Origin of the sequence: Haloterrigena sp. KLK7, from assembly GCF_037914945.1 — an archaeon.
Lineage (GTDB): Archaea > Halobacteriota > Halobacteria > Halobacteriales > Natrialbaceae > Haloterrigena > Haloterrigena salinisoli.
The window spans coordinates 3308330-3364681 of sequence record NZ_CP149787.1; the positions used below are offsets into that span (position 1 = coordinate 3308330).

Sequence of the window (56352 nt, forward strand, 5' to 3'; positions counted from 1 at the left end):
TATGCCCTACACACACCGCGAACGGGCGGTCGAACGGCAATCTCACACGAACCACTCAGAGTTCTCGATACGGCAGGCCCTCGAGCGCGGGCCCCGAGAGCACGTCGCCGTCGTGGGTAAAGCGCGAGCCGTGGCAGGGACAGTCCCAGGTCCGCTCGGCGTCGTTCCACCGGACGAGACAGCCCATGTGCGGACAGACCGCCGAGACCGCGTGGACCGAGCCCTCCTCGTCGCGGTAGACGCCCATCGGGCGTCCGGTCCGGCGAGTAATCTGCCCCTCCCCGGGGGCCGGGATATCGGCGCCGTCGGCGCGGAGCGAGGCGAGGACGGACTTGATGCGGTCGCCGACGAAACTGCCGCCGACTTTCGCGTTCTCCTCGAGGTAGGTCTTGGCGGCCGACTTCGGCGGGAACCGCTGGGGATCGAACACGTCAGCGTGCGGGCTCGAGCCCTCGACGATCAGGTCGGCGAGGATCATCCCCGCGGCGGTGCCGCCGGACATCCCCCAGCCCTTGAACCCGGTGCCGACGTAGACGTGCTCGGAGAAGGGATCGAGCGGCCCGATGAACGGGACCTCGTCGACCGGCGAGTAGTCCATCGTCGACCAGCGGTACTCGATCGACTCGACAGTGAAGTGCTCGCGGGCGAACCGCTCGCAGCGGCGATACCGCTCTGAGGTCGGCGGCCCGCTGACGCTCGGCTTGTGGCTCTGGCCGCCGACGAGGAGGAGTTCCCCCGGTTCGTCGGTGTCGTCCGCCGGTTCCGCGGGCTGCGTTCGAATCGTGGCCGGCGGCGAGGCCGTGTTGTAGTACATCCCCTCGGGTGGCTCCTCGTCGACGCGGACCGCCAGCAGGTAGGCCCGATGGGGGTGCATCCGCGAGAAGTAGCCGGCCCGATCGAAGAAGGGGAAGTGCGTCGCGACCACGACGTCGTCGGCGGCGACCGCGCCGCGTTCCGTCTCGACGCGACAGGGCTCGCCGGGGTCGATATCGACCGCGCGGGTCTCCTCGAAGACGGCGCTGTCACCGTCGTCCTCGTGGATCTGCTCGGCGATCGCGAGCAGGTACTTCCGCGGGTGGAACTCCGCCTGGTCGTCGAACCGAACCGCCCCCTCGGTCTCGAACGGGAGGGGCGTCTCCTCGACGTACGCGGCCGGGAGCCCGAGCCGCTGGGCCGTCTCCGCCTCCGTGCTGACCTGCGAGACGTCGTCGGACGAGGCCGCGTACGTGTAGGCCGGCGTCCGCCGGAAGTCGCAGTCGATACCGTGCTCCTCGACGCGCCGTTCGACGGCGTCGATCGCCGCCTCGTTCGCCTGCGCGTACTGCCTCGCCTTCTCCGGTCCGAACTCGGAGACGAGCGTGTCGTAGATCAGCCCGTGCTGAGAGGTCAGCTTGGCCGTCGTGTGACCGGTCGTGCTCTCGACGATGCGGTCCGACTCGAGGACTGCCACTGTCTTTCCGGCCTCCTGCAACTCGATCGCGGCGGTCAGCCCGGTGATGCCGCCACCGACGACGGCGACGTCCACCTCGAGGTCGCCCTCGAGCGGGTCGTAGTCGGTGGTCGGCGTCGTGGCCAGCCACAGCGATTCCGGGCGCGGGGACGCGGATTCGGGATCGAAATCGTCTGACATGGGGTATCAACGGCTCGTGCTATCGACACTCGGAACAAAAGGGGTGTGGGGTGATAACGCACGGTCGCCTCGCGGGCGGGACGAAAAGAACGGGAGGAGGGCGGCAGCCACCGCCGTCGCGCAGCGTTTCGATTCGGCGGGTCGCTCGAGCGGGGAACGGCAAGGGGTAGGCTTTACTCGCTCCTGGGATAGAGTGCAGCTATGTGCGAGCTGAGGCGGTACAGCCGACACAGCCGGTATCGACGGCGGGGGGCTAGCGGGCCCCTCGGCGCCGACCCGAAGCGACCGACGAACCGCGGTCGAGACGGCGCCGGTTTCGATCCGACCACCGGTCGGAACGGTCCGCCCGGACGGTCGGGCACACGGGGGCGACCGCTGTGAAGAAGCGACTGCTGGGGACGATCGCGGCGGCCGTCGGCCTGACGGCGCCGTGGGTCGCCGTCTGGCTGCTAACCGTCGGTCTCCCCGCGGTCGGCTACGATCCGGCGCTGTCCGCGAGTCTGTCGACGCTCGCGACCGTCGCGGTCAGCGGTGTCTCGATCCTCGGGGCCGCGTTCCTGCTCGCGTGGGCGGCCGAGACCGCCGAGAAGGACGTCCCGAGCGCGTTCGCGATCGCGATCCTCGCGGTGCTGGCGGTCGCGCCGGAGTACGCGGTCGACGCCCTCTACGCCTGGAACGCGGGGCAGTTCGCGGGAACGGAACGCGGGATCGAAGCGGGCAATCTCGCGGTCGCGAACATGACCGGCGCGAACCGCATCCTCATCGGACTGGGCTGGTCCGGCATCGCGCTGTTCACGGTGTTCCGACGCGGTTCGACGGACGATCCCGCCGTCGAGGATCGCGACGGCTACCTGCGGGACGCGGTCTCGATCGATCCCGACATCAGCCTCGAGATCGTCTTCCTCCTGCTGGCGACGCTGTGGGCGTTCCTGGTGCCGCTGAACGGCGGGATCGATATCCTCGACATGCTGGTTCTGGTCGGCATCTACGTCGCGTACATCGCGGTCGTGATCCGCGGCGACGTCGAGCCCGACGACGTTCACACCGGCGTCCCGGCCTATCTCCAGTCGTTTTCCAGACCGCTGCGGATCGCCACCGTCGTCGCGCTGTTCGCGTACTCCGGGCTGGTGATCTTCGTCGCCGTCGAGCCCTTCGCCCACGGCCTCGAGGAACTCGGCACGGCGGCCGGGATTCCGCCGTTCTTCATGATTCAGTGGATCGCGCCGCTGGCCTCCGAGTCGCCGGAACTGATCGTCGTCGCCTATCTGGTGAACAAGGCGCGGTCGACGGCCGGGTTCAACGCCCTGATCTCGTCGAAGCTCAACCAGTGGACGCTGCTCATCGGGACGCTCGTGGTCGTCTACTCGCTCGCGCTGGGCGAGTACGGAGCCCTCGCGTTCGATTCCAAGCAGTCGGCCGAGATCTGGCTCACGGCCGCCCAATCGTTATTCGCGCTCGCCCTCCTGATCGACTTCGAGATCACCGCCCGCGAGGCGATCGTGCTGCTCGTGCTGTTCGTCTCGCAGGTCCTGCTCGAGTTCGCCGTGATCCGGGAGGTCGTCACGCTTCCGATCACGACCTACGAGATGCTCATCGCGTACAGCGTCGTCTACATCGTACTCGGACTGGCGCTGTTCGTCCACCGCCGTGAGGAGTTCCGATACCTCGTCAAGCGGAGCATCGGGACGATAACCAGCGCGTTCCCGGGGCGCGATCGACCGCAGCACGCCGACGACTGAGCGCCGCGGGCCGACCGCTGCGGCGAACCGGAGAACGATCCGTTTTTGCACCGATTCCCCCAATCGGCCGTATGGAGAAGCTCATCGAGTCGCTTTCCGACGCCCCGATCATCGACAAGGACGGCTACGAGTACCTCGTCCACCCGATTAGCAACGGCGTGCCGATGCTCGACCCCGACCTGCTGCGCGAGGTCGTCGTCGAGGTCATGCAGACGGCCGACCTGAACGTCGACAAGATCGTCGCCCCGGAGGCGATGGGGATCCACCTCGCGACCGCCCTCTCCCTGCAGACGGACATCCCGCTGGTCGTGATCCGCAAGCGCCCCTACGGCCTCGAGGGCGAGGTCTCGCTCCACCAGCAGACCGGCTACTCGGAGTCGGAGATGTACATCAACGACGTCGAGGACGGCGACCGCGTCCTCATCGTCGACGACATGCTGTCGACCGGCGGCACGCTGGCGGCCATCTGTACCGCGCTGGACGACATCGGCGCCGACATCGTCGACATCGTGGTCGTGTTGCGGAAGGTCGGCGACTCCGCGCTCGACGACACGAAGTTCGATGCCACGAGCCTGCTCGACATCACCGTCGAGGACGGCGACGTGACGGTCCACTGATCGGCGCTCGTTCGGTTCCCGTCGTTGTCCCGCGAGACCAGTGGGTAGCAGCGGCTCCCCGTCGCTGATATCGGGATTCTATGCACGATAATGGATATAGTGGGCCCCGATCGACCACTCGATGAGCGCATATACGAGACTTTTTGTACATCGATTCGCTACGGGGTGGGTATAGTATGTCGAACGAAACTGACGGGGGCATTCAGATCGAATACGGCGTCGACGACAAACCGCCGTTGCCGAAATCGATCCTGCTGGGGTTGCAACACGTCGCGGTGATGATCGTGCCGGCGACGGCGGTGGCGTACGTCGTCGCGAATGGGGTCGGTCTCGAGGCCGACGCGGCCTATCTCGTCCAGATGGTCCTGCTGTTTTCCGGACTGGCAACGATGGTCCAGGCGTACACCGTCGGCCCGGTCGGCGCGCGGCTGCCGATCGTCATGGGCTCGAGTTTCACCTTCGTCGGCGCGACGATCGATATCGGTGCTAGTTTCGGGATGGCCGCCGTCTTCGGCGCGATCCTCGTCACCGGCTTCGTCGTCGAGGGACTCATCGGCTGGCAGTTCAAACGCATCAAACCCTTCTTCCCGCCGCTGGTGACCGGCCTCGTCGTGGTCATCATCGGTCTCTACCTGATCCCCGTCGCGATGGACTACGCCGCCGGCGGGGCGGACGCACCGGACTTCGGTGCCCTCCACCACATCGGACTCGCCGGACTCGTGCTGGCCATCGCCGTCGGGCTCAATATGTTCACGCGCGGCGTCACGCGACTGTTGTCCGTGCTGGTCGCGATCATCGTCGGCTACGCGGCCGCCATCGCACTCACGTTCGCCACCGGGCTCGAGCTCGTCTCCTTCTCGGACGTCGGTAGCGCCGCCTGGGTCGCGCTTCCGTCGCCGACCCACTTCGGATTCGAGTTCGAGCCGATCGCGATCGCCACGTTCGCCGTCCTCTTTCTGGTCTCCTCGATGGAGACCGTCGGTGACATGTCCGGCGTCACGGCCGCCGAGGGGCGGAATCCGACCGACGAGGAGTTCCGCGGCGGCCTGTTCAACGACGGTCTGCTGAGTTCGATCGGCTCGATCTTCGGCGCGTTCCCGATTACCTCGTTCTCCCAGAACGTCGGCATCGTCAACTTCACCGGCGTGATGAGCCGCCACGTCGTCGGCATCGGCGGCGTCTTCCTCGCCGTCCTCGGACTGAGCCCCAAAGTCGGCGCCGCCGTCACGACCATCCCCAGCGCGGTCTTCGGCGGCGCGGTGCTGCTGATGGCCGGGATGGTCGCCGCGAGCGGGTTCCGACTGATCGTCACGCACGTGGACCTCGATCGCCGGAACACGGTCATCGTCGCCGTCTCGCTCGGCCTCGGTCTCGGCATCGCGACGACGCCCGAGGCCCTCGCGGGACTGCCGAGCCGCGCCGAGCTGTTCTTCGGCCAGCCGGTCATCGTGACCGCGCTGTCGGCGCTGGCGCTCAACACGCTCGTCCCCGGCGACTCGAGCCCGCTGTTCGACGCCGTGCCCGCCGCGGAGACGTCGGAGGCGGAGTCGCCGACGGTTGGACCGAGCGACGACTGATCCCGTCGACGAGCTATCGTTCGGCCCCGAACGCGAGTCGAACGCCGAATCGGCCGGCGTTCTCGCATTTGAGACGGTCACCGACCCCTGAAAAATCCTTTATCCGGCCGTTCGTGGTACCGCCGGCCATGCCAGACGTCGCAATCGTCGGCGGCGGCCCCGCCGGCCTGAGCGCAGCACTCTTCACCGCGAAGAACGACCTCGAGACCGTCGTCTTCGACACCGACGAGACGTGGATGCACAAGGCCCATCTGTTCAACTACCCCGGAATCCGGAGCATCAGCGGCAGCGAGTTCATGGAACTGACTCGCGGACAGGTGAGGGACCGCGGTGCCGACGTCCGCGTGGGCGAGGAAGTATCCGACGTCGAACCGGGCGACGACGACTTCACCGTCGAGACTGAGGACGGCGAGTACGACGCCGACTACGTCGTCCTCGCGACGGGCGCGGACCGCTCGATGGCCGAGGACCTCGAGGTCGAGTTCGACGAGGACGGGACCGTCGACGTGGACCTGGACACCGAGACGAGCGTCGACGACCTCTACGCGACGGGCGCGATGGTCCGCGACGAGGAGTGGCAGGCCGTCATCGCCGCCGGCGACGGCGCTTCGGCGGCGCTCGACATCTTAAGCAAGGAGAAGGGCGAGCACTTCCACGACTTCGACGTCCCGGACGACGTGCCGTGATTCGGCCCGCGACTCGCCGCCGCGCGGCCTGCGTGTTCGGGGCCCACGACTAAGCGAATTCTCGTCGCGATTTCACGTATGGACACCACTAGCGCCGACCGCATCGACGACTTCGAGGAGCTGTTCCACCACAAGCTCGCCCAGATGTACTACACCGAGCAGGAACTCGTCGAGACGTTAGACGAGATGGCGATCAACGCGACCAACGACAAGATGAGCGAGGGGTTCGCGGACCACCGCGACGAGACCCGGACCCACGTCCAGCGTCTCGAGGAGGTCTTCGCGGCCCTCGACCGGCCGGCGGAGCGGCGGGAGGATCCGGTCCTCGACGCGCTCGAGCAGGAGCGGCAGACCCTCGAGGACGCCATCGAGGACGACATGCTCAACATGGCCTATCTGAACGCCGCGATGATGACCGAGCGCATCGAGATGACGGCCTACGAGGGGCTGTCGACGATGGCGAAACAGATCGGCTACGACGAGGAGATCCGCGAGCCGCTCGAGTCCAATCACGACGAGGAGGAGTCGACCTACCGCGAACTGTCGGCGATGCAGACGGCCTCCGACATGAAGTCGCTGTGGGACCGACTGACGCCCTCGTAACGTCGCTCCCGAGACGCCCGCATCGGACGCCGCGGGACGCGATTCGAGTCCGTTTTCTTCGATCCGCTCCGGAACGCCGGTAAAGCCCGTCGGGACTGGGCGCTATCGATCCCGACCCGAGACCATGCATGAGTATGTCACCCACATACTTTATACTCGTGGCCGTCCCAGTACGGTGTACAGTCGGGCGATAGCAAGTCCGACGGCCGACGGACGCATCGCGCTCGACGGCGGGCCGCGCACCTTCGTGGCGTATTGCAACGGGCGTCCACCGTCGCTCCGGACCCGTTATCCGCGCGGCCCGTTCCGCGACCGTCGAGACGAAACCGATCGAAGCGACCTTTTCACCGGTCAGTCCACCGGGAGCGGGGTCGGCTCGAGGCTCGCGTCGGAACGTCCCCGCTCTCGGATTAGCCGCGTTCCGCGATCGACTCGTCGCCCGTTCGGGAGCCGCTCGGCTCGAACGGCGCGCCGATCCGGCGTGGGTATATATCACACAGTGATCTTTTTGGTCTCGAACGGGTAATTGCGTGCAAGAATGCAGTACGACGCCGTTCTGTTCGACTTCGATGGCGTCGTGGTCGAGAACCCCTCGCCGCGACGCATGTACGACGCGCTCACGCGTACCTACGAGAAACTCGGCTGCTCCGATCCGGCGGCCGAGACGGTTCAGGAGGTACTGAGCGGCGACTTCGAGTCGATCGCCGACCGCTGTCGCCGGCTCGAGGTCGACACGGACACCTTCTGTTCGCAGGCGGCCCGCGAGATGATCCGGACCCAGCTCGCGGACGTCGAACGCGGCCTGCGTTCGATGTACGACGACGTCACCGCGGTTCGCTCGCTCGAGTTACCGCTGGGGGTCGTCAGCGACAACCACCCGACCGTGGTCTCGCGACTGCTCGATCGCTTCGGCCTCCGGTCGCTGTTCGAGGCCGTCTACGGCTGCCCGCTCACCCCCGACGGTCTCGACCGTCGCAAGCCCGACCCGACCAACATCGAACGCGCGATGGGCTCCCTCGAGGCCGAGTCGGCGCTGTACGTCGGCGATCGACCGGTCGACGTGCGGGCGGCCCGCAACGCGGGCATCGACTCGGCGCTGGTCACGCGCGCGGGCGACGAGATGGAAACGGAGACGGCGGAGTCGCCCGACGCGTCTCCCACCTATCGGCTGGCCTCGCTCACCCAGTTGCCGATGGTCCTCTAGACCGGCGTTCGACTCCAGCCGGCCGTCCCGCCGACGTCCGTGGTCACCGAGACGTTCCTGCCGACCTCCGTTCCTCGAGACCGTCCCGCGGAGACGAATCCAGGGACACCCGTCGCGAGGTTCTCGAGGCTGCGTTGTCCGTCGACCGTCCGGCTACTACCGCAATTTCGATCTCGGTCGCGACCGTCGGCGCCGCAGTCAGGCCCGCCGTTCGTCGAAGTGCTCCGTACAGAGCACGTGATAGACGGTGTCGTCGGGGACGACGTCGCCCGCCGGCGTCTCCTTGAACAGCGTAACGCCGTACGCCGCGTCCTCGTCGCAGTCGACGCAGGTCCCGGGCCCGTGCTGCGTGCCGGTGCTCCGGTGGCCGGCGCCCGTGTACGCGTCGCCCGCCGTCCGGAACTCGGCGCAGTCGCGACAGAGCCGCCACCGGTTGTCGATATCGGCGAGTTCGAAGATGTGATAGGCCATCTCGTGCTGAGTGAACGGTACCGCCGCGTTACAGAAGAGACAGTCCGCGGACGTCATGGACGACCCTGCTCCGAGAGGGTGTGTAACGGTTTCCCACGAACTGTCAGGGACGGACGCGCTACCGAGGAGACCGCGAGTCGACGGCCCGGCTTCGCCGCAGATTCCGGCCATCGCTTTTTGCGCTCGAGGGTGGGAGTCCCCGGTATGAACGACGCGGACTGGGACGAGCTCCGATCGCAGTGTGCGGCCCTCGAGTCCGGCGCGCAGCTCCTGACGCCGCTGTCCGAGCGGCCGTTTCGCGTCCAGACGACCGCCGAGGACCGGATCGTCGTCCGCTTCGCGGACAGCACCGAGGAACGCCCGCTCTGGCGCGAACAGTTCGGCGTCTTCGACGAGCGACTCGAGGACCAGGGGATGGCCGTCGACGACCTGCAGCCGGGCGTCGAGCCCTACGCGACGGTCCTCACGCTCTCCGACTCGTACGCCGTCGCGGACGACGCGATCGTCAGGGACGACGACGCGACCGGCGGCGAGAGCCCGTTTCTCGTCTCGGCGGCCGACGCGCGGACGCCGCCGGAGCGACTCCACGACGACGCCCTGCTGCTGGCTCACCTCGTCGAGTACCTCAACGTCGACGACCACGACGCCCTCGAGTCGCTCGATACCGACGCCCTGACCGACTACTACGTCCTCGCCTCGGACGTCCAGCGCGGCGCCGACGGAGTCCGCGCGACGGCCCGCGACGAACTGCTCGAGCGGCTCGGCCCCGATCAGGAGCTCCACGGCCGCTTCGGGACGGTCCGGCGGACGACCCGCACGCGCCGCCGTCCGAAGGACGACGAGACCGTCCTCGCCGCCCTCGACGAGCGCGGGATCCCCCGCGAGTGGGTCCTCGGCGTCGATCCGGACAAACTCGACGTCGTCCTGTCGGTGACAGACCTCGAGGAGGACGCGGTGTTCGACACCGACGAGGACGTCTACGTCCAGAAGATCGGCGTCGACGAGGACGAGAAGTACTCGCGGCTGCAGGGGCTGGCCGACCGCATCGACGAGCTCGCCGACGCCGAGGGCGAGGCGCTCACCGACGACCTCGAGGCGCTCGAGGACCGCCTCGAGGAGGCGCTGACGGCCGGCTAGTCGTCGGAGCCTGACCCGAGACAATCCGACGCGCCGGCGAGCGATCGCCCGGTGGCGACGCCGGTCGTTCGACGGCCACCGTCGTGGAATCCGATACCCGTTTCCGGCAGCCGCACCTACCGACGGACAGCCATGCGTTCCCGCTCGACGGGCACCCGATTCCTGATGGTCGCCGTCGGCTGCCTGCTCCTCCTGACGTCGCTCGGGCTGGCCGGACTCGGCTATCTGGCGCTCGCCGCCCTCTGGCGGTCGGCCCCGGACCCCGCGACGACCGTGCTCGTCGTCGTCGGCGCCGGACTGCTCGTCGGCTATCTGAGCTACCGGTTCGGGACGGCGGCGGTCCTCTCGCGGCTCGAGGCCGTCGAACTCCCGCGGTCGCGGGCGCCGGCCCTCTATCGCCGTCTCGACCGCCTCGAGGAGCGGATGGGCGTCGACGCGCCGACGCTCTACGTCGCCCGGCTACCGGCGCCGAACGCGTTCGCCATCGGGACGGCGCGCCGCGGCGCGATCGTCCTCGATCGGTCGCTACTGCGGTTGCTGACCGTCGACGAACTCGAGGGACTGCTCGCCCACGAGCTCGCCCACCTCGAGGGGTACGACGCGTTCGTCCAGACGCTCGCGTTCAGCGTGTTCCGAACGGTCACCGGGCTCCTCTTCCTGCTGTGCGCGCCGCTCCTGGTGGCGATCGTCGGCACCGCCAGAGCCGTCGCGTGGATGCGCGGCCGACCCGGCGCGTGGACCCACACGACGTTCGGCCGCCTCCTGGGTCGACTCGAGCGCGGCGTCCAGCTGGCGTTCCTGCTGGTGACGCTCGCCGTCCGGGCCCACTCGCGCCGACGGGAGTACGCCGCCGACGACCGCGCGGCCGCGGTCACCGGGAACCCGATCGCGCTCGCCCGCGCGCTCCGGAAGATCCAGCGCGTGGCCGATCCGCGCCGCGGACTGCTCTCGCCGCTGTACGTTCACACTGATGAAGACGACTGGACGCAGCTGTTCTCGACCCATCCCGACACGAGCGAGCGGATCGAACGGCTGATCGAACGGACGCGGACCGCTCCGTCGAACGGTCGACCGCAGCGGGTCCAGTGACCGCCTCGAGTCGGTCGGAGAGCGTTTCGGACTCCGAACGGCTATCGGCGAACGAGATGGCCGGGGACGGTGACTCGAGGAAGAGACGCGCCGATAGCGAACGCGGCGGATCGGTCACGCACCGGTCCACCCGCAGTCGACGCACCTGCGGACGCCGCCGTCGGCGATCGTCGTTCCCGAACAGGTCGGACAGGCGCTCACGCGCGTGCCGCCGTCGGTGGCCACGCGCTCTCGAGTCCGCTCGCGCTCGAGGTCGGCCGGCAGCGACGGATGACAGGTCGCACAGACGCGTTCGGTCCGCCGATGGGTCATGGTCTCCGTTCGGGTTCGATGCTCGAAGCAGCGGGCTACCTCGTCACCGCAGCGTTCGCATTCGACCATTGTGTGCTAACAACCACCACACCACACAATAAGTGTTTCCCACATGTTGTGATATAGCGATGATCTACGCTAGTTCGTCACCCGTATTCCGAATTATAGACGAGGTCGTCGAATACATTCCCATATCGGTTGGGCATTCGGCGTGGAACGCGGCGAGGGAGTCGACCGTGACCGACAGCGCTCGAGCGTTCGTGGCGCGACGGACAGACTCAGGGGTCCACGAACCCGCAAATACTTTTGGCTGCACGGGTCGTACCTCGAATCATGTACGTGCGGGACGCGAAAAACAGGGAAGAGGTCTGGTTGCTCGATCACATCGAGGCGATGGGGCTCGACGAGACGGCGTTCCGCTCGCGCGACTACGTCGTCGCGGTGGACGAGGCGTCCGGCGAGAAGGCCGGGTTCGGCCGGATCAGGATCCACAAAACCGACGACACTGCGCCGGCTGACGCCGATTCCGATCGCGCCGGCGGGCGCGCGAACGACGTCTGCGAGCTGACCAGTATCGGCGTCCTCGAGGGCTGGCGCGAACAGGGCGTCGGCGCACACGTCGTCGAGCGGCTCGTCGAGTACGCCGGGGATCAGGGGTTCGACACCGTCTACACGCTGACGAGCGAGGGGAGCTACCTCGCCCAGTTCGGCTTCGAGCGCGTCGAGGAGTCGGAACTGCCGGCGGTCCTGCGGGACCGACTCGAGGACAAGCGCGAGGGGGTCGATCCGGACGCCGTGCCGCTGGCGATCGACGTCGACCGGTTCCGGATGCCCGACCGCCTCCGCGAGGCGTTCAAGCGGGCCCCCGAGGGCCGGGACGACGTGTCGAACGACGAGTCGGCCGAGGACTTCGGGATCGACTCCGAGTCGGCGACGTACAAGTACGATACGGGCCGGTAGCTCGCCGCGAGAGGTGTTGTGACCTCGAGTCCGCCGGTAACGCCGGTGGCGATCGGGGAACGGCTCAGTTACGCCGATCCCCTAACCGCTGTGGCTGCCTGTCGAAGCCGTGAGAGAACGCGACCCACGCGATCGCGGAGACGGCGAGGATCGGCGGCAGGATCGCGAACCCCCACAGCGGATCCAGCCCCCACCCGAGCAACAGGACGAGGTTCGCCAGTCCGATCGCCAGAAACGGGGCGACGTACAGCGCCGCCCGACGGCGGTCTCGGTCGTCGTCGGTCGGTACCGGCGGTTCCATACCGGCCCTACCACGGCATCGCTGAAAAACGGTCGTGCCGGGACGGGCGACGGTCACGGAATCGTGTGCGTGTGAGTCGCTACCGTCGCCGGTCACGAGAATCCCGCGGTGGAGATATCACGATTCGGGACGATACTGGCCACCTTCATCAACCTTCAAGCCCCAGCCCGTCAATCGGTAACGATAATGTTCGATCAAGACGATCTCGAGGAAATCCGTGCCAGCAAGGAGGAGTGGCACGAGGAGGAGGTCGCGCCCGTCCTCGAGCGCTTCGGCGAGCGCAAGGAGACGTTCACCACCGATACGGGAGGGCAGGAGGTCGATCGGCTCTACACGCCGGACGACGTCGCGGACCTCGACTATCAGGAGGACCTGGGGAACCCGGGCGAGCCGCCGTACACGCGCGGGGTCTACTCCACGGGCTACCGCGGTCGGCTGTGGACGATGCGCCAGTACGCCGGCTTCTCGACGCCGGAGGACACCAACGAGCGCTACCACTACCTGCTCGACGAGGGCCAGACGGGGCTCTCGATGGCCTTCGACCTGCCGACCCAGATGGGCTACGACTCCGACGACTCGATGGCCGCCGGCGAGGTCGGCAAGGCCGGCGTCGCCATCGACTCGCTGTCCGACATGGAGACCGTCTTCGACGGTATCCCGCTCGACGAGGTCTCGACGTCGATGACGATCAACGCGCCCGCGTCGGTGCTGCTGGCGATGTACATCGCGGTCGGCGATCAGCAGGGCGTCGACCGCTCGGAACTGCGGGGGACGATCCAGAACGACCTCCTGAAGGAGTACATCGCGCGCAACACCTACATCTACCCGCCCGAGCCGTCGATGCGGATCATCACGGACATCTTCGAGTTCTGTGCCGACGAGACGCCGAAGTTCAACACGATCTCGATCTCGGGCTATCACATCCGCGAGGCGGGTTCGACGGCCGCTCAGGAGTTGGCCTTCACGCTGGGCGACGGCATCGAGTACGTCGAGACGGCCATCGACGCCGGACTCGACGTCGACGAGTTCGCGCCCCAGCTCTCGTTCTTCTTCAACGGCCACAACAACATTTTCGAGGAGGTCGCCAAGTTCCGCGCCGCGCGGCGGATGTGGCACGACATCATCGAGGAGCGGTTCGACCCGGACGACCCCAAGTCCAAGCAGCTGAAGTTCCACACCCAGACCGCGGGCTCGATGCTGACCGCCCAGCAGATCGAGAACAACGTCGTCCGCGTCGCCTACCAGGCACTGGCCGCGGTGCTCGGCGGCACGCAGAGTCTCCACACCAACGGCAAGGACGAGGCGCTCGCGCTGCCCACCGAGGAATCGGTTCGGACCGCCCTGCGCACCCAGCAGATCCTCGCCCACGAATCCGGCGCCGCGGACACCATCGACCCGCTGGCGGGCAGCTACTACGTCGAATCGCTGACCGACGAGGTCGAAGAAGAGGCCTACGAGATTCTCGAGGAGGTCGAGGAACGCGGCGGGATGCTCGAGGCCGTCGAGCAGCAGTGGGTTCAGCGCCAGATTCAGGACACCGCGTTCGACCGTCAGAAGGAGATCGAGGAGAAAGAGCGGATCATCGTCGGCGTCAACGAGTTCGAAGTCGACGAGGACCCCCAGATGGACGTCGAGGAAGTCACCCAGGAAGACCAGCAGCGCCAGATCGACAGCCTCGAGACGGTCCGCGCCGAGCGCGACGACGAGGCCGTCGACGCGAAACTCGAGGCGCTGCGCGAGGCCGCGCAGGGAGAAGAGAACCTGATGCCCCGCATCATCGAGGCGGTGAAGGTCTACGCGACGGTCGGCGAGATCTGTAACGTCATGCGCGACGAGTTCGGCGAGTACCAGCCCGGCGGCGCGGTTTGACGAACTGAACTCACGAGTTGATTCGAGTAACGCTACCGATGTGTCTCGAGTAACACTCGTTTACAGACGCTGCCGTCGGGCGATTCGGAGGCAACACTCCGTTGAGCGGGGAACTCGGGGGAACGGTCCGCTCTGTTTATCCGAATATCGACCGACGGCGTTGCCGTGAGTCACTCATGAGCGAGCGATCCGACGAGCGGCCGAATCCGGTACCCGAATCAGCGACCGACTATACCGCGACGTCCCGTCGGCGCCTGTTGCAGGCCGCGGCGGCCGCCGGCGGCGTCGTCGCGCTGGGCGATATCGCGGGCGCCCAAGAGGCGGAGACGATCGAACTGGGCGGCGAGACCAGCGGCTGGCAGGGCGTCGCGCCCGACGACATCGAAGGCGAGACGAACCCGACGCTGGAACTCGAGGCCGGCACGACCTACGAGGTCACGTGGGAGAACCTCGACGGACAGCCACACAACTTCGTCATCGAGAGCGGCGAGGGCGAGGAACTCGAGCGGACGGAGCTCATGATGCAGCAGGGCGAGACGCAGACCCTCGAGTTCGAGGCGACGAGCGAGATGGCGGAGTACTACTGCGAACCCCATTCGGCGACGATGCGCGGGGATATCTCGGTCGGCGGCGGTGGAGGCGGGGCGGAACAAGACGAGGCGGCCGACGGAGAGCCCGAAGCCTTCTTCGAACCGGGCGCGGAGATCGGCGTGCAAACGCTCGCATCGGGCATGACGGCGCCGACGGACATGGCGGTCGCCGACGAGGAGCAGGAGCGATACTTCGTCGCCGACCAGACGGGCGAGCTCTGGGTCGTCACGGACGACGGCCTGCAGGACGAGCCGTTCCTCGACGTCAGCGATCGGCTGGTCGAACTCGGTACGTTCGAGGGCGACTACGCCGATCCGGAGCAGGACTACGACGAACGGGGCCTCCTCGGGATCGAGTTCCATCCCGAGTTCGCGGAGAACGGGCGCTTCTTCGTCCACTACAGCGCGCCGCCGAACGACGAGACGCCGGATGGCTGGAGCCACGTCGAGGTCGTCTCCGAGTTTCAGGCCACCGATGACCTGAGCGCGGGCGACCCCGACTCGGAACGGGTCCTGATGGAGTTCCAGAAGCCCCAGTACAACCACGACGCCGGACCGATGGCGTTCGGTCCCGACGGCTACCTCTACGTCCCGATGGGCGACGGCGGCGGGGCCAACGACGACATGGAGGGCCACGTCGAGGACTGGTACGACGGGAACGAGGGCGGGAACGGGCAGGACGTCAGCGAGAACCTCCTCGGCAGCGTTCTCCGCGTCGACGTCGATCAAGAGGGCGAGGACCGACCGTACGCCATCCCGGAGGACAACCCGCTCGTCGATTCGGAAGAGGGACTCGACGAACACTACGCGTGGGGCTTCCGGAACCCGTTCGGGATCTCCTTCGACAGCGACGGACGGCTGTTCGTCTCCGACGCCGGCCAGGACCTCTTCGAGGAGGCGAACCTCGTCGAGGCCGGCGGCAACTACGGCTGGAACGTCAAGGAGGGGACCCACTGCTTCAGCACGGAGAGTCCCAGCCAGCCCCCGGAGGATTGTCCCGACTCGGCGCCCGACGAACCGCCGTACAACGGACAGGAACTGCAGGACCCGATCGTCGAATATCCCCACGTCTATCAGGAGCAAGTGGTCGGCATCACGATCATCGGCGGCCACGTCTACGAGGCCGGCGACGTCGCCGACCTCGACGGGAAGTACGTCTTCGGCGACTGGACGGCCGACCCGGCGCGACAGTCCCCGCAAGGGCGAATACTCGCCGCTTCGGAGCCGAGTGACGGGGACGGAGGGATGACCGGCAACGGCGGCGGCAACCAGACCGAAGGGATGAGTCCCGACGACCAGGCGGTTCAAGAGAACGTGACGTCCGGTGAGGGCGGTATCGAAGAGGGAGGCTTCGAGAACGAGACGAACGCGACCAACGAGACGGCCGACGCCGGCGCAGACGTCGGCGGTGGCGGCCAAGAGCAGGTCGTCCCGCGAGACGAACTCTGGGACATGGAGGAACTCCAGCTCGCTGGCTCCGAAGACGGAACGTTCCCGTACTTCGTCCGCCAGTTCGGGCAGGACCTCGAGGGCAACGTCTACGTGCTCGCCAATCAGGTGGGCGTCCCGGAAGGCGACACGGGCACGGTCTTCGAGATCGTCCCACCGGGAGAGGGCGAATCGCTGGAAGCGCCCGAAGAGGGCGAAGCGGTCGCACCCGAGGAGCAGGAGGCCGACGAGAACGCGACCGAGGACACGCAGGACGAGCCGATCGCCGAGGACGGGAACGCCACGGACAACGAGAGCGTCGCGGACGGGAACGTCACGTCCGGGGAGAACGCGACCGACAACGAGACGCCGAGCGCGAACGTGACGGTCACCGAGAACGAGACCGCTAACGGCTCCTGAGGTCGCCGTCGCCGCGTCGTCCCGGTCGACGGTCCGGTCCCGCTCGAGTCGGCTCGAGCCACCGGGCAAGGCCGGTCCTCGAGCCGTGGGCAACTGTGGGCTCCCTTCGCCGGCCCGGATTTGATGGCTATCGACGTGAAAGACGACGCCATGCGCGAGAACGCCTCCACGGCGACCGTTACCGCAGGGGACGCCGAGATTCCGGCGCTCGGATTCGGCACCGCCAGAATGACCGGCGACGAGTGCCGACGAGCCGTCGAGACCGCCCTCGAGGTCGGCTACCGGCACGTCGACACCGCCCAGATGTACGACAACGAGCGCGCCGTCGGCGAGGCCCTCGCCGCCAGCGACGTCGCTCGCGAGGACGAACGCAGTGAGTCCTCGGAGAAGCGAGCGGGAGCAACGCGACACGTGAGCCGCGAGGACGTCTTCGTCGTCACCAAGGTCCACCCCGATAACGCCGCGCGCGAGGACGTTCTCGCGTCGACCCGCGCGAGCCTCGAGCGACTCGGACTCTCGACGGTCGATTGCCTCCTGCTTCACGCGCCGAGCGACCGCGCGCCGCTCGCGGAGACGCTGGCCGCGATGAACGACCTGCAGGACGAGGGCGCCGTCGATCACGTCGGCGTCAGCAACTTCTCGGTCGACGAACTCGAGTCCGCCCGCGAGCTGTCCGAGACGCCGATCGTCGCGAACCAGGTGAAGTACCACCCCTATCATCACCGAGACGACCTGCTCGAGTACTGCGTCGAGCGCGACGTCTGCCTGACGGCGTACAGCCCGCTCGCGGAGGGGACCGTGCCGGGCGACGACCGACTCGCCGAGATCGGCGAGCCCTACGACAAGTCGGCGTCGCAGGTCGCGCTGCGCTGGCTCGTCCAGCAACCGAACGTGGCGGTGATCCCGAAGGCCTCGAGCCGCGAGCACATCGCGGCCAACGCCGACATCTTCGACTTCGAACTCTCGGACGACGAGCTGGCGGCGGTCGCCGACGTCGGCGACGGACTCTGGGATCAGCTGGCCGTCACGCTCGGATTGCGTTGAGCTCCCGTCCTCGATAGCGGGGGGTGTAGTAATCGCTGCTTCCGCGGCGGAAAATGCCTTTCTATACAGTGAGGAGACCGATTAGGAGAACAACAGTCACAACTACTAAGCCCGTGCTCGGCCACCATATCGCATGGTAACACTGGGCACAGTATTCGAATTACTAACGAACGAACGTAGACGGTACGCGCTCTATTACCTCTACGAACAGGACGGTCCGGTGACTATCAGCGACTTGGTCGAAACGATCGACAGATGGGAAGACGGGTCACCTCCACAGGAGAGTACGCTGGATACGTTCGACGAGATAGCGCTCGATCTGAAGCACCACCAGCTCCCCAAGTCCGCCGAGGTCGAGTTCATTCAGTACGAACCGGAACGGGGAACCGTCCAAATTCAAGGATCGCCCGAAAAGTTCGATACGTTCGTGACGATAGCGCGATTGATCGAAGACCCGTCGGAGTGATACCGCATCCCCGTTCAGCTCTGGGCCGCAGAAGGCCGACAGTCGGCTCGGCCAGTACGCAGACGCCACGAACGGACTCGATCGGGGGATCGAAAGCCGAGAGAACCTGCCGTTCACCCCACGGAAATCCCGACGATATTTGTCGATCCCTGGAAAAGAGCCACCGATGCACTTCGATCACGCAGGGATCGCGACCGAGGACGCACGGGAGCTCGCGGCGCTGTACGGCGACCTCTTCGGCCTCGAGGTCGCCCACGAGGAGGAGTTCGACGGGATGCGCGTCGTCTTCCTCGACTGCGGCGAGGGCTACGTCGAACTGCTCGAGCCGCTCGAGGAGGGCACCATCGCGAGCTATCTCGAGGACAACGGCGCCGGAATCCACCACCTCGCGCTCGCGACCGACGATATCGAGGCCGGACTCGAGACGGCGCGCGAACACGACGTCGCGTTGATCGACGACGAACCGCGGCCCGGCGCGTGGGGCCACTCGGTGGCCTTCCTCCACCCAAAGGACACCGGCGGGATTCTGATCGAACTCGTCGAGCACTGATTCGGGAGCGAAAACGCGGTCGGACGGATCGGCGCTTCGAGACGGCTTACTCGAGTCGATTCTCGCTCTCGCCCGGTTCACCGCGGTCGACGTCGATGCGGTGGGGTTCCGGTCGCTCGCTCTCGCTGCCGCCGCTCCCGCCGACCGGAATCTTCGTCCGGAGTTCGCTGGCGAACGACTGGACCTGATCGACCAGCGTCTCGACCTCCTCCGCGAACTCGTCGACGGTGCGCTCGACGTAGTGGACGCGCTGGGCCGGAATCCGTCGCACGATGTCCCGTCCCTCGTCGTCCTCGCCGGTCTTGATGATCCAGTGGTCCTGGAAGTAGGCGATGTGCTCGTTGGGCACCGACGTCTCGACGGTCTCGTCCGGTTCGTCGTATACGATCGTCGCCTCGCCGATGTCGCGCTCGAGTTCGAGGTCCTCGTCTACCATACGAGTACTAGCACGTGAGCGCGCGTAGAATCACTGCTTGCGAGCGACCGGTCTCGCGTTCGGGCCCGGTCCCGATCGCCCGGGGGTGCTATCCGAAGTTCTCGATCAGCGCGTCGTCGGGATCCCCGCCGGCGTCCTCGATCGCGTCCGCGACGAGCGTCACGAACTCCTCGAAGCCGAACGCGTAGATCCGACCGTCCTCAAAGTAGTTCTCGAGCGCGTCCTCGAGTCCCGCGTCGTCGGCGGCGTCGAGGACGACGACGTCCGCACCCGCGTCCTCGAGGGCCTCGAGGCGGTCGGTGTGGGCCGGCGCGTCGGCCCGATAGACGACGACCGCGTCGTGGCCCGACTCGTGGGCCGCTTCGGCGATGGCGACCGCGGGGCCGACGCCCGGGCCGCCCGCGACGGCGACGACGTCCTCGTCGCCCTCGTAGGTGATCGTCCCGAACGGCCCCTCGACGTGGACGGTCTCGCCGCCCTCGAGGTCGGCCAGCCACGGCGAGAGATCGCCGTCGGGGTCGATCCCGACCGTGATCTCGAAGGTCTCGTCGACAGACGGCGACGAGAGCGTGTAGTGGCGCATGACGACCTCGTCCTCGTCGATCTCCTCCTCGTCGTCGACGTCTCGAGGCACGGCTCGGAGCAGGACGAACTGCCCGGGACGGGCATCGAACCCGTCGGGCGTCTCGAGCTCGAGCGCGACGGTGTCGGGACCTACTTCGCGGATCGATTCGACGGTGACTGGCGTCCCCTCGATTGGCATGTCGACCACGTTTAACGGCCGGTCGAAAAGGCGTTCCGTTCCCCGACGAGTCGCCGTTCGCGACCGCCGAGACCGAGCGATTCGATCGACCGCGGATCGCGCCCGGAGCGATAACACGAATCCGGCTGCAGGACCGCTCTACCGCGTCTTCTGTCGCTCGAGTCCGTGTTGCGTTTCTGCGATTAATTCGGTACTGAGTAAGGAAAACTGTCCTTCCGGCCCGAACATATCAGCGACTGTTGCGGCGGTCCGGCTGTGCTTTCAGAAGCCTTTTCATTTACTGGGGGCAAGGCTCAGCATAACATGGCTGAGGACCTCAACTGGGCGGTTGGAGGCGAGGCCGGGGACGGTATCGACTCCACGGGTAAGATCTTCGCTCAGGCACTCGCTCGAGCCGGACGGCACGTATTCACGTCGAAAGACTTCGCGTCGCGTATCCGCGGCGGCTACACGGCCTACAAGATTCGGACCTCCGTCGAGGAGGTCCAGAGCGTCGTCGATCGCCTGGACATTCTGGTCGCGCTCACGCAGCGAACCATCGACGAGAACCTCGACGAACTCCACGAGGGGAGCGCCATTATTTACGACGGTGAGCGCTCCTGGGAGGCCGAGATTCCCGACGAGATGACGGCGGTCGACGTTCCGCTGAAGTCGCTGGCCGAGGACGCCGGCGGCGCGATCATGCGCAACATCGTCGCGCTCGGCGCCGCGTGTAAGATCACCGGCTTCGACGTCGAGTACCTGGACGAGGCCCTCGAGAAGCGCTTCGGCGGCAAGGGCTCGCAGATCGTCGAGAACAACAAGGAGGCCGCTCGCCTCGGCCAGGAGTACGTCGAGGAGAACTACGACCTCGATCACCTCGGCTACAACGTCGAGACGACGGACAACGACTACGTCCTGCTCAACGGCAACGAGGCCGTCGGCATGGGCGCGATCGCGGCCGGCTGCCGGTTCTACTCCGGCTACCCGATCACGCCCGCGACGTCGATCATGGAGTACCTGACGGGCCGGATCGAGGACTACGGCGGTCACGTCGTCCAGGCCGAAGACGAGCTGTCGGCGATCAACATGGCCCTGGGCGCCGCGCGGTCCGGCGCTCGAGCCATGACCGCGACGTCCGGCGCCGGGATCGACCTGATGACCGAGACGTTCGGGCTGGTCGCGACCAGCGAGACGCCGCTGGTCATCGCCGACGTCCAGCGTTCGGGCCCCTCGACGGGGATGCCGACGAAGCAGGAGCAGGGCGACCTCAACATGGCGCTGTACGGCGGCCACGGCGAGGTGCCGCGGTTCGTCATCACGCCGACGTCGATCACCGAGTGTTTCTGGAAGACCGTCGAGGCGTTCAACCTCGCCGAGAAGTACCAGACGCCGGTCTTCCTGGTCTCGGACCTGGCGATGTCCGTCACCGAGCAGACGTTCCCGCCGGAGGCCTTCGACATGAGCGAGGTCGAGATCGACCGCGGCAAGCTCGTCGACGAGGACGAGGTCGACGAGTGGCTCGACGAACAGGGCCACTTCCGCGCCCACGCCGTCACCGACGACGGCGTCAGCCCGCGTGCCATCCCCGGCACGATCGACGGTGCGCACATGTCCACCGGCCTCGAGCACGACGAGCTCGGTCGCCGGACCGAGGACCAGGACGAACGCGTCCAGCAGGTCGACAAGCGCTACCGGAAGGTCGAGACCGCCCAGGAGGAAGAGGACTGGGACTATCGCGAGTTCGGCGACGAAGACGCCGACAACCTCATCCTCTCGTGGGGATCGAACGAGGGCGCGCTCGTCGAGGCGCTCGACTACCTCGAGGAGGACGGCATCGACGTCCGCGTGATCTCGGTGCCCTACATCTTCCCGCGGCCCGACCTGTCCGACGAGATCGAGGCCGCCGACGACGTGATCGTCGTCGAGTGTAACGCGACCGGCCAGTTCGCCGACCTGATCGAACACGACGCACTTACCCGCGTCAAGCGCATTAACAAGTATACTGGCGTCCGCTTCAAGGCGGACGAACTCGCCGAACAGATCACCGAACAACTCTCCGCGGAGGTGCCTGCACAATGAGCTCAGACGTACGATTCACCGACTTCAAATCCGACAAGCAGCCGACCTGGTGTCCCGGATGCGGCGACTTCGGGACGATGAACGGCATGATGAAAGCCCTCGCCGAAACCGGCAACGACCCCGACAACACCTTCGTGGTCGCCGGGATCGGCTGTTCCGGCAAGATCGGGACTTACATGCACAGCTACGCCCTTCACGGGGTCCACGGCCGTGCGCTCCCGGTCGCCACCGGGGTCAAGATGGCCCGTCCGGACATCGAAGTGATGGCCGCCGGCGGGGACGGTGACGGCTACTCGATCGGTGCCGGTCACTTCGTCCACGCCGTCCGCCGAAACGTCGACATGTCCTACGTCGTCATGGACAACCGCATCTACGGGCTGACGAAGGGCCAGGCCTCGCCGACCTCGCGGTCGGACTTCGAGACCTCGACGACCCCTGAAGGGCCCAAGCAGCCGCCGGTCAATCCGCTGGCCCTCGCGCTGGCCTCGGGTGCCTCCTTCATCGCCCAGTCCTTTGCCTCCGACGCGCTGCGCCACCAGGAGATCATCCAGGAAGCGATCGAGCACGACGGCTTCGGCTTCGTCAACGTCTTCAGCCCCTGTGTCACGTTCAACGACGTCGACACCTACGACTACTTCCGCGACAACCTCGTCGACCTCCAGGACGAGGGCCACGATCCGAACGACTACGAGGCCGCCAAGGAAGTCATCCTCGACAGCGACAAGGAGTACCAGGGCGTCATGTACCAGGACGAGAACTCCGTCCCGTACCACGAGAAACACGGCGTCACTGAGGACATGTCCGAGATTCCCGAGGGCGCGCCCGAGGACGCGATGGACCTCGTCCGCGAGTTCTACTGACGGCCGACGGACCGACGCGTTTTTTCGCGCGCTACCGGAACAGCAACGGCACTATCAGTAGTTGGTAATACGGTTTCTTTATTCAGAATTAGGTGCGAAACTGATATGCCGGATTCGGTAAGTACGTGTGCGTATTGACTGCCGAGGTTCCTACCGGTTTTCGATAGTGTCTACCGGACCGTACTAAGTGTAGGTTATGCATTGGGCAAGACAATCTAGCGACGGCTGGAAGAAAGGCCATATACACGTCTCACTCTATTACATTGAGTTCCGAACAGGATTTAGCTAACGGCTTTATGAACTATTGATTCTCAGGAACACTCAAGTTGATCTGATCCGTGCCGTTCCATCCATATCTCTAGTCCTCGAAAAACTGGCGTGAGATCGTTTACCATTTCTGTTTCTTCGTATTCTACTCGTGGAGGAATTTCGTCGTACTGTGTACGTTCAAGAAACCCAACTTCGACAAGTTCATCGAGTCGTCGAGAGAGTGTATTCGGCGAAAGTTCGAGCGAATCTTGGAGTTCGCCGAAACGGATCGACTGCTTGTCTGTAGTGACAATTTCATTGAGGATTGCTAAGGTATGTGCCTTCCCAAGAAGTGAGAAGAGCGTACTCTCATCAACCCCTTCACCCCGTTTTGATCCTTGACTTCCTTTGCCCTCGCTCATAGCACCACTACGAAATTCGTAGTAATAGATGTTCCGAAGAGGAGTATCCTCAGTTGGGATACTACAAGAGGAGCAAGCCACGTACTTCAGGTTTCAATTGAGACGGGTATGGATTGATACGTTGATCCCCTCACTTCCACTCTCGGTAGTAGCAACCAGACTCCTAACTTGGTAGCTTTTCACGTCCCCACTCATGGGCTAGAACGGGAGACTATTGATGAAAATCGGAATGATTGGCGCAGGGAATGTCGGGAGTACAGCCGCTCAGAACTTCGTTGAAGCAGGCCACGAGGTTATGATTAGCAATTCTCGGGGACCAGAAACACTCACCGATCTCGTTGACGATCTGGGAAGCAACGCTCATGCGGGGACCGTCTCTGAGGCAGCCGATTTCGGCGAAGTCGTCATGGAGGCGATTCCGTTCAATGCATACAAATCCCTCCCTGCGGACATTCTCAGTGATAAGATCGTTATCAGTGCCTCAAATTATTATCCGGGGCGTGATGGACTAACCGACGTAGGGAAGACACATACGGACCTCATTGCGGATCATCTCGAAGACTCAAGAGTCATCAAGGCATTCAATTCTATTTATTGGGAAAACCTCCGAGACGGACAACGGCTTGAGGCCGATCCGGATGATCGTTTTGCGATATTTATCGCTGGGGATGATGATGAGGCGAAAAGTGTAGTTTCGAGTCTTATCGAAGATATTGGATTCACTCCTGTGGATACAGGTCTACTTACTGAGGGAGGCCGTCACATACAACCGGGTTCGCCGATCTATACTGGCTCACTGACCGCGAGTGAGGCACGGACACGGTTAGCGGCACTCAAAGCGACTGTGGCTGCATATGAAAACGGCTATTACAGCCCCTCGCAGGAAGTCACAATCCAAGAACTAGCTAATGAATTAGACATGAGTGAAGAGTCTCTCTCAGAACATCTTCGTCGGGGGACAGAACAACTCATCAATCAATATCTTAAGTCATTCCCCTTTAGTTAAGACTCACAAGCTCTACGGTTGAAGTCTATGCCGTCATGGGATTCACCAGAGCCGAACTGGCCAATGAGCTGAATATGAGTAAATAGTCAATCTCATAATATCTTCGGCAAGGAACGGAGCAACTCATCAATCAATATCTTGATTGAGAACCTATTTCCAGCCACTAATAATCCGTTATTATCCAATTTTAACAACTATCGAACAGGTGGATGGCTACTCCGGTAACGCTTTCACCTGTACTTAACGCGACTTTCACGACCACCTCTGAATAAAGAAACCGTGCTACTATCTACTGCTCTGGCGAGAGCGGGAGCGGAAACGATTGGGGATCGGTCGTCGAGCGGAATCGCTCGGACTCGAGTCCGAACACCGAGACGCAGCCCGATCAGACGGGGTGTTCGACGGACTCCATCAGTTCCTCGACGGTCGCCGACTCGGCGGCGAGCGCGGCGGGATGACTGCCGACCAGCACCAGCCGATCGCCCTCGTGAGCGAACGACGTCACCGCGAGGTCGACGTCGATCCGTTCGCCCTCGAACGTCGTCGTCCCCTCGAAGACGTCGACCGACCGTCCGTCGCCGAGGATATCGAGGCCGAACGACTCCCGATGCGTGAGGTTCTCGATCGAGACGCCGCTGTGCTCGAGTTCGCCACCGTACTCCGAGAGCAGGTCCTCGTTGCTCAGTTCGCCGATCGGATTGAACGACCGGCCCGCGACCGAGACGTCCGGAACCGAGATCGCGGCGAAGGCACAGCCCTCGCTCGCGGTGCCGCGGAATTCGATCTCCTTCGTGTACGTCGAGGTCCAGACGGTCGCTTCGACGTCGCGCTCGACGCCGACGTCGACGCGCTCCTCGATCGATCGCTGCTCGATCGCGCGTTCCTCGTAGCCGGCCGTTTCGAGCGCGCTGTCGGTCGGTGCCGCGCGTTCGGCCGCGACCTCGAGCGGGGCGTTTCCGAGTGCGAAATCGAGACAGCCGGCAGCGAGCGCGAGCGAGCCGGTCACTCCGGCCGCGAGAAGCGTTCGTCGAGACGTACTCATTATCCTGACCTTCGCCAGCATCCGTATATTCCTTGTGGCAGGCCGGCTTCGGCTGTCAGCGCGGCGAAATGAGGCGAATCGCCGTGTCCCGTTGCTCGGTGGCGACGGCGAACACAGCAAGCGTTATCGGGGTCGACCCCACCCGTTTAGGCATGACCGAGTTCGCCAACCGGGTCGAGCAAGTGTCGATCAGCGGGATTCGCGAAGTGTTCGAAGCCGCGAGCGAGGACGCGATCAACCTCGGACTGGGACAGCCGGACTTTCCGACGCCCGCCCACGCCCGCCGCGGGGCGATCGAGGCGATCGAGTCGGGCCACACGGACGCCTACACGTCGAACAAGGGGACCCGCAGCCTCCGCGAAGCGATCTCGGCGAAGTACGACCGAGACTACGGCCTCGAGATCGACCCCGAAGACCTCATCGCCACCTCGGGCGGCAGCGAGGCCCTACACCTCGTCCTGCAGGCCCACGTCGACCCGGGCGAGGAGGTCATCTTCCCGGATCCCGGGTTCGTCTCCTACGACGCCCTGACTCACATCGCCGACGGGACGCCCAAACCCGTGGGGCTGCGCGAGGACCTCACGCTCGATCCCGCGACGGTCGAGGAGGCGATCACCGACGACACCGCCGTCTTCGTCGTCAACAGCCCCGCGAACCCGACCGGTGCCGTCCAGAGTGAAGAGGACATGCGCGAGTTCGCCCGTATCGCCGACGAGCACGACGTGCTCTGTCTCTCCGACGAGGTCTACGAGCACATCGTCTTCGAGGGCGAGCACCGCTCGCCGATGGAGTTCGCCGAGACGGACAACGTGGTCGTCGTCAGCGCCTGCTCCAAAACGTACTCGATGACCGGCTGGCGACTGGGCTGGGTCGCCGCCTCCAATCGCCGCATCGAGCGGATGCTGCGCGTCCACCAGTACGGGCAGGCCTGTGCCTCCGCGCCCGCCCAGTACGCCGCCGAGGCGGCTCTTACGGGCCCGCAGGAGCCGGTCGAGGAGATGGTCGAGACGTTCGAACGGCGACGCGACCTCGTCGTCGACGGCCTCGAGGACGCCGGTCTCGAAGTCCCCACGCCGGCGGGCGCCTTCTACGCGATGCCGAAGGTTCCCGAGGGCTGGTGCGACGAGGTGCTGGACCGCGGCGTGGTCGTGGTCCCGGGCGACGCCTTCGGGGAGAACGGCGCGGGCTACGCCCGGCTCTCGTACGCGACGGGCACCGAGGAGCTGAAGGAAGCCCTCGAGATCATCGACGACGCGACGCGGGCGGTTCGGTAGGTGCCGACCGGGATCGGCGGGCGCGATCCGCCGGTCACTTCGACGACCGACTGACGACTCGAGGCGCCGTCTCGGGATCCAACAGACACTCCGCGGGGAGTTCGTCCCGGCGGCCGTCCAGGAGCTCGACGACGGTCCTGATCTCGTCGAATCGGGGGCCTCGCGTCACGCGGTGAGCGTTCCGATCCCACTCGATGTAGCCGTAGTCGGCCAGCTTCGGAAGGTGGACGTGGTGTGCGCGAAGGATGTCTTCGTCCGCATCGGGTATCCCCCGACCGCTCGAGAGGTGTCTGCGAAGCAGTTCGTCGTTCGACCCGGCGACGTCCGACGAGACGCCGTCGGGTCGCGAGACGTGCTGTGGCGTGCGGTCGAGCAGGTCAACGAGTAATTCCCGGCGGTACTCGGCCGCGAGCGCGTCGAACATGTGGTCGATCATCTATTGTCTCCCCCTCGGGACCCAGTGACACCTTCGATAGCATTAAACGGGAGACATTTTCACCGCCGGTCTCTGTTTTGAGTAACCGAGTGACGAGCGGGCTCGCCCGCCCTACTGCGCGAACTCCTCGAGCAGCGTCTCGCAGAACGCCTCGAGGTCGTCCGGGTTCCGGCTCGTGATCAGTCCGTCGTCGACGACGACCTCCTCGTCGACCCACTCGCCGCCGGCGTTGCGGACGTCGGTCTGGAGGCTGTGGTAGGACGTCAGCCGCCGTCCGTCCACGACGTCGGCCTCGATCAGCGTCCACGGGCCGTGGCAGATCACGGCCGTCGGCTTGTCAGCTTTCACGTGGGTTCGAAGGAGTTCGACGCCCTCGTCCCGCGTTCGGAGGGTGTCCGCGCCGACGGTTCCCCCGGGGACGATCACTGCGTCGTAGTCGTCCGCGGAAACCTCGTCGAAGCTCTTCTCGATCTCGTAGCTCTCGCTCTCTTCTAAGTCGTTGTTGACCGTCTGTCCCTCGCCGGTCTCGCTCCCGACGACGTCGACCGTCGCGCCGGCGTCGGTGACGAGGTCCTTCGGTTCGACGAACTCCACCTCTTCGGTGCCCTCCTGTGCGAGGAACACTGCGACCGTGACGTCCTCGAGTTCGCTGCCGTCGACGTCGATGTCTACCATGTCCGCGAACACGGTCGTCGAAGGGAGAAGCGTTGGACTTGCGGATGCAGCCGCGGCGAGCCGCCCATCGGACGGCCTCGTTGGCCGTCAGGAACTGTAGCCTTATACGCCTCTGCGGGCATGATACCGAACGAGATGCGCGCTGTACGCCTTCAGGAACACGGCGACGCAGACGTACTGCAGGTCGACGAGATCGACCGACCCGAGCCCGACGCGGACGAACTGCTCGTCGAAGTGGTCGCCGCGGGGGTCAACCCCGTCGACACCTACTTCCGGGACGGCTCGTACGAACCGGTCGACGTGCCCTTCACGCCAGGCGTCGATTTCGCCGGCGTCGTCGCGGAGACGGGCGACGCCGTCGGAGACTTCTCGGAGGGCGACCGCGTCTTCGGCACCGGCATCGGCAACGGCACCTTCCAGGGATCCTATGCCGAGTACGCGACGGTGCCGACCGACCGCGTCGTTCACCTCCCCGACGGCGCGGACCTGACCGAGGCCGGCGCGGCGGGCGTCGCCGCGGTCACGGCCTGGCGCGCGCTGGTCGACCACGCCGCCCTCGACCCCGCCGAGTACTGCCTAGTCCACGGCGGCTCCGGCGGCGTCGGCCACGCCGCCGTCCAGATCGCTGACGCGGTCAGCGCTCGAGTCGTCACTACCGCTTCGGACGAGTATCACGACGCCCTCGAGAACCTCGGCGCCGAAACGGTCCTCGACTACGCGCGCGACGACCTCGCGGACGCCGTCATGGAGGCCAGCGACGGCGGCGTCGACGCCGTGCTGGACCACCGGCTGGACGACTACCTCCAGTTCGACGCGGACGTCGCCGCCACCGGCTGTCGCGTCGTCGGGATCGGCGAGAACAGCCCCGATCCCGGCTTCTCGAACGACGGCGCCGCGCGCTCGAAGGACGTCAGCTACCAGTTCATGAGCATGTTCAACACGCCGGACCTGCGCGTCCCGCTTCGCGGCGTCGCCCACCTCATGGCGAGCGGCGAGCTGTCGATCGAACTCGCGCGAACGTACGACCTCGAGGAGGCCTCGCAGGCCCAGCGCGACGTGATGACCGACAGCTTCCTCGGGAAGCTGGTCCTCGAGCCCTAACACGCGCGGGTTTCGGAGGGGTCGACCCGCTCCTGTGCGGTGGCGCGCGCTGTGCCGCGACGAGTGAACAACGAGTCGCGGGAAAATCGTGCGAGGGATGAGCGAGTGAGCAAAGCGAACGAGTGAATCGGTTGGGGAGGACGTGGAGCTCCCTGCTGCCACGTGAGCAGCGCGTATACATCGCTGTTCAGTACGCCGACAGAGTCACAGTTCGCTATCGAACTCGAGCGATCCGACGGCGTCCGTTACCGGAGCGGTCCACAGACGGCCTCCTGCCGGTCCAACAGCCTCCGTCCCGCATCGCGGAGCGTGAGCGTCTCCGTCTCCGAATCGTAGTCGATCGCGCCCGCGGCGACCAGCTTCGGGATGTGGAGATGGTGCAACGAGATGCGAGCCTCTCGGACGTCCCGCGACGGGGCACCGGCGAGATCCGAAATCGCTCCCGGATCGGGGTTCCGCGTCTCGGTCGCGATCGCTTCCGCGACCTCGGACAGCGTCGCCGTACCGTCGGCGCGCTCGAGGTACCGTAACAGCGTCCGTCGCTGCTGATCCGCCAGCAGTCCCATCGCCGTCCCGATGGCGTCGGCGCTCGAGTCGTCGATATCGGCGTGCGTCGACGGAGAATTCGTCGGTGGGATCATACCCTCCATAGGCGCCACACGGTATTTAACCGGGCTGTGAGTTCGATCGAAACACTCGATACGTATCGGCCGATGTAACCACTCTGACGACCGGAATCGTCGACTCCGCCCTCGAGGAGAGGAGCCGTCAGACGAGGTCAGCGACCGCGTCCATCGTCGTCTCCTTCTCCGCTTCGCTCATCTCGTTGACGAAGCCGATCCGAACCGCGTCGACGCCCTCGAGGCTCGCGTACTCCTCGACCCATTCGCGGACCTCCGCGGGCGTCCCCGCGGGCGCGAGGTCGTCTAGCACGTCGTCGGGGAGGGCGGCAGCCATCGCGTCGGTGTCCCGATCCTGCCAGGCGGCTCGAACGTCCTCGACGACGTCGGAATACCCCTGCTGGGCGACCGAATCGCCGTAGTAGGGGCCGTAGGCCCCCAACATGAACGCGATGGTCGACCGCGCCTTCTCGCGGGCGGCCTCGCGGTCCTCGCTGGCGATGCCGCGAACGATCGGAGCCACGCGCAGGTCCTCGAGCGTCTCGTCCGCGAGTTCCGCGCCTCGTTCGAGGTCCGCGAGGCGCTCCTCGAGGCCGTCTCTCGTGAACAGCTGGGGCGTCCAGCCGTCGCCGAAGCGGCCGGCCATCTCGGTCGCTTTCGGACCGAGAGTGCCGAGGTCGATCGGCGGCGGGCTCTCGGGTACCTCGCGCTCGTAGTTGAGCCCGGCGATATCGAAGATCTCGCCCTCGTAGGCGGGGTTCCCATCGTCGTAGACCGAGCGGATCACCTCGATGGCCTCGCGCGTGCGTCGGAGCGGTCGGTCGAACTCGAGGCCGTGCCAGCGCTCGGTGATCGCGGGCGAACTCGGGCCGAGACCGAGGCGAAACCGGCCGTCGGACGCGTCGTGCATCGTCAGCGCGGTCTGGGCGAGCAGCGCCGGCGAGCGGCCGTACGGCGAGACGACGTCGTTGGAGATGCCCAGTTCGTCGGTCCGGTCGGCGGCCAGCGTCAGCGGCGGGACGATGTTCCAGCCGGTCGTCTCGCCGACCGTGAGCCGGTCGAAGCCGAGTTGCTCTGCCTGCACGGCGCGCTCGGCGACGCCCTGCGGGCGCTCGTAATCGGTGAGTCGCACCAGCAGATCCAGTTCGGCGTTCACGCTGTGCCCCTCCGTGACGGTGGAATCGGTCGGCGTCTTGCCATCGTTCCGTACCGCGTCACGGATTCACATAAAATTGAAGCGTTGCAGTCCAGTCGCGCGAGCGCCCCGCTCCAGTCGCGAGTTCGCCGGGCGATCCCTACCAGGATGGTCTCGACGTGCGCTCGTTGCGCCCGGAGCTACCGTTCGTAGAGCGCCGTCTCGCCGTCCGGCGTTCGATACCGGGCGAGCGTCGTTCGTCCGGCGTTCTCGGGATTCTCGTCCTTGTCGACGGCGTAGACGGTATAGGTGCAGTGATCGCGCGTGAACTCGACGACGGCGTAGCCGTGGCGGTGCCAGTCGACGTACTCGAGGTGCTCGTTTTCCGATTTGGCGAGATCGCCGAGCGCGTCGTCGGCCCAGTCGCCGGGGAAGTCGATGACGTCGGCGGCGTTGACGCTCGAGACGGCTGGCGTCATCAGTTCGACGCCGATCCGGTCGGACGTCTCGAACGGCTCGATCTCGCCGTAGCCCGACTTGACGTAGCCGGCCAGCGACGCGTGGAGGTCGCCGGTCAGCACGACGAAGTTCCGCGGATCGGCGTCGGCGACGTGTTGCATGAGTTCCCAGCGCTCGTGTTGGAAGCCGTCCCAGGAGTCGTGGAGCAGTTCGACCTGATACCAGCCGTCGCCGACGGTCAGGGGCATCGTCAGCACCTCGTTGGCCCAGACCGTCCAGACGGCGTCGGACTCGCTGACCCAGTCCTCGAAGTAGCGCTTCTGCTCGCGGCCGAGCATCGTCCGTCCCTGCGCTTCTTCGTCCGTACAGGTGATCCGGGCGTCGCCACAGGGCGGACCGTCGCGGTAGAGACGTTCGTCGGTGACGGTCAGATCCACGAGGTCGCCGAACTGGAGGTCCCGCCACAACCGGAGCTGTTCTCGCAGTTCCGGCTCGCTCGGATCGAACTCGACGCGGGCGGGGACGTACTCGACCCACGCCTGAATGCCGTCGGCCGTGATCTCCAGTGCCGTCTCCGGCCGCTCGCCGCCGTCCTTGTCCGGGAGCACCGGTGCATCGGCGTCGTCGTCCCAGTACCGGTTGTTCCCGATCTCGTGATCGTCCCAGCCGTGGATAACCGTGTGCCGTTCGAGTCCCTCCTGGAGGTATTCGTTCCCCTTGTAGACCCGGTAAAGCGACCGGAAGTCGGCCAGCGACTCCGCCAGACCGGCGCCGCTGGGGAGGTCGATATCGCGCCCGTCCTTGATATCCGTCGTCGGCGAGGTGTAGGCGCCGTTCGCGGACTCGTAGATGAAGTCCCCGAGGTGGACGACGAAGTCGACGTCTTCGGCCGCGATATGGCGGTAGGCTCCGTAGTAGCCGTTCTGGTAGTCCTGACAGGTCAGGACCGCGAACGACAGCGAGTCGGGGCTCGCACCGGCCGCCGGCAGCGTCCGACAGCGGCCGGTCCGCGTGGCGACGCCGTCGTAGACGAACCGGTAGTAGTAGCGCCGATCCGACTCGAGTGCCCCGTCGAGATCGACTTTCACCGTGTAATCGTGCGCGCTCGAGAGCCTGTCAGCGGGCACCGTCCCCTCGTGGACCACGTCCTCGAAGTCGTCGTCGGTCGCGACCTGCACGCCGACCGGTTCTCCGGAGACGACCGCGTCGGGAGCGACCCGCGTCCAGAGAATGACGCCGCTCGAGGTCGGCCCGCCGCTGGCCACGGACTGCGGAAACGTCGCGTCGGGATCGGCCGTCCCGTCGACGGCGAAGACGCTGCGATCGTCGACAGACTGCGCCGCCACCGGCCGTACGACGTCGCGCTGGGCGAGGATCGCTGCGAGGCCGCCGGCGACCGAGGTGGTGCCGATGCTCTCGAGAAAGCCGCGTCGGTTCGTCCGTCGCCGTGTGCCATCTCGCTCGGGCATACGGTAGTACCCGCGGAGAACAGCGAAGTAACATTATATTTCATATACCTTAATAAATATACTCACCACTGTCTCTAGGAGAAATATATTCGCCTACGTTCAGACGAGCATCTCGAGCGAGACCACGAGACGGTGACTGGACCGACGTCACTCGTCAGGACGGTTCTGTCGGTAGTCCAGACAGAGTAGCCCCGCGCGGGCCTGAATCGCGACGAGTTTCCAGATCGGAATCGTCTCGTAGTCCAATCGGTCTCGCATCTCCCCGATTCGCTCGCGGAAGGTCTCCTCGAGCGCAGCTTTCGTTCCCGTGAGCGTCTCGCGAGCGTCCTCGTCGGCGCTCATCGCGGCGTGATCGATCGACCGCAACAACATGCCGAGGTACGTCAGCAGATGATACTGCCTGAGGTAGCGTTCGTCGACGTGCTCGGCGACGGTCGCCGGCCTGTCCGTCTCTGCGGCCGATTCCGCCCACTCGAGTTTCGACTCGTCGACGTGTTCGAAGTGGGCGGCGACGCCCGACGCCTCACGCGCCATCGGCCCGTCCGGGAGGTGCTCGCTGACGGAGTCGACCGCGCTCTTCATCGCCTCAAGGATCGGCCGCCGGTTTCGAACTCCCTCCCGAATGACGTCCTCGTGGGAGCGATCCAGTTCGCTTCGATCCTCGATCCGCGGGTCGTAGAAGTACGGCAGTTCGACGGCGAACTCGACGACGTCGTCGGTGAAGCGGCTGGCGTAGTCGTAGGCGTTGCCGCCGAGGAGTTCGGCGTCGAGTTCGGGGTCGTCGTCGGTCTCACGCGCGTCAAACCGGTCGGCGAAGGTCGGAAGCCGATAGACCGCGTCGTCGAGCGCCTCGTCATCGAACCGTTCCGGTTCGCCCAGATCGAGCGGGACCCCGTACGCCTCCGGAAGTGACGTGAGCGCGTCGTAGAGCGGGGCGTGCGGTTCGGTGAAGAGGAAGTAACAACCGCCGAAGGCGGCGTTGTGGAAGCTGTAGATAAACTCCGGTCGATAGCTCTCGATCAGATCGGCCAGCGCGCGCGTCGACGGAATCGGGTCGTCGTACGAGTAGCCCTCGCGTTCGACGGGGAACGTGGCCTCGACCTGCTCGTCCGGCGGCGGTCGGTAGAAGTTCTGCGCGTAGTTCGAGAGCGTAAACGGCCCGTCGAACCAGCCTTCGTTGAGTCGGACGCCGTCCGGATCGGCGACCGGCATACAGACGAACTCGTAATCGAGCGACGCCCGCAACTCGTCGTTCGTCGCGAGTTCGTGGAGCAGGAAGTCGATCGTCATCGAGCCGATCGGTTCGTTCGGATGGGGCGCGCCGAACAGGAGCGCGCTCCGGTCGCCGTCACCGACGGTCACCGTCCATAACGTCTCGCCGTCCGCGCTCTCGCCGCGTTCTTCGTACTCGACGTGGTCGTGCTCGGCCGCGAGCGTCCGGTCGCGATCGCGGTGTTCGTCGACCGTGAAGAACGACTCGTAGCGGGGGATCGCGTCGTCGATCCATTCGAACGCGCGCGACGGTGCCGACGGGGAACCTGTCATGCGGCCTCGAATTCCGTGCGCACGACCATAAGTGCCGCCGACCATTCCATGGAAGAAAGGACCGCTGCGTCGCACGGTCGGGTCGCGTCACAACGGAACTGAACGCGACTACGGAGGCGTCGATCCCTCATCTTCGAGGATCTTCGCACAGATCTCTTCGGCCGCCTCGAGGTGATCGTCGGCTCCCTCGTGGTCCGTTTCGTCGACTTCCCCGAGCAGGTGCTGGACCTTCGCGACCCGCTCGAGGACCGTCTCCCGCTCGAGGTCGCTCGTCGCGACGTCGGCGGCGACGGCTTCGGCCTCGCCGAGCCAGCGGTTCGCCGTCCGATCGATCGGGAGTTCGGCGGTCGCCTCGAGGTGGCGATGGAGTTCCTGTGTCCGCCCGGAAAGCGAGTCGTCAGTCACGCGTACCGATACAGCGGCGAGTCCCGTAGTGGTGTCCGTCGACAGTTCTCGAAGCAGTGGGAAATATTGATGCGGGACGTGGATAATGGGGACATATGACACACGACTGTTCGTTCCTCGAGGCCCTCGACCTGGAGGACGATCAGGTCTCGGTCGCGGCGGGTCGCCGGGAATCGCACGCGGACGATTTCGGCACCGAAGGGAGCGGCCGCGGCGCGCTCCCGGACGCGGTCGTCTACCCCGAGCGCACGGCCGACGTTGCGGCCGTCCTCGAGGCCGCGACCGAGCGCGGCGTTCCCGTTACGCCCTACGCGGCGGGGACGGGACTCGAAGGCAACGCCGTCCCGGCCCGCGGCGGGATCAGCCTCGATCTGACGCGGATGGACGCCGTCGTCGACTACCGGCCCGACGACTTCCAGATCGACGTCGGGCCTGGGATTATCGGCTCGGCCGTCGACGAGCACGTCGCACCGGACGGGCTCTTCTTCCCGCCGCTGCCCTCCTCGGGGGACATCTCCACGATCGGCGGGATGATCGCGACCGACGCCAGCGGGATGCAGACGGTCAGGTACGGCGAGGTCGCCGACTGGGTGCTCGGCCTCGAGGCCGTGCTCGCGGACGGGACCGTCATCGAGACCGGATCGCGGGCGAGCAAGACCTCGAGCGGCTACAACCTGACTGACCTGCTCGTCGGCAGCGAGGGGACGCTGGCCGTGGTCACCGAGGCCACCCTCGAGTTGGCGGGTCGCCCCGAGCAGATCCGGGGCGGGCGGGCCATCTTCGAGACGCTCGACGACGCGGCCGAGGCCATCGCCGAGGCGGTGCGCACCGAGGTCGACGTCGCCAAGATCGAACTCGTCGACGGGCTGAGCGCCCGGATGGCGAACCGCTATCTCGGCAGCGACCTCCCCGACGCACCGATGGTCTTCCTCGAGTTCCACGCCAACCACGGGATCGAGACGGAAATCGACCTCTGCCGGACGATCTTCGAGGGCCACGACGTCCGCCAGTTCGAAACGAGCGCCGACGAGGCGGCGATGGCCGACCTCTGGGAGGCCCGCCGGGAACTGGCGTACGCCATGCGGAACTACGAACCGGATCTCCGGCCGCTCCACCCCGGCGACGTGACGGTGCCGATCAGTTCCTACCCCGAGATCGTCCGCGAGGTCAAACGGCTCGCCGACGAACACGACCTCCTCGTCCCCTGTTACGGGCACGCGGGGGACGGCAACCTCCACTACAGTCCCCTCGTCGATCCGGACGATCCCGAACAGCTCGAGCGCGGCGAGCGGGTGTACAAGGAGATCGTCGACCTGGCGATCGACATCGGTGGCACCGCGACCGGCGAACACGGCATCGGTCAGGGGAAGCGAGCGTATCTCGAGCCGGAACACGGCGCGGGCGCCGTCGACGCCATGCGATCGATCAAGCACGCGCTCGATCCGACGGGAACGCTGAACCCGGGCAAGCTCTTCCCCGAGACGGCCGACGGCGAGCGGGTTCGGAAGCCGGATCGCTGACGGCGAGGCCGAGTCACGACGGCTGCGCGTCGTCGACCGTCTCCGCGAACTCGACGTCGGTGATCTCGAACCGCGCGCCGCCGTCGGCGTCGGTCGCCGCGATCGACCAGTCGTGGTGGTCGACGATATCGGCGACGATCGACAGTCCGAGTCCCGTCCCCCCGTCGCCGGTCGTGTATCCCGGTTCGAAGAGTCGGTCGGGATCGTCTTCGAAGCCGCGGCCCGTGTCCGCCACGTAGAACCCGTCCTCGAGCGCGCCCACGGTGACGGTGATGGCGCTGCCGTCGCGTTCGACGGGACTGCGAGGCCGCGACTCGAGGGACGTTCCGTGCTCCACGCCGGCCTCGGAAGCGTCGGCGCTCGAGGGCCCGGAAGACGCGCCGGGTCCGCCGTCGTCCGCGGGAGCGCGTGACCGAGGACTCCTCGAACCGTGTTCGACGGTTCCCTGACGAGTTCGCGAGTCAGGGCTCGTGGAACCGTGTTCGATAGCGTTTCGAAAGAGGTTCTCGAGCAACTGGCGGAGCTGCGTGCGGTCGGCGCGGATCGTCCGATCGTCGACGACGGAGAGCGCGGCGTCGCCCGTGTCGACCGTCTCCCAGGCGGCCCTCGCCGCCGACCCGAGGGCGATCGGTTCGGGCTCGAGGGCGGTCCGGCCCTGGCGAGCGAGCGTCAGGACGTCGTCGATCAGTTTCTCCATGCGCTCGTGGGACCGAGCGATCGTGCGGACGTGTTCGGGATCGTACTCCTCCTCGAGCATGTCGAGATAGCCCTTCGACACCGTCAGCGGATTGCGGAGGTCGTGACTGACCACGCTCGCGAACTCGTCGAGCTTGCGGTTCTTGCGCTCGAGTTCGCGCTCCCGCCGGACGCGGTCGGTCACGTCGCGGACGACGATCGTCCAGCCGATGGGAGAGCCGCGGCCGTCGATCGGTGAGACCGAGAGCTCGTAGATGCGACGCTCGGCGCCGTCGCCGAGCGTGAACTGTGCGTCGCGGCCGTCTCCGCCGTCGGACGATGAATCGATCACCGCGTCGACGTCGACCGTCGGAACGACGTCGTCGACGGGGGTGCCGACGAGCGCGTCGCGGTCCCGATCGAAACGACGCTGTGCGACCGGATTGCTGTCGATGATCCGGCGATCGGCGTCGACGACGAGCACGCCGTCCTCGAGGTTGGCGACGACCTCGTTGCGCGCGATCGGTGCGAGCTCGAGGAGCCGGTAGCGGTAGAGGCCGAACGTGATCGCGAGCCCGGTGATCGTCAGTCCGATCGGCGTCGTCCCGATGATCTCGAGGGACGAGCTCGCGACGACGGCCGACGCCCACGGGACCGCCATCGCGACGAGGACGACGATCCCCTGCCAGCGGTAGAGGCTGCTGCTCCGGACGGTGACGTCGAGGACGACGACAGCGGTAGCCGCGAGACAGAGCGTCGCGTAGCCGAGGTGGACGAACAGCCCGAGGTTCGGCTCCGCAGTGACGACCGTCGCCGACCGGCCCCACGGGACGTTCATCGCGACCGTCGCCTCGGCCGGCGGCCCCCAGAGGACGCGGGTCCGACCGTTGAGGGCCAACAGTCCGAGCATGACCAGCGGCTCGATCGCCAACAGCCCGAGCCGGCGGCGAGTGAGCCAGCGGTCCCGGCCCGTGTACTCGAGGGCGAACACGAGGAACAGCGTCGGGATGACGGCGGCGGATATCCACTGGAGATTCGCCCAGCGCACCTTCCAGACGAACGCCGTCGACTCGATCTCGAGGACGTGCGTTCCCAACCAGAGCGCGACGCTCGCCATCAGTACGGCGAGGGCTTCCGAACCGGCGGTCGGACGCGATCGCCACGCCGCGACCGCAGTACCGACGGCGATGACGAGAGACAGCGACAGAACGATGCTGTACGGGTTGATCATCCAGCCCATCCGTGACTACCTCCTTCTGCGCCAACGATGGCCAAGTGTCTACCGGCCTGCCAATGTGGGACCGATGCGATCGCTCCGTCGAGCGGCCGTCACCCGTTCTCGAGGACCTTTCGGCGCCCGTCTCAGTCGTGGACCAGCACGTCGAGGACGTCGGGACCGTCGCGGGCCAGCGCGTCCTCGAGTGAGCCCTCGATGTCGTCTGGCGTCTCGACGAGTTCGGCTCGGGCCCCGTGGCTCTCGGCGTTTTTGACGAGATCCACGCCGGGGTCGAACTCCATGCCGACGAACTCGTAGTCCTCCTCCTCGCCGCCCATGAGGTGGAGTGTGTTGTCCTTGAGGATGCGGTAGTTGCGGTTGTCCGAGATGACGACCGTCAGGTCCAGATCGTAGCGCGCGGCGCTGTAGATCGAGTGGGGGTAGTACTGATAGGAGCCGTCGCCGATGAAGCCGACCACGTCGCGGGGGTCCTCGCGCTGCTCCTCCGCGATGGCCGCGCCGACCGCGGCCGGGAGGCCGTAGCCGAGGCCGCCGCCCTTGTTCGAGATGTACTGTTCGGGCGCGAACTCCCAGCGCGTCAGCATGGCGTACTTCGAGGTGACGCCCTCGTCGACGATGGCCGCGTCGCCGGCCACGCGCTCCATCGCGTCGACGAGCTGGGCCTTCGAGGAGCGGGAATCGTCGTCGTCCCCGTCGCCCTCGCCGTAGCCCGACATCTTGGCCTCGACCATCTCCTTGACCTCGGCGACCGCCTCGAGGCGGTCGCTCACGACGTCCGCGGAGAGCTTCCCCTGAACGCGCTCGGTGAGTTCCTGCATGACCAACCCGGGGTCGCCGACGACGGCCGCGTCGGCGGGTTGATTCTTCCCGACCTCCCAGGCGTCGTCGCTGAGATGGATGCAGGTCGTGTCCGGATCGACCAGCGCCTCCTCGTGGCGGGTCAGCGTCGTGTTCGTCGAGACGCCGGCGAAGCAGATCGTGTCGGTGTCCATCAGCATCGCGGCCGCGTCCTCGCTGGTCGGCAGGTACGAGACCCACTGGTCGTGGTCGGTCGGGAAGTCGACCTCGCAGGAGAGGATCTCGCCGTGGACGCGGGCACCGGTCGCCTCGGCGAGTTCGACCGCCGCGGCGACGGCGTCGGCGCCCGAGCGGGCGACGTGGTCGCCGACGACCAACACGGGATCGTCGGCCTCGGCCAGCAGCTCTGCGGCGCGCTCGAGTTGCGCGGGATCGCCGCTGCCGGCGTTCGGGATCGGCCCCAGTCGCTCGGGCTCGGCGTCGGTCTCGGCCATCGTGACGTCCAGTGGCAGGGCGAGGAAGACCGGCCCGGTCGGCGGCGTCATCGCGACGCGGAACGCCCGCCGGAGCATCGTCGGCAGCGCCGCGACGTCGAGGACCTCGTCGGACCACTTGCAGAACTGGCGAGCCATGTCCGCGAGGCGACCGGAGAGGATCGGTTCCTCGTGGCGGAAGTCGGTGCTGTGGTTACCCGCGGTGACGACCAGCGGCGCGCCGGCGACCTTGGCCGCATAGAGGTTCCCCAACCCGTGAGCCAGTCCGGGCGCGATGTGGAGGTTCGCCACGCCGACCGGCGTGATCGAGTCGTCGTGGTGGGCGTGGTACCGACGCCGCTGGGCGTAGCCGCCGGCCATCCCGACCGCGATGTCCTCGTGGAGCCCGAGCCGGTACTCGAGGTCGCTCTCGCCGATGGCCTGGACGATCGGCAGCTCCGTCGTTCCGGGGTTCCCGAAGACGTAGTCGACGCCGTAGGACTCGAGCGCGTCCGTAACGAGGTCGGCTCCGGTGTATCCGTCTGCCATGCCCGCCAGTGACACGGGACAGTACATCAAAGTGTGCGTTACGGTGTACCGCACCGGTTGCGCGGACCGCGGGCGTGCATCCGCGACGGGAATCGTCGGCCGTTCGATGGCCGCCCGTCCGCAGCGAACGGGGTGCCGGCACGGGTATTATGTATCAGTTCGTTGTCGATCAGGTATGGCCCTCGCGAGAACCGGCTCGGGCCCGCGAGCGACGGCGCGAGCGTTCTGGTCGCAGGTCCACCCCGTGTTCATGACGCCGCCGGTCGCGGCGGCGCTGTTCGGGGGGATCCTCGCCGGGCGCATCGATCCGCTGCCCGCGGCGATCCACGCCGTCGCGATCTTCGCCGCGGTCTACACGGCCCACGTCAAGGACGGCTACGTCGACTTCCACGTTCGCGGCGAGGACGACGACCATCCGCTGACCGAGCGGGGCTGTCGCGTGGGATTGGCGCTCTCGACGACGGTGTTCGCCGTCTGCTGTGTGCTGTTGGGTCTGCTCGTTGACCCGATCGCGGCCGCGCTGACGCTGCCGACGTGGCTGATCGCTTACTACCACGCGCCGCAGTTGGACACGAACCCCCTCACGGCGACGACCGGCTACCCGCTCGGGATCGCCCTCGCGATCCTCGGCGGGTTCTACGTGCAGGCCGGCGCGGTCACCGCCGTCGCGCTGGGGTTCGCCCTGATCTTCCTCGTGCTCCTGTCGGGAATCAAGGTCATCGACGACGCGCAGGACTACGACTACGACCGCTCGATCGAGAAACGCACCGTCGCCGTCGCCGTCGGTCCGGACCGGGCGTACGCGCTGGCGTACGGGCTAATGGTGACGGCGCTGCTGGCCGTCCTCGCCTTCGCCGTCGCGCGCGTCTTCCCGCCGACGACGGCCCTCGCTGCGCTCGCCTTCGGCGCGGTCGCGCTCGTCGCTCGCCGCGCGGAGCCGACCATCGCCACGATGTTGCTCGTCCGCGGCTCCTACGTCTTCCTCGCCGTGCTCGTCACCGCCGTCTGGTTCGAGCCGCTCGCCGGCGTCGGGCTCCCGTGAGCGAACCGCGACGAGTCGGCGGCGCTGCTCACTCCTCGTCGGACGCTTTCGGCGGCTTCCAGTCCATTTTGAGGGTGATCGTCTCGCGTGAACCCCGCAGGATCGACGACCGCTCGCGAACGCCCAGTTCGTAGGCGATCGTCGGCGACGGCCGGAGGGAGACCGTCTTGTTCCCCGTCCGGATCGACGCCGGGCCGTCGCCCTCGAGTTCGTCGGCCAGTTCGCGGAGCCGTTCGGCGGCCTCGTCGCGCGTGAGTTCCTCGGCGGAGAGGGTCTTGTCCACCATACGAGAGCCTCCAACGAACGCCGGAAAAAGCGATATGCCTAACGAAGATGGCCTCGAGTCCTCGCCGGACGCGAGTCGATGACGTTCGCAGCGATAGCAGCGGTCACGAGGCGGTACTGACGATCTTGGTTCCCTCTCACGAGTCCACACACTGTACACAACTCATAACTCACATCGTGATCCGACCGAATTTCGCGGTCACTACAGATGCGAATGTGTCAACAAAATATATAGCGGCTGAAAACAAGGAGAGTATATGGAGCCGTCATTTCGTCGTGATACGCTCATTTTCCTCAGTGTATTTGCAGCAGGCCTCATACTAGTCGGCGTTCTCGAGGCAGTTTTGCTCGGACGCACACCCTCCGTGTTTCTTCGTGACGTATTCACCGACCCCATTTGGCTGTTCCACTGTGTGCTACTGACAGCCATATGGTTTCGGATGTATCCAAAGTTCCAGAGAACGTACGAGAGGCGAACGAGCTAACTCACCGCTGCTCCGCTACCTACTCAGTCTGTACTGACCACCCTAATTACAACGCAATTCAGCTTGTTGGGGATGATCAATTAGTGCTCACGATCTTGATCACGTCGCCCTCCTCGAGCTCGTACTCCTCGCCGACCTCCCGGTTCGTCTTCGCGTTGACGGCGTGGAGGTAGCCGTCGCCGATGTCGGAGTGGACGGCGTAGGCCAGATCGACCGGCGTCGAGCCGTCGGGCAGCAGGAAGGCGTCGGGCAGGACATTGCCGCTGCCGTCGGACCACTTCGCGGCGTCCTCGACCGGATAGGCGGTGAGGTGCTCGAGCAGGTCGTAGACCGCGTAGTTCAGCGCGCTCTGGACGCCGGTGCCGCCGTACTCGGTCATCGACGCGGCGAGGTCCTCGAGCGCCTCTCGCTGGGCGTCGTTGACGTCGTCGCCGATCGCGAGGGTCTCGTCGCCGGGGTCGTAGTCGACCAATCCGTTGTCGGCGGCCCGTCGCAGCGCGAGTTCGCCCTCCGCGGTCGTGGGGATGACGGGCTTGTCGAGCTCGAGCAGCTTCTCGACGTTCTCCTCGGGGGCGACGTCGATCTTGTTCGCCGCGACGACGATCGGTTTGGTGCGCTCGCGGACCAGCCGCGCGAGTTCCTCGCGGTGCTCGTCCTCCCACTGGATCGGGTCCTCGGGGTAGTCCAGTTCCCGGAGGACGACGGCGATCTGTTTGGGCGAGGCGCCGAAGCCCGAGAGCATGTCCCCGAGGACGTCGTCGATGTCGAAATCGGGCGACCGGGACTTGCGCTCGACGGACTCCCAGTTGTTCTCGACGATGCCGGCCAGCCAGAGGTCCATCTCCTCCTCGACGAAGTCGATGTCCTCGAGCGGGTCGTGCTCCCCGATGTCAACGGGTTCGCCCTTCTCGTTGGTCCCGCCGGAGGCGTCGATCACGTTGACGATGACGTCCGCGTTCGTCAGTTCGTCGAGGAACTGGTTGCCCAGCCCCTTCCCCTCGTGGGCGCCCGGCACCAGCCCCGCGACGTCGATCAGTTCGATCGGGACGTAGCGCTTGCCGTCCTCGCAGTCGTCCGCGTTACAGCGCTCCTCGCGCTCGAGGCAGGGACAGTCGGTCCTGACGTAGCTGACGCCGCGGTTGGCGTCGATCGTCGTGAAGGGGTAGTTGGCGACGTCGACGTCGGCCATCGTCGCCGCGGTGTAGAACGTGGACTTGCCGGCGTTGGGCTTTCCGGCAAGCGCGATCGAAAGCATGGCTCAGGGTAGCAGGGTCCGGGAAAACTACCTTTCGATTCCGGGAGTGGCGCCTCGAGTCCGCGAACGTCGGCTCCGACGGGAGCCGACCACGCACTCGAGCAGTCGCCGTGAGTCCCCGACCGGTCGCCGCGAACCCCTTCGATTGAAGGGTTCAGGCTCACCTGCCCCGCTCGGCAACGGCCGGATATGCAGTACGACGACTTCATCGGCGAAGTTCAGCACCGCGCACAGCTCGACTCCCGAGAGGCCGCGCTGAGTATCTCCCGAGCGACCCTGACGACCCTCTCCGAGCGCGTCCAGCCCGACGACGCCGAGAACCTCGGCGCGCAGCTGCCGGACGAACTCGGACGGTTCCTCGAGGAGGTCGACGACGTCGAGCGGTTCGACTTCGGCGAGTTCGTCGACCGCGTCGCCGAGCGCGAGGAGATCGGCGAGGACGATGGGGCCGACGCCGCCTTCCACGCGCGGGTCGTCGTGAGCGTCGTCGCCGAAGCGGTCACCGGCGGCGAACTCGAGGACATCGAGCGCCAGTTGCCCGACGACGAAGGGTACGATCAGCTGTTCGAGATCGCCGAGGAAGAGGAGTATCCGGCGTAGCGAAAATAGCAGTCGGAGCGACTCGAACCGGCCAGCGGTCGCGTCGCAAAGCGCATAGCGTCCCGTTTCAGGGACGGTTATGTAAAACGAAGCATCGACTCACAGTTCGATAGCCAGCATCACCTCGTCGACGTAGTGACCGTTGAGCTTGTAGTGGTCTTCGCGGATCGCTTCGATCTCCCAGTCGTGTTCTTCGAGGAAGGCGATGGCGTCGTCGTTGCTCGAGGGAACGCTCTGGTAGACTCGCTCGTAGCCCCGGGAGCCGGCCCACTCGAGGCCCCGCGAGAGGAGGTGCGAGCCGAGGCCGTGGCCGCGGTACTCCTCCAAGACGCCGACGGTCAGCTCGGCGGTGTGGGACAGCTTCTCGATCTCCGGGGCGTGCAGGTGGACCCAGCCGACGACGTCCTCGTCGACGGTCGCGACGAAGAACATCCGGGACTCGAGTTCGTTGTGTCGCAGCAGGGCCTCCTCGTGATCGATCTCGTCGGCGACGCTCTCGGCCTCGATGTAGGTCTTCTCCTCGGCGACCTGCCGAATCGCGCCGATGATCCCCGAGAGGTCTTCCTGCCTGGCCGGCCGGACGTGGAACTCGAGGTCGTCGGCGACGTACTCCTCCTCGGCGCCCGCGTCGAGAACCACCCGCAGTTTGCCGTCCGCCGCCTCGAGTCGCCCGTCGCGTTTGAGGATCGCGACGTGGTGGCGGAAGCCGCTGGGATCGATGCGCAGTTCCGACCGGGCGTCGTCCGGATCGACCGCCCCGTGGCGCTCGACGTACTCGTAGATCCGTTTCCGGTCGTCGTGGCCGAACTCCAGTGGTTGGGTGGATCCCATGGTGGATGTTGCCACGCAACAGCACTTAACCCTTGGCAGGCAGCGGACGCTGGCGGGAACGGCAGCGGTGGGAACGTCGCGCGGGACGGTAACAAATAGCGGTGACGACGCGGACTTAATGGACCAACAGGTGAATCCGGATCGACTTCCCCGGCCGGTTCGTCTCATCGGTCACGTGAGATGGCTTTCGACCCGATTCGGGTCGAGCGAACGGAGTACATCTCACGTCTCTCTCCATGATCGGAACGGACGTAGTCGCCGCCGGTCCCGTACTCGCCCTCGCAGTAGTCGTCGGACTGGCGGCCCACGAGTGGACCCACGCCCTCGTCCTTCGGCTCGTCGGGATCGATCACACGGTCTCCTATCTCCCCGGGCGAACCGACGGGATCGTCGGGCTGCTGACGTGTTGTCCGTGGGCCGTCGTCGAACCCCGACCGACCGGTCGCGAACCGGCGGTCCACCTCCGGGCCGCCGCGCTGGCACCAATCCTCCTCGCCGTTCCCGTCTTCGCGGCCGGGTTCGGCGGCGCCATCCCGGTCGACTCGCCGATCGCGATGGCAGTCGCGATCGGGTGGCTCGCCTGCGCGGTTCCCAGCCCGCAGGACTTCTCGGTCGTCTTCTACGCCCACCGCCTCCTCGAGGCCGAGACCGATGCCGATCCGAACGCGACGGCGCTCGGCTCCCGCGCCGACTGACGGTCGTCGACTTCGTCGGGCGCTGTCGCGTTCTCGACGCTTCGGACTCTCTTTCTCACCCGCTCTCTCCACGAATACGATCCGCAGCGGCGGATCTAGCGAGGACTACGACGCGACAGTTCCGAATACCAGTGGCCCGCCGTCACGACGGAAAACGCCAGAACGACGATCGACGCCGCGGCGCTCCACGGAATCGGCAGCAGACCGCCCGCCCTCGCGACCACGAGCAGCGCGCACCACCCCACCGCTCCCGCGTACCGGCGCGGCCACGGATCGGTCGACGGCTCCTCGAGTCCCGAGAGGTACGGATCGAACTGGGCGGCCAGCGGAGTCGGCTCGACGATCCCGCGATCCTTGTCGTAGTCGACGATCCCGCGAGTGTCGAGTTTCGGCAGGTGTGACTGGTACAGGGAGATGTAGACGCGCTGGCGCTGGTCCGAGGTCAGGTTCTCGACGGTCGTCTCGTGTTCCCGAGCGGCGATCCGCTCGGCGAGGTCGCGAAGCGTCATCGGTTCGCCGGCGCTTCGGAGATGCCGGAGCACGTGGCGACGACGACTGGTCTGGAGGATGTGATAGATGTCGTCCGGCTCGAGTTCCGACTGTTCGCGCTTCGGTTCGGCTCCTCGCGACGAGTGTCCCACCTCGGTGCACCCGCTTCGGGACGCAGTGTCCGCCATCGTCGATAGGAGACGTGTCGACGGGAGCGGTTAATAACTTGGTCGTTCGGACCGATGACGTCGTCATCGAGGCCGCTCGTCATCGTATTCGAGCCTCGAGTGAAAGGAAGGAGTGGAAAGACGGTCACACAGCCACGAGTGACCGCTGTGATTGAGCACGAGTGATCCACCGGCGCGCGTATCGCACTCGGTAGCTCGTCGCGGGGTCGGCGTCACGCCGACACTCTATGTTTGTTTCCGTCCAATAATAAAGCTATTCCTCGAGGTAGATTAGCTAATCTATATCGAATTAGTGTACGGTTGATTTCTTTGCCGAGTATTTATCGTCGGCTCGAGTATAGTGTCGACAAGAGTCGGGGAAAGATAGCCGTCTGTTCGACTCGCGTCTCGGAATCGGACCGGCGAGGCGGGCGACGACTACGGATCGATCGCGGTCGGCATCGTCCCGCCCGTCAGCTCCGCGGTGACGAGCGCGGCGTGACACCGGCGGAGCCGTTCCGAGAGCGCCTGATGCGAGACGTCGAGTTCCGCGGCGAGCTCCTTGAGCGTGATCCGGCGCGGGACCTCGAAGTAGCCGAGCTCGTGGGCCGTTCGGACCGTCTCGTACTGGGTTTCGGTGAGCGGCGTCCCGGCGCTCGCCAGGTCGTCGATCCCCGTCAGTCGGGTCACGTCGACCTCGAAGTCGTACTGGTCGAACAGCGAGTAACACGCCGACAGCGAGTCCCGGTCGTGGAAGAGCAACGTTACCGACCACGATCCGTCGTCTCCGCTGGCCTCCAAGAACGCCCCGTCGTTCTCCGCGACGATTCGCTCGAAGAGTTTGAACCGGTCCCCGAAAGCGAGTCGGAACAGCCACCGCTCGCGGTCGGCGTCCTCGTCGGGACTCGACCCGTCGGTCCGCGTCTCGTCGGTCACGCTCGCGATCACGTCGACCGAGGGATCGGCATCGAGCGCCTCCCGGACGGTCTCCCGATCCGGGCCGGCGAGCCAGACCAGCGGCGGCGCGTCACCGATCATCCCGCCGATCTGGTACTCGAGGGTCGGTACTCGTTCGAACGACCGAGCGGCCACGAGACGGTCCGCCGGGATGTCGAGTTCGACGACCGTCGTCATTATCGTCATCAACCACAACCGGGCATAGACTCGTTGGGTTTCCGGTAGCCTTTCCCGCCACCCAATTTCAGTGAGAGTCAACCGAAAATGAATGTTCAGACTGGGTAGTGGCTCCGAAGGGCCATCACGAACTTCGAGAATCCGTAATACCGATTTCACTTTCTGAAGGCATCGAAAAGCTATAATATTAGCACCGGTAAATAGTTATCTGGCTAAGTGATCGAACTTGGCTGACAGGGAATGCAGGCCGGCTTGTGTCGCGTTTTCTCGCCGATACCGTCCAGCAAGCGCCGCTTTAGCCGCATCGCGCTCTCGGCTCGAACGCGTCGGTCGCGCCGCGTTCGACAGTGCGGTCAGGCGCCGGCGGTGGCCGACTTCGTCGACTGACGGCCGCCGGCGATGCTCCCGGCGGCCAGCAGCGCGACTAGCGCGCCGGCGATGACGTTACTCCAGCGGATCCGATCGATCGTCACCTCGATCACGAAGGGGGCGGCCACCACCCAGAGCCCGAGGAGGACGACGAGCGCCGGCGCCGCGATGCTCGGGAGCCGTCCGCCGTCGGGCCATCCCGCCGCGTAGGCGGCGAAGAACGCGATCGCTGCCCCGACGAGGGCGTTGTTGACGACGATCAGTCCGGTTCCGGTCAAGACGACTCCCGACCAGAGGATCCAGGCGCCGATCCCGGCGGCCAGTCCGATCAGTCGGTCCGGCAGCGGCGAACGGTCGGTCGTTCGGCTGGTGCTCATACGCGGTCGTACGCGCGCCATTGGTCTAAATGATACCCACGCATTATGCCACGCGGCGACGAGCGCGACGCGTTCCGGCGCCCTCGCGAGACGACCGCGTCACTCGGCGACCGGCAGCGTGAACGAGAACCTCGATCCCTCGCCCGGCTCGGAGTCGACCCAGATCTCGCCGCCGTGGCGCTCGACGATGCGCTGACAGAGCGCGAGGCCGATGCCCGTCCCGTCGTACTCCTCGCGACTGTGGAGCCGGTCGAAGACCGTGAACACCCGATCCTGATCGGCGGGATCGATGCCGATGCCGTCGTCCGCGACCGCGATCACCCACTCGCGACCGCGCCGGGTCGCGGTAACGTCGATCCGCGGCGGCTCGTCGCCGCTGTAGGTGAGTGCGTTCTGCAGCAGGTTCTGGAACACCTGCCGCAACTGGCTGGCGTCGCCCTCGACGCGCGGGAGGTCCTCGACGGTGAGCTCGGCGTCCGTCTCCTCGATCCGGAACTGGAGGTCCTCGAGGGCGTCGTCGACGATATCGTCGAGCGCCATCGATTCGAACGGGTCGCCCCGCGTCTCGACGCGGGAGTACTCGAGCAGCCCCTCGATCATCTCGCGCATCCGATCGGCGCCGTCGACCGCGAACTCGAGGAACTCCTGACCGTCCTCGTCGAAGGCGTCGCCGTACCGGTTCTCGAGGAGTTGGAGATAGCTCGTGACCATTCGAAGGGGCTCTTGCAGGTCGTGGCTGGCCGCATAGGCGAACTGCTCTAAGCGCTCGTTGGATTCCTCGAGGGCGGTCTCCCGCTGTTTCCGCTCGAGTTCGTACTCGATCCACTGGCTCATCAGCCGGTGGAACGTCCGTTCGGCCGCGGAGAAGCCCCGGTCGCGAGCGTCCGTCGAGACGAAGAAGAACGTCCGATCGGACTCGTTCTCGAGTTCGATACGCGAGCCGAGATACGTTTCGACGCCGAACTCCTCGTAGGCGAGGCTATCGCCGAAGCCGCAGTCGACGGGGTCGACGACGTCCGCCGTCGCCTCGTCGTCGACGGTCAGCCGACAGTACGTCTCCGAGAGCGGCGCCCGGGCGCCGGGCCTGAGGTGGTCGTGATCGCCGGCGATCGCCTCCACCTCGAAGGAGTCGGTCGCCGGATCGATCCGCGCCAGTCCGCCGAGTTCGAGGTCGAACCGCTCCCGGCCCAGATCGAACATCGCGCGGACCTTCTCGTCGAACGTGCGGTCCGGATCGGCCGTGATCTCGTAGAGGGTCTTCTGGTGGCGTTCCCGCTGTTCGCGCTCGAGTTCGTACTTCACCCACTGCCCCATCAGCCGGTGGAACGTCCGCTCGTCGTCCGAGAACGCCTCGTCGCGCGGTTCAGAAGAGAGGAAGAAGAAGGTCCGGTCGTCGTCGCCCTCGACCTCGACGTGCGCACCGAGATACGCGTTCAGTCCGAACTCCCGGTGGAGCGTCGACGATCGATGGGACTGATCGTGTGCGACCGAGACGGCGACCGTCTCGTCGGTCTCGAGGGTCTCCGCGCAGAACGTCTCCGACAGCGGCACCTCGAGGTCCGACTCGAAGTAGACGTGGTCGCCGCTGGCGATCTCGATCTCCGCTCGATCGGCGTCGCGGTCGATGCGGGCGATCCCGCCGACCTCGAGGTCGAACCGCTCGCAGCCGAGTTCGAACAGGTCCTGCAGTTTCGACTCGAACGCGCGGTCGGGATCGCCCGTGATCTCGTTTTGGCGCTGAAGGAACTGCTGCTGGGTCCGCAGTTCGGCGCGCGCTTCGGTTCGGTCGAGGAGCGTCCCCATCATGCGGTCGATCTCCCGGTCGGGTCGGTCCGGGCCGAAGAACTCCTCGGGCGGGGTGTAGTAGAAGTTCTGACAGACCGTGTTGTCGTAGACCAGATGCGGATGGGTCTTGATGATATCGCGGAGGACGTCCGACGAGAACCGACTGCGGTTGTACTGACAGAGGGCGATCCCGTCGGCGTCGGGCAGGAGATCGTTGAGTTTCCCCTCGTACTCGACGAGATCCTCGAGGGGCGGGTCGTCCCCGAACACCCACGTCATCTCGCCGGTGATCCGGAGCCCCTCGTACTCCGCGGCGGCCTCCTCGATCGTCTCGGAGAGAAAGGCGATCATCTCGTCGGGATCGAACGCCCCGTTCCGCAGGTAGGAGTCCTGTGCGGTGTACATGGTGAGCGCCCCCGACTCGAGGGCCGCGTCGACGTCGACGTCGGCATCGCTGTCCCGAAGCGCCGCGAGCACCGCTGCAGTGTCGTTCTCGTCGGCGATGTAGACGCACCGCTCTCCGCGCTCGAGGCCGTGGGTGATGTAGGGAATCACCGTCGCGAACTGTTCGGCCCGCGACTCGTAGATGAGCGCGAGGTGGTCGTACGATTCGTGGCCGGCGACCGATTCGACCGGGCCGGGGAACGTCGAACTGGCGTCGAGTGCCTCGAGACCGGTCTCGAGGCCGAGCACGTCGTCGGAGGTGGTGTGAAGCTGTTGACTCATGGGAGAGAGCGGGGGTGATCGACGGGCTATTCTCGTCGGAAGCGGGTCGACGCCGCCCGCACCGAACGCGGCGGTCCGCTTCCGAATTCACTACCCCTACAGATTGCTCTGAGCGGGATAAGTACGCCGGTCGAAAACCGTCGGTATCCGTGGCTGTACGGGCTTCGACGAAAATACTGACCTATCGATACGTTCGCTCCCGATGGACTGTTCACGCGACGACTGCGTTTCGACCGGACGCAACGTCCGTCCACGGCCGACACCCGCGCAGTTTTACCGTCCGGGGCGTACTATGCCCTATGACTACCGGTAACGCCGGCATCGAGGACGCAATCGACATCTTACTCGTCGAGCCGAATCCGGGCGATACCCGACTGTTCACCGAGAACTTCAGGGACGCGAAGCTCGTGAACACCGTCCACGCCGTCTCCGACGGCGACGCCGCGCTCGATTTCCTCCACCAGCGCGGCGAGTACGCCGACGCGTCCCCACCCGACATCATCCTGCTCGAGCCACAGCTCCCCGGTACCAGCGGCATGGACGTCCTCGCCGAACTGAACGGCGAACCGATCCTCGCCGACATCCCCGTCGCCGTGCTCACGAGTTCGGAGGTGGGCGAATCGATCGTCCAGTCCCACGGCCTCGAGGCGGACTTCTACGTTCGGAAGCCGGTCGAGCCCGCGGACTTCGTCGCGTTCGTCGACGAGATCGAGGAGTTCTGGTTCGCGATCGTTCGCGAACCGTCGGAAACGTGAGCGACTCGAGAAGCGGCGCCCGTCGTCCGCCGAGATCGCCGCGCTCGTTCCGTGGTGGGCGAGTCGAACACGGATTCCCGCGGCGAGCGAGTCGCGGATCGAAACGTACACCGAGTGTCAGGGAGAATCATGACTGTTAGCCACTGACGTGGCCGAAATCGGACGGCAAGCGTTCTCGGGGCCAACAGGGTTTTTGGCGTTCGGTAGCTAGCTCCGGTGATGAACTCCACCGTTACGGACACCAGCCGACCGCCCGATAGCAAAGCCTTGCTGTTTTGCTTCGAGTGCGGCCACGAGAGCGAAGTCGACGGCGATTGGATCCTCGAGCACCGCGACGACCGCGAGCACTACCGCTGTCCCGAGTGCGGGACGACGATCACCGCTCGACCGACGGACGAGGGCGGACGGGCGTCCGACTCGAGCGGCGGTCGATCGTACTGCGCCGGCGACTGATCGCCGACCGACCGGTGATCACCGGCGTACTCGCCGGCCATCGGCTCCGATACGTATTCGTCGAGTCCCGATTCTCGTTTCCCGCTTCGGTCCCGTCGGTCGTTCGACGCTCGTCACCGCTCACTCCTCCCCCGGGAGCGCGACCGAGACCGTCGTCCCGTCGCCCGGTTCGGAGTCGATCCAGATCCGTCCCCCGTGGCGTTCGACGACGCGCTGACAGAGCGCCAGCCCGATCCCGGTGCCGGGATGGTCCTCGCGACTGTGCAGTCGCTGGAACACTTCGAAGACGCGCTCCTGGTCGGCCGGATCGATACCGATCCCGTCGTCGCGGACCGAAATCACCCACTCGCGACCGCGCCGTTCCGCGTCGACGCGAATCCGCGGCGGCTCGTCGCCGGAGTACTCGATCGCGTTCGAGAGCAGGTTCTGGAACACCTGCTGCAGTTGCCCCTCGTCGCCACGGACGCGGGGAAGGCTGTCGACCGTGATTTCGGCGTCGCTCTCCTCGATCGCCACCTGCAAGTTCTCGAGCGTCGCGTCGACCACCGCGTTCAGTTCGACCGGTTCGAACGGATCGCCCTGCGTTTCGATTCGGGAGTACGCGAGCAGGCCCTCGATCATCTCGCGCATCCGCTCGGCGCCGTCGACGGCGTAGGCGAGGAACTCCTCGCCGTCGGCATCGAGCGCGTCGCCGTAGCGGGATTCGATCAGTTGCAGGTAGCTCGAGACCATCCGCAACGGCTCCTGCAGATCGTGGCTGGCGGCGTAGGCGAAGTGTTCGAGGCGTTCGTTCGAGGCCTCGAGCCGGTCGATCGTCTCCTCGAGGCGGCGCTGATACTCCTTGCGCTCGGTGATGTCCTGGGCCATCGTCATGCCCGCGAAGACGTCGCCGCGGTCGTCGGTGATCGGCACCGCGTGGAGCACCCACTCCCGGCCCGCGTACTCGAGTTCGACCGACGTCTCCTCGCCCCGGAGCGCCCCCTGAAACGCCGGCTTGAGGTCCGCGGCGGTCTCGTCGGGCCAGACGTCGTGGAACTGCCGGCCCTCGAGATCGGCGGGCTCGACGGGGATGCGATCGAACCCTCGGCCGGCCGCCAGCGTGTACTCGAGGTCGTGATCGAACAGCGTCACGAGGCCGTTCGGGAAGTACTCCGCGAGCGTTCGGTAGCGACGCTCGGACTCCTCGAGAGCGCGTTCGCGCTCTCGCCGCTCGGTGACGTCGCGGAAGTAGACCGAGACGCCGGTTTCGGAGGGGTAGATGTTCGCCTCGACCCAGAATCCGAGCGTGTCGTAGTAGAGTTCGTAGCTGGTCGCCTCCTGCGTCTCCAGGGCCGTGTGGAAGGCGTCCCTGACCTCGTCGATCGCCTCGGCGGAGGGGAACACGTCCCAGAGGTTCCGGCCGAGCAACTCGCCTTCGGCGTGTTGCAGGAGCTCCTCGGCCTGCTCGTTGACGTGAGTGAAGCGGAACTCGTCGTCGAGCGCGTAGAAGGCGTCGGAGATGCGACCGAAGATCTCGTTCAGTTCCGTCGAGAGCTCGGCCTCGCGTTCCTTGAGCTCCGTGACGTCCTCGCCGGTCGTGACGACGCGGTCGACCGCCCCGTCGTCGGTCCGGATCGGGGCGGCGTTGACCGACAGCCAGCGCGCGTCGCCGCTCGGGAGATCGACGCGCAGTAGTTCGTCGTAGACCGGGTCGCCCGTCTCGAGCGTCCGCGCGAACGGGTGATCGTCGACTCCGATTTCGTCGCCGCCTTCGTCGTAGACCGGCCGGTCGGAAGGGGCGTAGTCCGAGACGTCGTCGGCCGGAATCTCGAGCAGCTCCCGCAACCGCTCGTTCATCCGGGTGACCTCGCCGTCGGCGTCGAGCACCAGCACGCCGACGGGACTGGTCTCGAGGACGCGGTCGATCAGGTCCCGCTCGCGCTCGAGTTCCCGTTCGCGGTCCTCGAGTCGGCGGTCGGTCGGCCCCCGCTCGGTGATATCGCGGACGATTCCGACCGAGCCCCGAAACCGGCCGTCCTCGACCAGCAGGTTCGTCCGGAGTTCGCAGGCGAGTTCCTCGCCGTCGGCCGTTCGCGCCGTCAGTTCGAACGTCTCGTCCATCGCGTCGCCGGCCGCGAGTCGGTCGGCCATCGCACGCGAGATCCGCTCGACGTCGTCGTCAGCGATCAGGACCGACGCGTGCGCGCCGAGGAGGTCCGCCCGCGCGTAGCCGCTCGACTCGAGGATGACGTCGTTGACCGCGACGAACCGCCCGTCGGCATCGAGCTGATAGATCCCGTCGTCGACCGCGTTCACGAGCGTCCGGTAGCGCTGGATCGCCCCTGAATCGTCGGCGTCGTCGGCCCAGAACGCTGATTCGGTGGCGTCCGCTCGTTTACTCATGGCTACCCAGTCGGTAGTGAAGCGGATAAGTCCCGTGATACGGGGGGTGGGTTGCTCGCTTTTCCGTTTCTCGTTCGCTCTCGAGTCCCGTTCCGGACCGGGCGCCGACGGCGGTGGTTTCGAGCGCGGTGGTGTGTCGGTGCCGGCACCCGACTGTCCGCCGCGACTCGAGACTCGGTGGTACTCGAGTCGCGGGTGACCGAACCGGTTCGGAGCCGGTGGGACGCTCGACTCGAGGGCCACTGACTCGATAGGGTCGATCGATGTCGTCGCAGCGAGAGCGCCGATTCCCGTGCGGACGCTCCCGCCGGAGACAGGACTGCGTCTCGAGGTGTGGCTGGCAGCGAATCGACCCAGCCGTTACGCGATACGGAGTAGGGTTAGAGTTCAGACCGACCGCTCGCGGACGTGTTCGCGCCAGCGGAATGGGTCGGAGGGATTTGAACCACGAGGACTCGCTTCGCTCGTCCTCTGGGCTCAAATCCTCCGTTTCCAGTACTCATCGCTCACGATGTTGTTCGCAATGAGGAATGGGGTCGGAGGGATTTGAACCACGGTCGCAGCGAGCTGCTCCCTGATTCAAATCCCACTGAGACATACCTGCCGCTCGCGTTTTTGCTCGCGGCAGAGGAATGGGGTCGGAGGGATTTGAACCCCCGATCGACTGATATCTCCGGTGCGCCTCGGAACTCCAGAGGGTCATCACACGGACACTGATCAGGTGCCCGATCAGTATATCAGTCTGGAGTTTCGTCCCGGGCGCGTTGCCTCTGGAGTCAGTCGCCATGCCGGGCTTGGCCACGACCCCTCGCTCTCCAGTTGGGCCATCCCGCCTAAAGTGGTTTCGATTCCGAACCGTCCTACAGCCACGGGGCCCGGCCCTCGGTGTCCGTCGTGTCGTCGCCCGGGTAGGTTCCCGTGTCGGCGTCGTCGGTCTCTTCGGCCGGTTCCACGTCCAGTTCGGCGTTCTCGTCGGCGTCGCCGCCGTCGGTGATCGGATCGACGGCCAGCGGTGGGCCGCCGTCGTCCGCCGCGTCGCTCGAGTCGCGCTCGAGGGGCAGGTCGATCGCGAGGATCGCGGCGACGATCAGCGCGGCCAGCGGGGCCTGTCCGAAGGCCATCCCGAGCAGGGACAGCGGGAGCAGGCCGAGCGCGACCGCGCTGCCGAAGCGGAAGCGGTCGATGTCCATGCAGCCGCGCAGGTACGGCGCGCCCAGCGCGATCGTCAGCGCGAAGCCGACGCCGATGGCCGCCGCGAGGGTCGCGTTCGCGACGAGCGCGGGGTCGTTCATCACGGTGAACGTGGCCCCGCTGGGATCGACGCTTGCGACCAGTCCCAGTCCGATGATGACCACCGGGTTGGGCAGGTACTCGCCGATCGTCGCGCTGGCGGTCTTGGCCGCGATGGCCGCGATGACCAGCGCGGCGAAGCGCTCGAAGATGACGATGTCGATCAGGCTCTCGAACGACGGCGCCAGCGCCGCTTGCACGGCCGCCAGCAGTATCAGCGGGACGCCGACCAGCAGGACGATCGCCGCCTGTTCGCGGGGCGTGCCGGACATCTCCGCGAGGATCACCGCGACGGTGGCCGAACCGCCGAAGATCAGGAGGCCGACCTGGACGGCACCCAGCGGGTCGTTCAGCGCGCCCGCGAGGATCAGCGCCGGGAAGACGCCGTCGATCAGCGGCAGCATCATCACCAGCGCCAGCAGCTTGGCGTCACCGCCGATGATGCGCTCGAGACTGAGAGCGACCGGGTGTCGTGACGTACTCATCGGTCAGGGCCGGTGGCCGTGACCCGAGGCCGGTGGGTAATAGGGAGGACGATCCCGGACGGACTGGTGGGCGAGCCACCAGTTCGTGGGATTCGGACCGCGGCCTCGCGCTGTGAGTTTCCCTGTAAAATTCCCGAACTGGAATTTGGCGGCGTCGCTGTCGACGCTCGTCCAACCAGCGGTTCGGGGGGCACTGAAACTCACAGCGATCATACCCGAATTGACGACTGGCCTCTCAATAAGCGTTGTGTGGGATGGGGTCGCACAACCCGGCGTATTCCTGACACTGGGGGCCAGATGCGGGCAGCGATGTACATCGTTGTGGGCCGGGTTCGGAAACGATACCGATTGCCATCGAGACGACCGCTGCCTCGAGGGCGAGGGCGGCCCGAATCGGATCCACTCGCGCTCTGATCGAGGGCGATCGGTGACGACAATCGACCGACAGGCGGACGATCGTCTCGCGAGCACCCGCTCGAGCGCATCGGCCGCGTCCGCCCCCGAGAGCCCCGTCATCCGTTGTCATCCGAAGATATCTCGCAACGCTTTTCCCCCGCGGGTCCGGACGGCTTACATGGCGAACGACATTCCTGAGCACGAGCGCTATTCTGCAAAACTGGACGTACCGGAGGCGCTGACGTTCGACGACGTCCTCCTTCGACCCAAGGAGAGCCGCGTCGAACCCGACGACGCCGATCTCACCTCGCACGTCTCGAAAAACGTCGAGGTCTCCGTCCCGATCATCTCGGCGGCGATGGACACCGTCACCGAGAGCGACATGGCCATCGCGATGGCCCGCCACGGCGGTCTCGGCGTCCTCCACCGGAACATGAACATCGACGAG

The 56352-nt window shown here is 66.0% G+C and carries 52 protein-coding genes and 1 tRNA gene (1 of these 53 running past the window's edge); 26 read left to right on the top strand and 27 right to left on the bottom strand.

The window, feature by feature from the left end:
• Positions 1 to 55: 55 nt before the first annotated feature.
• Entirely contained in the window at positions 56 to 1630 is a 1575-nt protein-coding gene (locus tag WD430_RS16395) for an FAD-dependent oxidoreductase (protein ID WP_339103496.1), read from the bottom strand.
• Between the two features lie 377 nt (positions 1631 to 2007).
• On the opposite strand from WD430_RS16395, the gene WD430_RS16400 reads away from it, so the two are divergent.
• From WD430_RS16400 to WD430_RS16425, 6 genes are all read left to right on the top strand, one after another.
• A complete protein-coding gene (locus WD430_RS16400; RefSeq protein ID WP_339103497.1) occupies positions 2008 to 3369 on the top strand; it encodes a sodium:calcium antiporter in 1362 nt (453 codons plus the stop codon).
• 71 nt (positions 3370 to 3440) lie between these two features.
• A complete protein-coding gene (hpt, locus tag WD430_RS16405) occupies positions 3441 to 3986 on the top strand; it encodes a hypoxanthine/guanine phosphoribosyltransferase (RefSeq protein ID WP_339103498.1) in 546 nt (181 codons plus the stop codon).
• 176 nt (positions 3987 to 4162) lie between these two features.
• Complete coding sequence (locus tag WD430_RS16410) at positions 4163 to 5563, top strand: nucleobase:cation symporter-2 family protein (RefSeq protein WP_339103499.1); 1401 nt, start codon at positions 4163 to 4165, stop codon at positions 5561 to 5563.
• Between the two features lie 128 nt (positions 5564 to 5691).
• Positions 5692 to 6249: an FAD-dependent oxidoreductase gene (locus tag WD430_RS16415; protein ID WP_339103500.1), complete on the top strand. Its 558-nt coding sequence runs from the start codon at positions 5692 to 5694 to the stop codon at positions 6247 to 6249.
• Between the two features lie 78 nt (positions 6250 to 6327).
• Positions 6328 to 6852, top strand: a complete 525-nt coding sequence (locus tag WD430_RS16420) for a DUF892 family protein (protein WP_339103501.1) — start codon at positions 6328 to 6330, stop codon at positions 6850 to 6852.
• A gap of 538 nt (positions 6853 to 7390) precedes the next feature.
• Positions 7391 to 8056 carry an HAD family hydrolase gene (locus WD430_RS16425; protein WP_339103502.1) on the top strand — a complete coding sequence of 222 codons (666 nt, stop codon included), beginning with the start codon at positions 7391 to 7393 and terminating at the stop codon, positions 8054 to 8056.
• 198 nt (positions 8057 to 8254) lie between these two features.
• On the opposite strand, the gene WD430_RS16430 is transcribed toward WD430_RS16425, so the two are convergent.
• Positions 8255 to 8584 carry a hypothetical protein gene (locus WD430_RS16430; protein ID WP_339103503.1) on the bottom strand — a complete coding sequence of 110 codons (330 nt, stop codon included), beginning with the start codon at positions 8582 to 8584 and terminating at the stop codon, positions 8255 to 8257.
• A 147-nt stretch (positions 8585 to 8731) separates the two neighbouring features.
• On the opposite strand from WD430_RS16430, the gene WD430_RS16435 reads away from it, so the two are divergent.
• Entirely contained in the window at positions 8732 to 9664 is a 933-nt protein-coding gene (locus tag WD430_RS16435; RefSeq protein ID WP_339103504.1) for a hypothetical protein, read from the top strand.
• Between the two features lie 132 nt (positions 9665 to 9796).
• Entirely contained in the window at positions 9797 to 10753 is a 957-nt protein-coding gene (locus tag WD430_RS16440; RefSeq protein ID WP_339103505.1) for a M48 family metalloprotease, read from the top strand.
• Positions 10754 to 10867: 114 nt separating this feature from the next.
• Here the strand turns inward: WD430_RS16440 and WD430_RS16445 are convergent, their stop codons facing one another.
• Entirely contained in the window at positions 10868 to 11134 is a 267-nt protein-coding gene (locus WD430_RS16445; RefSeq protein ID WP_339103506.1) for a hypothetical protein, read from the bottom strand.
• A 264-nt stretch (positions 11135 to 11398) separates the two neighbouring features.
• Between WD430_RS16445 and WD430_RS16450 the strand changes: the two genes are divergently transcribed.
• On the top strand, positions 11399 to 12025 hold the full coding sequence (locus WD430_RS16450; RefSeq protein WP_339103507.1) for a GNAT family N-acetyltransferase: 627 nt from the start codon (positions 11399 to 11401) through the stop codon (positions 12023 to 12025).
• A gap of 64 nt (positions 12026 to 12089) precedes the next feature.
• Here WD430_RS16450 and WD430_RS16455 read toward each other — a convergent pair whose 3' ends face one another.
• Positions 12090 to 12326: a hypothetical protein gene (locus WD430_RS16455; RefSeq protein WP_339103508.1), complete on the bottom strand. Its 237-nt coding sequence runs from the start codon at positions 12324 to 12326 to the stop codon at positions 12090 to 12092.
• A 186-nt stretch (positions 12327 to 12512) separates the two neighbouring features.
• Here WD430_RS16455 and WD430_RS16460 point away from each other — a divergent pair, with 186 nt between their 5' ends.
• From WD430_RS16460 to mce, 5 genes are all read left to right on the top strand, one after another.
• The gene (locus WD430_RS16460) at positions 12513 to 14195 is read left to right on the top strand and encodes a methylmalonyl-CoA mutase family protein (protein WP_339103509.1); all 1683 of its coding nucleotides are present in this window, start codon (positions 12513 to 12515) and stop codon (positions 14193 to 14195) included.
• 176 nt (positions 14196 to 14371) lie between these two features.
• Entirely contained in the window at positions 14372 to 16633 is a 2262-nt protein-coding gene (locus WD430_RS16465; RefSeq protein ID WP_339103510.1) for a PQQ-dependent sugar dehydrogenase, read from the top strand.
• A 123-nt stretch (positions 16634 to 16756) separates the two neighbouring features.
• The gene (locus WD430_RS16470) at positions 16757 to 17677 is read left to right on the top strand and encodes an aldo/keto reductase (RefSeq protein WP_407067127.1); all 921 of its coding nucleotides are present in this window, start codon (positions 16757 to 16759) and stop codon (positions 17675 to 17677) included.
• Positions 17678 to 17810: 133 nt separating this feature from the next.
• Positions 17811 to 18143, top strand: coding sequence for a hypothetical protein (locus tag WD430_RS16475; RefSeq protein ID WP_339103511.1), 333 nt, complete (start codon positions 17811 to 17813; stop codon positions 18141 to 18143).
• Positions 18144 to 18309: 166 nt separating this feature from the next.
• Positions 18310 to 18693 carry a methylmalonyl-CoA epimerase gene (mce, locus tag WD430_RS16480; RefSeq protein WP_339103512.1) on the top strand — a complete coding sequence of 128 codons (384 nt, stop codon included), beginning with the start codon at positions 18310 to 18312 and terminating at the stop codon, positions 18691 to 18693.
• 46 nt (positions 18694 to 18739) lie between these two features.
• Here the strand turns inward: mce and WD430_RS16485 are convergent, their stop codons facing one another.
• Entirely contained in the window at positions 18740 to 19129 is a 390-nt protein-coding gene (locus WD430_RS16485) for a hypothetical protein (protein ID WP_339103513.1), read from the bottom strand.
• An 88-nt stretch (positions 19130 to 19217) separates the two neighbouring features.
• Positions 19218 to 19892 carry an FAD-dependent oxidoreductase gene (locus WD430_RS16490; protein WP_339103514.1) on the bottom strand — a complete coding sequence of 225 codons (675 nt, stop codon included), beginning with the start codon at positions 19890 to 19892 and terminating at the stop codon, positions 19218 to 19220.
• 303 nt (positions 19893 to 20195) lie between these two features.
• On the opposite strand from WD430_RS16490, the gene WD430_RS16495 reads away from it, so the two are divergent.
• Together WD430_RS16495 and WD430_RS16500 are read left to right on the top strand one after the other, a co-directional pair.
• Positions 20196 to 21953 (top strand): 2-oxoacid:acceptor oxidoreductase subunit alpha, encoded by a 1758-nt coding sequence (locus WD430_RS16495; protein WP_339103515.1) that lies wholly within the window; start codon positions 20196 to 20198, stop codon positions 21951 to 21953.
• Positions 21950 to 22813, top strand: coding sequence for a 2-oxoacid:ferredoxin oxidoreductase subunit beta (locus WD430_RS16500; protein ID WP_339103516.1), 864 nt, complete (start codon positions 21950 to 21952; stop codon positions 22811 to 22813). The genes WD430_RS16495 and WD430_RS16500 overlap by 4 nt, the downstream gene beginning before the upstream one ends.
• A 311-nt stretch (positions 22814 to 23124) precedes the next feature.
• Here the strand turns inward: WD430_RS16500 and WD430_RS16505 are convergent, their stop codons facing one another.
• The gene (locus WD430_RS16505; RefSeq protein ID WP_084569086.1) at positions 23125 to 23484 is read right to left on the bottom strand and encodes a helix-turn-helix domain-containing protein; all 360 of its coding nucleotides are present in this window, start codon (positions 23482 to 23484) and stop codon (positions 23125 to 23127) included.
• 217 nt (positions 23485 to 23701) lie between these two features.
• Between WD430_RS16505 and WD430_RS16510 the strand changes: the two genes are divergently transcribed.
• Positions 23702 to 24490 carry an NAD(P)-binding domain-containing protein gene (locus WD430_RS16510; protein ID WP_339103517.1) on the top strand — a complete coding sequence of 263 codons (789 nt, stop codon included), beginning with the start codon at positions 23702 to 23704 and terminating at the stop codon, positions 24488 to 24490.
• Between the two features lie 385 nt (positions 24491 to 24875).
• Here WD430_RS16510 and WD430_RS16515 read toward each other — a convergent pair whose 3' ends face one another.
• Positions 24876 to 25532, bottom strand: coding sequence for a DUF6517 family protein (locus tag WD430_RS16515; protein WP_339103518.1), 657 nt, complete (start codon positions 25530 to 25532; stop codon positions 24876 to 24878).
• A gap of 152 nt (positions 25533 to 25684) precedes the next feature.
• Between WD430_RS16515 and WD430_RS16520 the strand changes: the two genes are divergently transcribed.
• Complete coding sequence (locus WD430_RS16520; protein ID WP_339103519.1) at positions 25685 to 26806, top strand: pyridoxal phosphate-dependent aminotransferase; 1122 nt, start codon at positions 25685 to 25687, stop codon at positions 26804 to 26806.
• Positions 26807 to 26840: 34 nt separating this feature from the next.
• On the opposite strand, the gene WD430_RS16525 is transcribed toward WD430_RS16520, so the two are convergent.
• A complete protein-coding gene (locus WD430_RS16525; protein ID WP_339103520.1) occupies positions 26841 to 27242 on the bottom strand; it encodes a hypothetical protein in 402 nt (133 codons plus the stop codon).
• Between the two features lie 111 nt (positions 27243 to 27353).
• A complete protein-coding gene (locus WD430_RS16530; protein WP_339103521.1) occupies positions 27354 to 27917 on the bottom strand; it encodes a type 1 glutamine amidotransferase domain-containing protein in 564 nt (187 codons plus the stop codon).
• Positions 27918 to 28052: 135 nt separating this feature from the next.
• Here WD430_RS16530 and WD430_RS16535 point away from each other — a divergent pair, with 135 nt between their 5' ends.
• Positions 28053 to 29018, top strand: coding sequence for an NADPH:quinone reductase (locus tag WD430_RS16535; protein ID WP_339103522.1), 966 nt, complete (start codon positions 28053 to 28055; stop codon positions 29016 to 29018).
• 245 nt (positions 29019 to 29263) lie between these two features.
• On the opposite strand, the gene WD430_RS16540 is transcribed toward WD430_RS16535, so the two are convergent.
• The 5 genes from WD430_RS16540 to WD430_RS16560 form a co-directional block, all read right to left on the bottom strand.
• Entirely contained in the window at positions 29264 to 29659 is a 396-nt protein-coding gene (locus tag WD430_RS16540) for a hypothetical protein (protein WP_339103523.1), read from the bottom strand.
• Between the two features lie 127 nt (positions 29660 to 29786).
• Entirely contained in the window at positions 29787 to 30794 is a 1008-nt protein-coding gene (locus WD430_RS16545; RefSeq protein ID WP_339103524.1) for a TIGR04024 family LLM class F420-dependent oxidoreductase, read from the bottom strand.
• Positions 30795 to 30973: 179 nt separating this feature from the next.
• Entirely contained in the window at positions 30974 to 32701 is a 1728-nt protein-coding gene (locus WD430_RS16550) for an alkaline phosphatase D family protein (protein ID WP_339103525.1), read from the bottom strand.
• Positions 32702 to 32848: 147 nt separating this feature from the next.
• Positions 32849 to 34246 carry a M14 family zinc carboxypeptidase gene (locus WD430_RS16555; protein WP_339103526.1) on the bottom strand — a complete coding sequence of 466 codons (1398 nt, stop codon included), beginning with the start codon at positions 34244 to 34246 and terminating at the stop codon, positions 32849 to 32851.
• Between the two features lie 108 nt (positions 34247 to 34354).
• The gene (locus WD430_RS16560; RefSeq protein WP_339103527.1) at positions 34355 to 34651 is read right to left on the bottom strand and encodes a hypothetical protein; all 297 of its coding nucleotides are present in this window, start codon (positions 34649 to 34651) and stop codon (positions 34355 to 34357) included.
• A gap of 95 nt (positions 34652 to 34746) precedes the next feature.
• On the opposite strand from WD430_RS16560, the gene WD430_RS16565 reads away from it, so the two are divergent.
• A complete protein-coding gene (locus WD430_RS16565; protein WP_339103528.1) occupies positions 34747 to 36171 on the top strand; it encodes an FAD-linked oxidase C-terminal domain-containing protein in 1425 nt (474 codons plus the stop codon).
• Positions 36172 to 36184: 13 nt separating this feature from the next.
• Here WD430_RS16565 and WD430_RS16570 read toward each other — a convergent pair whose 3' ends face one another.
• Together WD430_RS16570 and WD430_RS16575 are read right to left on the bottom strand one after the other, a co-directional pair.
• Positions 36185 to 38086 carry a histidine kinase N-terminal 7TM domain-containing protein gene (locus WD430_RS16570; protein ID WP_339103529.1) on the bottom strand — a complete coding sequence of 634 codons (1902 nt, stop codon included), beginning with the start codon at positions 38084 to 38086 and terminating at the stop codon, positions 36185 to 36187.
• Positions 38087 to 38208: 122 nt separating this feature from the next.
• The gene (locus WD430_RS16575) at positions 38209 to 39903 is read right to left on the bottom strand and encodes a thiamine pyrophosphate-binding protein (protein WP_339103530.1); all 1695 of its coding nucleotides are present in this window, start codon (positions 39901 to 39903) and stop codon (positions 38209 to 38211) included.
• A 175-nt stretch (positions 39904 to 40078) separates the two neighbouring features.
• Between WD430_RS16575 and WD430_RS16580 the strand changes: the two genes are divergently transcribed.
• Positions 40079 to 40945 (top strand): UbiA family prenyltransferase, encoded by an 867-nt coding sequence (locus tag WD430_RS16580; protein ID WP_339103531.1) that lies wholly within the window; start codon positions 40079 to 40081, stop codon positions 40943 to 40945.
• Between the two features lie 28 nt (positions 40946 to 40973).
• Here WD430_RS16580 and WD430_RS16585 read toward each other — a convergent pair whose 3' ends face one another.
• The gene (locus tag WD430_RS16585; protein ID WP_339103532.1) at positions 40974 to 41231 is read right to left on the bottom strand and encodes an amphi-Trp domain-containing protein; all 258 of its coding nucleotides are present in this window, start codon (positions 41229 to 41231) and stop codon (positions 40974 to 40976) included.
• Positions 41232 to 41791: 560 nt separating this feature from the next.
• Positions 41792 to 42970 carry a redox-regulated ATPase YchF gene (locus WD430_RS16590; protein WP_339103533.1) on the bottom strand — a complete coding sequence of 393 codons (1179 nt, stop codon included), beginning with the start codon at positions 42968 to 42970 and terminating at the stop codon, positions 41792 to 41794.
• Positions 42971 to 43159: 189 nt separating this feature from the next.
• Between WD430_RS16590 and WD430_RS16595 the strand changes: the two genes are divergently transcribed.
• Positions 43160 to 43570, top strand: a complete 411-nt coding sequence (locus tag WD430_RS16595) for a DUF2267 domain-containing protein (RefSeq protein WP_339103534.1) — start codon at positions 43160 to 43162, stop codon at positions 43568 to 43570.
• Between the two features lie 99 nt (positions 43571 to 43669).
• Here the strand turns inward: WD430_RS16595 and WD430_RS16600 are convergent, their stop codons facing one another.
• The gene (locus WD430_RS16600) at positions 43670 to 44401 is read right to left on the bottom strand and encodes a GNAT family N-acetyltransferase (RefSeq protein ID WP_339103535.1); all 732 of its coding nucleotides are present in this window, start codon (positions 44399 to 44401) and stop codon (positions 43670 to 43672) included.
• Positions 44402 to 44637: 236 nt separating this feature from the next.
• On the opposite strand from WD430_RS16600, the gene WD430_RS16605 reads away from it, so the two are divergent.
• Positions 44638 to 45096 (top strand): hypothetical protein, encoded by a 459-nt coding sequence (locus WD430_RS16605; RefSeq protein WP_339103536.1) that lies wholly within the window; start codon positions 44638 to 44640, stop codon positions 45094 to 45096.
• A 95-nt stretch (positions 45097 to 45191) separates the two neighbouring features.
• On the opposite strand, the gene WD430_RS16610 is transcribed toward WD430_RS16605, so the two are convergent.
• The 4 genes from WD430_RS16610 to WD430_RS16625 all read right to left on the bottom strand — a co-directional run bounded on the left by WD430_RS16610 (position 45192) and on the right by WD430_RS16625 (position 50143).
• Positions 45192 to 45773, bottom strand: coding sequence for a hypothetical protein (locus WD430_RS16610; protein ID WP_339103537.1), 582 nt, complete (start codon positions 45771 to 45773; stop codon positions 45192 to 45194).
• A 417-nt stretch (positions 45774 to 46190) separates the two neighbouring features.
• Complete coding sequence (locus WD430_RS16615; RefSeq protein ID WP_339103538.1) at positions 46191 to 46886, bottom strand: helix-turn-helix domain-containing protein; 696 nt, start codon at positions 46884 to 46886, stop codon at positions 46191 to 46193.
• A 353-nt stretch (positions 46887 to 47239) separates the two neighbouring features.
• Positions 47240 to 47632, bottom strand: a complete 393-nt coding sequence (locus WD430_RS16620) for an SPW repeat protein (protein ID WP_339103539.1) — start codon at positions 47630 to 47632, stop codon at positions 47240 to 47242.
• 99 nt (positions 47633 to 47731) lie between these two features.
• A complete protein-coding gene (locus WD430_RS16625) occupies positions 47732 to 50143 on the bottom strand; it encodes an MEDS domain-containing protein (protein WP_339103540.1) in 2412 nt (803 codons plus the stop codon).
• A gap of 299 nt (positions 50144 to 50442) precedes the next feature.
• Here WD430_RS16625 and WD430_RS16630 point away from each other — a divergent pair, with 299 nt between their 5' ends.
• The gene (locus WD430_RS16630) at positions 50443 to 50898 is read left to right on the top strand and encodes a response regulator (RefSeq protein ID WP_339103541.1); all 456 of its coding nucleotides are present in this window, start codon (positions 50443 to 50445) and stop codon (positions 50896 to 50898) included.
• Positions 50899 to 51117: 219 nt separating this feature from the next.
• Positions 51118 to 51351, top strand: coding sequence for a hypothetical protein (locus WD430_RS16635; RefSeq protein ID WP_339103542.1), 234 nt, complete (start codon positions 51118 to 51120; stop codon positions 51349 to 51351).
• A gap of 120 nt (positions 51352 to 51471) precedes the next feature.
• Here the strand turns inward: WD430_RS16635 and WD430_RS16640 are convergent, their stop codons facing one another.
• The 3 genes from WD430_RS16640 to WD430_RS16650 all read right to left on the bottom strand — a co-directional run bounded on the left by WD430_RS16640 (position 51472) and on the right by WD430_RS16650 (position 55508).
• Positions 51472 to 53733: a PAS domain S-box protein gene (locus WD430_RS16640; protein ID WP_339103543.1), complete on the bottom strand. Its 2262-nt coding sequence runs from the start codon at positions 53731 to 53733 to the stop codon at positions 51472 to 51474.
• A gap of 633 nt (positions 53734 to 54366) precedes the next feature.
• Positions 54367 to 54541 (bottom strand) — tRNA-Trp (locus WD430_RS16645).
• A 52-nt stretch (positions 54542 to 54593) separates the two neighbouring features.
• Positions 54594 to 55508, bottom strand: a complete 915-nt coding sequence (locus WD430_RS16650) for a DUF5794 domain-containing protein (protein ID WP_339103544.1) — start codon at positions 55506 to 55508, stop codon at positions 54594 to 54596.
• 574 nt (positions 55509 to 56082) lie between these two features.
• Here WD430_RS16650 and guaB point away from each other — a divergent pair.
• Positions 56083 to 56352 carry the beginning of an IMP dehydrogenase gene (gene guaB / locus WD430_RS16655; protein WP_339103545.1) on the top strand. It continues 1233 nt past the right edge of the window, so 270 of the gene's 1503 nt are visible here — the first part of the coding sequence; the start codon lies at positions 56083 to 56085; the stop codon falls past the right edge of the window.

What these genes read in the sequence shown, in the direction of transcription:
- WD430_RS16610 (WP_339103537.1), bottom strand. Translation starts at nt 45,773, where the DNA reads ATGGCGGACACTGCGTCCCGAAGCGGGTGCACCGAGGTGGGACACTCG.
- WD430_RS16615 (WP_339103538.1), bottom strand. Translation starts at nt 46,886, where the DNA reads ATGACGACGGTCGTCGAACTCGACATCCCGGCGGACCGTCTCGTGGCC.
- WD430_RS16630 (WP_339103541.1), top strand. Translation starts at nt 50,443, where the DNA reads ATGACTACCGGTAACGCCGGCATCGAGGACGCAATCGACATCTTACTC.
- WD430_RS16650 (WP_339103544.1), bottom strand. Translation starts at nt 55,508, where the DNA reads ATGAGTACGTCACGACACCCGGTCGCTCTCAGTCTCGAGCGCATCATC.
- WD430_RS16485 (WP_339103513.1), bottom strand. Translation starts at nt 19,129, where the DNA reads ATGGTAGACGAGGACCTCGAACTCGAGCGCGACATCGGCGAGGCGACG.
- WD430_RS16465 (WP_339103510.1), top strand. Translation starts at nt 14,372, where the DNA reads ATGAGCGAGCGATCCGACGAGCGGCCGAATCCGGTACCCGAATCAGCG.
- WD430_RS16415 (WP_339103500.1), top strand. Translation starts at nt 5,692, where the DNA reads ATGCCAGACGTCGCAATCGTCGGCGGCGGCCCCGCCGGCCTGAGCGCA.
- WD430_RS16570 (WP_339103529.1), bottom strand. Translation starts at nt 38,086, where the DNA reads ATGGGCTGGATGATCAACCCGTACAGCATCGTTCTGTCGCTGTCTCTC.
- WD430_RS16600 (WP_339103535.1), bottom strand. Translation starts at nt 44,401, where the DNA reads ATGGGATCCACCCAACCACTGGAGTTCGGCCACGACGACCGGAAACGG.
- WD430_RS16425 (WP_339103502.1), top strand. Translation starts at nt 7,391, where the DNA reads ATGCAGTACGACGCCGTTCTGTTCGACTTCGATGGCGTCGTGGTCGAG.
- WD430_RS16590 (WP_339103533.1), bottom strand. Translation starts at nt 42,970, where the DNA reads ATGCTTTCGATCGCGCTTGCCGGAAAGCCCAACGCCGGCAAGTCCACG.
- WD430_RS16500 (WP_339103516.1), top strand. Translation starts at nt 21,950, where the DNA reads ATGAGCTCAGACGTACGATTCACCGACTTCAAATCCGACAAGCAGCCG.
- WD430_RS16410 (WP_339103499.1), top strand. Translation starts at nt 4,163, where the DNA reads ATGTCGAACGAAACTGACGGGGGCATTCAGATCGAATACGGCGTCGAC.
- WD430_RS16625 (WP_339103540.1), bottom strand. Translation starts at nt 50,143, where the DNA reads ATGAGTCAACAGCTTCACACCACCTCCGACGACGTGCTCGGCCTCGAG.
- WD430_RS16635 (WP_339103542.1), top strand. Translation starts at nt 51,118, where the DNA reads ATGAACTCCACCGTTACGGACACCAGCCGACCGCCCGATAGCAAAGCC.
- WD430_RS16420 (WP_339103501.1), top strand. Translation starts at nt 6,328, where the DNA reads ATGGACACCACTAGCGCCGACCGCATCGACGACTTCGAGGAGCTGTTC.
- WD430_RS16460 (WP_339103509.1), top strand. Translation starts at nt 12,513, where the DNA reads ATGTTCGATCAAGACGATCTCGAGGAAATCCGTGCCAGCAAGGAGGAG.
- hpt (WP_339103498.1), top strand. Translation starts at nt 3,441, where the DNA reads ATGGAGAAGCTCATCGAGTCGCTTTCCGACGCCCCGATCATCGACAAG.
- WD430_RS16440 (WP_339103505.1), top strand. Translation starts at nt 9,797, where the DNA reads ATGCGTTCCCGCTCGACGGGCACCCGATTCCTGATGGTCGCCGTCGGC.
- WD430_RS16495 (WP_339103515.1), top strand. Translation starts at nt 20,196, where the DNA reads ATGGCTGAGGACCTCAACTGGGCGGTTGGAGGCGAGGCCGGGGACGGT.
- WD430_RS16505 (WP_084569086.1), bottom strand. Translation starts at nt 23,484, where the DNA reads ATGAGCGAGGGCAAAGGAAGTCAAGGATCAAAACGGGGTGAAGGGGTT.
- WD430_RS16520 (WP_339103519.1), top strand. Translation starts at nt 25,685, where the DNA reads ATGACCGAGTTCGCCAACCGGGTCGAGCAAGTGTCGATCAGCGGGATT.
- WD430_RS16510 (WP_339103517.1), top strand. Translation starts at nt 23,702, where the DNA reads ATGAAAATCGGAATGATTGGCGCAGGGAATGTCGGGAGTACAGCCGCT.
- WD430_RS16580 (WP_339103531.1), top strand. Translation starts at nt 40,079, where the DNA reads ATGGCCCTCGCGAGAACCGGCTCGGGCCCGCGAGCGACGGCGCGAGCG.
- WD430_RS16540 (WP_339103523.1), bottom strand. Translation starts at nt 29,659, where the DNA reads ATGATCCCACCGACGAATTCTCCGTCGACGCACGCCGATATCGACGAC.
- WD430_RS16430 (WP_339103503.1), bottom strand. Translation starts at nt 8,584, where the DNA reads ATGACGTCCGCGGACTGTCTCTTCTGTAACGCGGCGGTACCGTTCACT.
- WD430_RS16470 (WP_407067127.1), top strand. Translation starts at nt 16,757, where the DNA reads ATGGCTATCGACGTGAAAGACGACGCCATGCGCGAGAACGCCTCCACG.
- WD430_RS16640 (WP_339103543.1), bottom strand. Translation starts at nt 53,733, where the DNA reads ATGAGTAAACGAGCGGACGCCACCGAATCAGCGTTCTGGGCCGACGAC.
- WD430_RS16515 (WP_339103518.1), bottom strand. Translation starts at nt 25,532, where the DNA reads ATGAGTACGTCTCGACGAACGCTTCTCGCGGCCGGAGTGACCGGCTCG.
- WD430_RS16575 (WP_339103530.1), bottom strand. Translation starts at nt 39,903, where the DNA reads ATGGCAGACGGATACACCGGAGCCGACCTCGTTACGGACGCGCTCGAG.
- WD430_RS16530 (WP_339103521.1), bottom strand. Translation starts at nt 27,917, where the DNA reads ATGGTAGACATCGACGTCGACGGCAGCGAACTCGAGGACGTCACGGTC.
- WD430_RS16475 (WP_339103511.1), top strand. Translation starts at nt 17,811, where the DNA reads ATGGTAACACTGGGCACAGTATTCGAATTACTAACGAACGAACGTAGA.
- WD430_RS16595 (WP_339103534.1), top strand. Translation starts at nt 43,160, where the DNA reads ATGCAGTACGACGACTTCATCGGCGAAGTTCAGCACCGCGCACAGCTC.
- WD430_RS16525 (WP_339103520.1), bottom strand. Translation starts at nt 27,242, where the DNA reads ATGATCGACCACATGTTCGACGCGCTCGCGGCCGAGTACCGCCGGGAA.
- WD430_RS16585 (WP_339103532.1), bottom strand. Translation starts at nt 41,231, where the DNA reads ATGGTGGACAAGACCCTCTCCGCCGAGGAACTCACGCGCGACGAGGCC.
- WD430_RS16535 (WP_339103522.1), top strand. Translation starts at nt 28,053, where the DNA reads ATGCGCGCTGTACGCCTTCAGGAACACGGCGACGCAGACGTACTGCAG.
- WD430_RS16565 (WP_339103528.1), top strand. Translation starts at nt 34,747, where the DNA reads ATGACACACGACTGTTCGTTCCTCGAGGCCCTCGACCTGGAGGACGAT.
- mce (WP_339103512.1), top strand. Translation starts at nt 18,310, where the DNA reads ATGCACTTCGATCACGCAGGGATCGCGACCGAGGACGCACGGGAGCTC.
- WD430_RS16450 (WP_339103507.1), top strand. Translation starts at nt 11,399, where the DNA reads ATGTACGTGCGGGACGCGAAAAACAGGGAAGAGGTCTGGTTGCTCGAT.
- WD430_RS16550 (WP_339103525.1), bottom strand. Translation starts at nt 32,701, where the DNA reads ATGCCCGAGCGAGATGGCACACGGCGACGGACGAACCGACGCGGCTTT.
- WD430_RS16435 (WP_339103504.1), top strand. Translation starts at nt 8,732, where the DNA reads ATGAACGACGCGGACTGGGACGAGCTCCGATCGCAGTGTGCGGCCCTC.
- WD430_RS16490 (WP_339103514.1), bottom strand. Translation starts at nt 19,892, where the DNA reads ATGCCAATCGAGGGGACGCCAGTCACCGTCGAATCGATCCGCGAAGTA.
- WD430_RS16455 (WP_339103508.1), bottom strand. Translation starts at nt 12,326, where the DNA reads ATGGAACCGCCGGTACCGACCGACGACGACCGAGACCGCCGTCGGGCG.
- WD430_RS16445 (WP_339103506.1), bottom strand. Translation starts at nt 11,134, where the DNA reads ATGGTCGAATGCGAACGCTGCGGTGACGAGGTAGCCCGCTGCTTCGAG.
- WD430_RS16620 (WP_339103539.1), bottom strand. Translation starts at nt 47,632, where the DNA reads ATGAGCACCAGCCGAACGACCGACCGTTCGCCGCTGCCGGACCGACTG.
- WD430_RS16605 (WP_339103536.1), top strand. Translation starts at nt 44,638, where the DNA reads ATGATCGGAACGGACGTAGTCGCCGCCGGTCCCGTACTCGCCCTCGCA.
- WD430_RS16395 (WP_339103496.1), bottom strand. Translation starts at nt 1,630, where the DNA reads ATGTCAGACGATTTCGATCCCGAATCCGCGTCCCCGCGCCCGGAATCG.
- WD430_RS16555 (WP_339103526.1), bottom strand. Translation starts at nt 34,246, where the DNA reads ATGACAGGTTCCCCGTCGGCACCGTCGCGCGCGTTCGAATGGATCGAC.